Annotated in this window: 54 protein-coding genes and 1 pseudogene (2 of these 55 cut by a window edge); 19 read left to right on the forward strand and 36 right to left on the reverse strand. The window is 72.1% G+C overall.

Features of this window, described 5'->3' with window-relative positions:
- Positions 1-529, reverse strand: partial view of a tetratricopeptide repeat protein gene (locus AC068A_RS13815; RefSeq protein WP_478584567.1) — the 5' portion only. 473 nt of this gene lie to the left of the window's left edge; only the first 529 of its 1,002 coding nucleotides appear in the window; it begins with the start codon at positions 527-529; its stop codon lies beyond the left edge, outside the window.
- Between the two features lie 320 nt (positions 530-849).
- On the opposite strand from AC068A_RS13815, the gene AC068A_RS13820 reads away from it, so the two are divergent.
- Positions 850-1,500, forward strand: coding sequence for a TetR/AcrR family transcriptional regulator (locus AC068A_RS13820; protein WP_478584569.1), 651 nt, complete (start codon positions 850-852; stop codon positions 1,498-1,500).
- A gap of 193 nt (positions 1,501-1,693) precedes the next feature.
- On the opposite strand, the gene AC068A_RS13825 is transcribed toward AC068A_RS13820, so the two are convergent.
- The 4 genes from AC068A_RS13825 to AC068A_RS13840 all read right to left on the reverse strand — a co-directional run bounded on the left by AC068A_RS13825 (position 1,694) and on the right by AC068A_RS13840 (position 5,779).
- Positions 1,694-3,394 carry an acyl-CoA mutase large subunit family protein gene (locus tag AC068A_RS13825; RefSeq protein ID WP_478584571.1) on the reverse strand — a complete coding sequence of 567 codons (1,701 nt, stop codon included), beginning with the start codon at positions 3,392-3,394 and terminating at the stop codon, positions 1,694-1,696.
- A 120-nt stretch (positions 3,395-3,514) separates the two neighbouring features.
- Positions 3,515-3,844: a DUF3817 domain-containing protein gene (locus AC068A_RS13830; RefSeq protein WP_360635695.1), complete on the reverse strand. Its 330-nt coding sequence runs from the start codon at positions 3,842-3,844 to the stop codon at positions 3,515-3,517.
- 129 nt (positions 3,845-3,973) lie between these two features.
- Positions 3,974-4,483, reverse strand: a complete 510-nt coding sequence (locus AC068A_RS13835) for a MarR family winged helix-turn-helix transcriptional regulator (protein ID WP_478584574.1) — start codon at positions 4,481-4,483, stop codon at positions 3,974-3,976.
- 21 nt (positions 4,484-4,504) lie between these two features.
- Positions 4,505-5,779, reverse strand: coding sequence for an MFS transporter (locus AC068A_RS13840; RefSeq protein ID WP_478584576.1), 1,275 nt, complete (start codon positions 5,777-5,779; stop codon positions 4,505-4,507).
- A gap of 89 nt (positions 5,780-5,868) precedes the next feature.
- On the opposite strand from AC068A_RS13840, the gene AC068A_RS13845 reads away from it, so the two are divergent.
- Positions 5,869-6,870 (forward strand): ArsR/SmtB family transcription factor, encoded by a 1,002-nt coding sequence (locus tag AC068A_RS13845; RefSeq protein WP_478584577.1) that lies wholly within the window; start codon positions 5,869-5,871, stop codon positions 6,868-6,870.
- 204 nt (positions 6,871-7,074) lie between these two features.
- Here the strand turns inward: AC068A_RS13845 and AC068A_RS13850 are convergent.
- Both AC068A_RS13850 and AC068A_RS13855 read right to left on the reverse strand, forming a co-directional pair.
- Positions 7,075-7,266, reverse strand: a pseudogene (locus AC068A_RS13850) (XRE family transcriptional regulator); the annotation flags it as partial.
- Between the two features lie 47 nt (positions 7,267-7,313).
- The gene (locus AC068A_RS13855; RefSeq protein ID WP_478584725.1) at positions 7,314-7,679 is read right to left on the reverse strand and encodes a DUF3817 domain-containing protein; all 366 of its coding nucleotides are present in this window, start codon (positions 7,677-7,679) and stop codon (positions 7,314-7,316) included.
- A 194-nt stretch (positions 7,680-7,873) separates the two neighbouring features.
- Here AC068A_RS13855 and AC068A_RS13860 point away from each other — a divergent pair, with 194 nt between their 5' ends.
- The 4 genes from AC068A_RS13860 (at position 7,874) to AC068A_RS13875 (ending at position 10,514) form a co-directional block, all read left to right on the forward strand.
- Positions 7,874-8,512, forward strand: coding sequence for an AIM24 family protein (locus AC068A_RS13860; protein ID WP_179173250.1), 639 nt, complete (start codon positions 7,874-7,876; stop codon positions 8,510-8,512).
- The gene (locus tag AC068A_RS13865) at positions 8,512-9,162 is read left to right on the forward strand and encodes an AIM24 family protein (RefSeq protein ID WP_478584580.1); all 651 of its coding nucleotides are present in this window, start codon (positions 8,512-8,514) and stop codon (positions 9,160-9,162) included. The genes AC068A_RS13860 and AC068A_RS13865 overlap by 1 nt, the downstream gene beginning before the upstream one ends.
- Positions 9,159-9,974: an AIM24 family protein gene (locus AC068A_RS13870; protein ID WP_478584582.1), complete on the forward strand. Its 816-nt coding sequence runs from the start codon at positions 9,159-9,161 to the stop codon at positions 9,972-9,974. The genes AC068A_RS13865 and AC068A_RS13870 overlap by 4 nt, the downstream gene beginning before the upstream one ends.
- A 63-nt stretch (positions 9,975-10,037) precedes the next feature.
- Positions 10,038-10,514 carry a MarR family winged helix-turn-helix transcriptional regulator gene (locus AC068A_RS13875; protein ID WP_478584727.1) on the forward strand — a complete coding sequence of 159 codons (477 nt, stop codon included), beginning with the start codon at positions 10,038-10,040 and terminating at the stop codon, positions 10,512-10,514.
- Between the two features lie 152 nt (positions 10,515-10,666).
- Here AC068A_RS13875 and AC068A_RS13880 read toward each other — a convergent pair whose 3' ends face one another.
- From AC068A_RS13880 to AC068A_RS13890, 3 genes are all read right to left on the reverse strand, one after another.
- Positions 10,667-10,741, reverse strand: a complete 75-nt coding sequence (locus tag AC068A_RS13880; protein WP_099895366.1) for a 50S ribosomal protein bL37 — start codon at positions 10,739-10,741, stop codon at positions 10,667-10,669.
- Between the two features lie 117 nt (positions 10,742-10,858).
- Positions 10,859-11,818 (reverse strand): methylmalonyl Co-A mutase-associated GTPase MeaB, encoded by a 960-nt coding sequence (meaB, locus tag AC068A_RS13885; protein ID WP_478584584.1) that lies wholly within the window; start codon positions 11,816-11,818, stop codon positions 10,859-10,861.
- Between the two features lie 85 nt (positions 11,819-11,903).
- Complete coding sequence (locus AC068A_RS13890; RefSeq protein WP_478584586.1) at positions 11,904-13,106, reverse strand: acetyl-CoA C-acetyltransferase; 1,203 nt, start codon at positions 13,104-13,106, stop codon at positions 11,904-11,906.
- A gap of 137 nt (positions 13,107-13,243) precedes the next feature.
- Here AC068A_RS13890 and mce point away from each other — a divergent pair, with 137 nt between their 5' ends.
- The 7 genes from mce (at position 13,244) to AC068A_RS13925 (ending at position 24,069) form a co-directional block, all read left to right on the forward strand.
- Positions 13,244-13,693: a methylmalonyl-CoA epimerase gene (mce, locus tag AC068A_RS13895; RefSeq protein WP_478584587.1), complete on the forward strand. Its 450-nt coding sequence runs from the start codon at positions 13,244-13,246 to the stop codon at positions 13,691-13,693.
- A 517-nt stretch (positions 13,694-14,210) separates the two neighbouring features.
- Positions 14,211-18,740 carry a polarized growth protein Scy gene (gene scy / locus AC068A_RS13900; RefSeq protein WP_478584588.1) on the forward strand — a complete coding sequence of 1,510 codons (4,530 nt, stop codon included), beginning with the start codon at positions 14,211-14,213 and terminating at the stop codon, positions 18,738-18,740.
- Positions 18,741-18,936: 196 nt separating this feature from the next.
- The gene (locus AC068A_RS13905) at positions 18,937-19,875 is read left to right on the forward strand and encodes a cellulose-binding protein (RefSeq protein ID WP_478584590.1); all 939 of its coding nucleotides are present in this window, start codon (positions 18,937-18,939) and stop codon (positions 19,873-19,875) included.
- A gap of 172 nt (positions 19,876-20,047) precedes the next feature.
- On the forward strand, positions 20,048-21,073 hold the full coding sequence (locus AC068A_RS13910) for an ABC transporter ATP-binding protein (protein ID WP_478584591.1): 1,026 nt from the start codon (positions 20,048-20,050) through the stop codon (positions 21,071-21,073).
- A 1-nt stretch (position 21,074) separates the two neighbouring features.
- Complete coding sequence (locus AC068A_RS13915; protein ID WP_478584593.1) at positions 21,075-21,851, forward strand: ABC transporter permease; 777 nt, start codon at positions 21,075-21,077, stop codon at positions 21,849-21,851.
- 203 nt (positions 21,852-22,054) lie between these two features.
- A complete protein-coding gene (locus AC068A_RS13920; protein ID WP_478584595.1) occupies positions 22,055-23,182 on the forward strand; it encodes an ABC transporter ATP-binding protein in 1,128 nt (375 codons plus the stop codon).
- Entirely contained in the window at positions 23,179-24,069 is an 891-nt protein-coding gene (locus AC068A_RS13925; protein WP_478584597.1) for an ABC-2 transporter permease, read from the forward strand. The genes AC068A_RS13920 and AC068A_RS13925 overlap by 4 nt, the downstream gene beginning before the upstream one ends.
- Positions 24,070-24,117: 48 nt before the next feature.
- Here the strand turns inward: AC068A_RS13925 and AC068A_RS13930 are convergent, their stop codons facing one another.
- Positions 24,118-24,465 (reverse strand): ATP/GTP-binding protein, encoded by a 348-nt coding sequence (locus AC068A_RS13930; RefSeq protein ID WP_478584598.1) that lies wholly within the window; start codon positions 24,463-24,465, stop codon positions 24,118-24,120.
- A 240-nt stretch (positions 24,466-24,705) separates the two neighbouring features.
- Between AC068A_RS13930 and AC068A_RS13935 the strand changes: the two genes are divergently transcribed.
- On the forward strand, positions 24,706-25,725 hold the full coding sequence (locus AC068A_RS13935; protein ID WP_478584600.1) for an LLM class flavin-dependent oxidoreductase: 1,020 nt from the start codon (positions 24,706-24,708) through the stop codon (positions 25,723-25,725).
- A gap of 194 nt (positions 25,726-25,919) precedes the next feature.
- Here the strand turns inward: AC068A_RS13935 and AC068A_RS13940 are convergent, their stop codons facing one another.
- Complete coding sequence (locus tag AC068A_RS13940) at positions 25,920-26,312, reverse strand: SCO5389 family protein (protein WP_360635747.1); 393 nt, start codon at positions 26,310-26,312, stop codon at positions 25,920-25,922.
- Positions 26,313-26,532: 220 nt separating this feature from the next.
- On the opposite strand from AC068A_RS13940, the gene nucS reads away from it, so the two are divergent.
- Complete coding sequence (gene nucS / locus AC068A_RS13945; protein WP_361088867.1) at positions 26,533-27,204, forward strand: endonuclease NucS; 672 nt, start codon at positions 26,533-26,535, stop codon at positions 27,202-27,204.
- A gap of 55 nt (positions 27,205-27,259) precedes the next feature.
- Here nucS and AC068A_RS13950 read toward each other — a convergent pair whose 3' ends face one another.
- The 3 genes from AC068A_RS13950 to AC068A_RS13960 form a co-directional block, all read right to left on the reverse strand.
- The gene (locus tag AC068A_RS13950) at positions 27,260-29,824 is read right to left on the reverse strand and encodes an ATP-binding protein (RefSeq protein ID WP_478584603.1); all 2,565 of its coding nucleotides are present in this window, start codon (positions 29,822-29,824) and stop codon (positions 27,260-27,262) included.
- 185 nt (positions 29,825-30,009) lie between these two features.
- Positions 30,010-30,333: an STAS domain-containing protein gene (locus AC068A_RS13955; protein WP_385684774.1), complete on the reverse strand. Its 324-nt coding sequence runs from the start codon at positions 30,331-30,333 to the stop codon at positions 30,010-30,012.
- A gap of 195 nt (positions 30,334-30,528) precedes the next feature.
- A complete protein-coding gene (locus tag AC068A_RS13960; RefSeq protein ID WP_478584605.1) occupies positions 30,529-31,377 on the reverse strand; it encodes a 3-hydroxyacyl-CoA dehydrogenase family protein in 849 nt (282 codons plus the stop codon).
- Positions 31,378-31,574: 197 nt separating this feature from the next.
- Here AC068A_RS13960 and AC068A_RS13965 point away from each other — a divergent pair, with 197 nt between their 5' ends.
- Positions 31,575-32,150, forward strand: coding sequence for a cob(I)yrinic acid a,c-diamide adenosyltransferase (locus tag AC068A_RS13965; RefSeq protein WP_478584607.1), 576 nt, complete (start codon positions 31,575-31,577; stop codon positions 32,148-32,150).
- 14 nt (positions 32,151-32,164) lie between these two features.
- Here the strand turns inward: AC068A_RS13965 and AC068A_RS13970 are convergent, their stop codons facing one another.
- Positions 32,165-32,740: a hypothetical protein gene (locus AC068A_RS13970; RefSeq protein WP_478584609.1), complete on the reverse strand. Its 576-nt coding sequence runs from the start codon at positions 32,738-32,740 to the stop codon at positions 32,165-32,167.
- Positions 32,741-32,940: 200 nt separating this feature from the next.
- Here AC068A_RS13970 and AC068A_RS13975 point away from each other — a divergent pair, with 200 nt between their 5' ends.
- The 3 genes from AC068A_RS13975 to AC068A_RS13985 all read left to right on the forward strand — a co-directional run bounded on the left by AC068A_RS13975 (position 32,941) and on the right by AC068A_RS13985 (position 36,836).
- Positions 32,941-34,158 carry a sensor histidine kinase gene (locus tag AC068A_RS13975; protein ID WP_478584611.1) on the forward strand — a complete coding sequence of 406 codons (1,218 nt, stop codon included), beginning with the start codon at positions 32,941-32,943 and terminating at the stop codon, positions 34,156-34,158.
- Positions 34,155-34,808 carry a response regulator gene (locus tag AC068A_RS13980; RefSeq protein WP_478584613.1) on the forward strand — a complete coding sequence of 218 codons (654 nt, stop codon included), beginning with the start codon at positions 34,155-34,157 and terminating at the stop codon, positions 34,806-34,808. Before AC068A_RS13975 ends, AC068A_RS13980 begins: the two co-directional genes overlap by 4 nt.
- A gap of 132 nt (positions 34,809-34,940) precedes the next feature.
- Complete coding sequence (locus AC068A_RS13985) at positions 34,941-36,836, forward strand: glycosyl hydrolase family 18 protein (protein WP_478584614.1); 1,896 nt, start codon at positions 34,941-34,943, stop codon at positions 36,834-36,836.
- A gap of 126 nt (positions 36,837-36,962) precedes the next feature.
- Here AC068A_RS13985 and AC068A_RS13990 read toward each other — a convergent pair whose 3' ends face one another.
- From AC068A_RS13990 to thrB, 20 genes are all read right to left on the reverse strand, one after another.
- Positions 36,963-37,409 (reverse strand): DUF2550 domain-containing protein, encoded by a 447-nt coding sequence (locus tag AC068A_RS13990; RefSeq protein ID WP_361088883.1) that lies wholly within the window; start codon positions 37,407-37,409, stop codon positions 36,963-36,965.
- A gap of 130 nt (positions 37,410-37,539) precedes the next feature.
- Positions 37,540-37,914 (reverse strand): F0F1 ATP synthase subunit epsilon, encoded by a 375-nt coding sequence (locus tag AC068A_RS13995; protein WP_478584617.1) that lies wholly within the window; start codon positions 37,912-37,914, stop codon positions 37,540-37,542.
- Between the two features lie 162 nt (positions 37,915-38,076).
- A complete protein-coding gene (atpD, locus tag AC068A_RS14000) occupies positions 38,077-39,528 on the reverse strand; it encodes a F0F1 ATP synthase subunit beta (protein ID WP_478584618.1) in 1,452 nt (483 codons plus the stop codon).
- Positions 39,529-40,446, reverse strand: coding sequence for a F0F1 ATP synthase subunit gamma (locus AC068A_RS14005; RefSeq protein ID WP_478584620.1), 918 nt, complete (start codon positions 40,444-40,446; stop codon positions 39,529-39,531).
- Between the two features lie 20 nt (positions 40,447-40,466).
- Complete coding sequence (gene atpA, locus AC068A_RS14010) at positions 40,467-42,053, reverse strand: F0F1 ATP synthase subunit alpha (protein ID WP_478584622.1); 1,587 nt, start codon at positions 42,051-42,053, stop codon at positions 40,467-40,469.
- Between the two features lie 138 nt (positions 42,054-42,191).
- A complete protein-coding gene (locus AC068A_RS14015) occupies positions 42,192-43,007 on the reverse strand; it encodes a F0F1 ATP synthase subunit delta (RefSeq protein ID WP_478584624.1) in 816 nt (271 codons plus the stop codon).
- Positions 43,004-43,546 carry a F0F1 ATP synthase subunit B gene (locus AC068A_RS14020; RefSeq protein ID WP_385422151.1) on the reverse strand — a complete coding sequence of 181 codons (543 nt, stop codon included), beginning with the start codon at positions 43,544-43,546 and terminating at the stop codon, positions 43,004-43,006. Before AC068A_RS14020 ends, AC068A_RS14015 begins: the two co-directional genes overlap by 4 nt.
- 37 nt (positions 43,547-43,583) lie before the next feature.
- Complete coding sequence (locus tag AC068A_RS14025; RefSeq protein WP_385422153.1) at positions 43,584-43,835, reverse strand: ATP synthase subunit c family protein; 252 nt, start codon at positions 43,833-43,835, stop codon at positions 43,584-43,586.
- Between the two features lie 75 nt (positions 43,836-43,910).
- The gene (atpB, locus tag AC068A_RS14030) at positions 43,911-44,747 is read right to left on the reverse strand and encodes a F0F1 ATP synthase subunit A (RefSeq protein WP_478584729.1); all 837 of its coding nucleotides are present in this window, start codon (positions 44,745-44,747) and stop codon (positions 43,911-43,913) included.
- Positions 44,748-44,957: 210 nt separating this feature from the next.
- A complete protein-coding gene (locus tag AC068A_RS14035; RefSeq protein ID WP_478584626.1) occupies positions 44,958-45,395 on the reverse strand; it encodes a hypothetical protein in 438 nt (145 codons plus the stop codon).
- A gap of 275 nt (positions 45,396-45,670) precedes the next feature.
- Complete coding sequence (locus tag AC068A_RS14040) at positions 45,671-46,993, reverse strand: MraY family glycosyltransferase (protein ID WP_478584628.1); 1,323 nt, start codon at positions 46,991-46,993, stop codon at positions 45,671-45,673.
- A 116-nt stretch (positions 46,994-47,109) separates the two neighbouring features.
- The gene (locus AC068A_RS14045; RefSeq protein WP_478584630.1) at positions 47,110-48,339 is read right to left on the reverse strand and encodes a serine hydroxymethyltransferase; all 1,230 of its coding nucleotides are present in this window, start codon (positions 48,337-48,339) and stop codon (positions 47,110-47,112) included.
- A 136-nt stretch (positions 48,340-48,475) separates the two neighbouring features.
- Positions 48,476-49,132 (reverse strand): arsenate reductase/protein-tyrosine-phosphatase family protein, encoded by a 657-nt coding sequence (locus AC068A_RS14050; protein WP_478584631.1) that lies wholly within the window; start codon positions 49,130-49,132, stop codon positions 48,476-48,478.
- Positions 49,129-49,776, reverse strand: a complete 648-nt coding sequence (locus AC068A_RS14055; protein ID WP_478584633.1) for an L-threonylcarbamoyladenylate synthase — start codon at positions 49,774-49,776, stop codon at positions 49,129-49,131. The genes AC068A_RS14050 and AC068A_RS14055 overlap by 4 nt, the downstream gene beginning before the upstream one ends.
- 46 nt (positions 49,777-49,822) lie before the next feature.
- Entirely contained in the window at positions 49,823-50,668 is an 846-nt protein-coding gene (prmC, locus tag AC068A_RS14060; protein ID WP_478584635.1) for a peptide chain release factor N(5)-glutamine methyltransferase, read from the reverse strand.
- Positions 50,669-50,711: 43 nt separating this feature from the next.
- A complete protein-coding gene (gene prfA / locus AC068A_RS14065) occupies positions 50,712-51,797 on the reverse strand; it encodes a peptide chain release factor 1 (protein ID WP_478584637.1) in 1,086 nt (361 codons plus the stop codon).
- A 110-nt stretch (positions 51,798-51,907) separates the two neighbouring features.
- Entirely contained in the window at positions 51,908-52,126 is a 219-nt protein-coding gene (rpmE, locus tag AC068A_RS14070) for a 50S ribosomal protein L31 (RefSeq protein ID WP_030153765.1), read from the reverse strand.
- A 242-nt stretch (positions 52,127-52,368) separates the two neighbouring features.
- Positions 52,369-53,469 (reverse strand): LCP family protein, encoded by a 1,101-nt coding sequence (locus AC068A_RS14075; RefSeq protein ID WP_478584640.1) that lies wholly within the window; start codon positions 53,467-53,469, stop codon positions 52,369-52,371.
- A 389-nt stretch (positions 53,470-53,858) separates the two neighbouring features.
- Positions 53,859-55,895, reverse strand: a complete 2,037-nt coding sequence (gene rho / locus AC068A_RS14080) for a transcription termination factor Rho (protein ID WP_478584641.1) — start codon at positions 55,893-55,895, stop codon at positions 53,859-53,861.
- A gap of 432 nt (positions 55,896-56,327) precedes the next feature.
- Positions 56,328-56,498 carry the final stretch of a homoserine kinase gene (gene thrB / locus AC068A_RS14085; RefSeq protein ID WP_478584643.1) on the reverse strand. 756 nt of this gene lie beyond the right edge of the window, so only the last 171 of its 927 coding nucleotides appear in the window; the start codon falls outside the window, past its right edge; it ends in the stop codon at positions 56,328-56,330.

A 56,498-nucleotide genomic window follows, 5' to 3' on the forward strand; every position in this document is an offset into this window, starting at 1 on the left:
GGTCGACCTCGATCCCGATGATCCCGAAGCGCTCCTCGGCGACCTGCACCAGCTGGGCGAGGGTCGCGCGGATCTCCTGCTCGGGCGCCACGCCCTGGAACAGCGGCAGCACCTGGCCCGCGACCACCGCGAACACGGCGGGGATGCCCTGGATGCCGAACTGCTGCATCAGCATCTGGTTGGCGTCGACGTCGATCTTGGCCATGACGAGGCGGCCGTTCGCCTCGACGACCAGCCGCTCCAGCACGGGGCTGAGCTGCTTGCACGGCTGGCACCACTCGGCCCAGAAGTCCAGGATGACCGGGACCTCGGAGGAGAGCTGGAGGACGTCGCGCTCGAATCCGGCCTCGTCGACGTCGATCACGAGCGCCGACGGGGGCACCGCGCCGCCGGCCGCGGGCGCGCCGCCCTGGGCGGCCTGCCGGGCCGTCTCGGCCCGCGCCTGCTCGGCCTTCGCCTTGGCCTCGGCGGCCGCCTTCACCGCGGCGAGGTCGACGACGCCGCTCATGGACATGTTTCTGGGCTGCATGCGTACATCCTCCCCCCTGTGTGCGCGCCGACGAAAAAGATCGGCCGAATTGCGCTGTCGGCCGCAGCCGGTCCGGCCCGCGGTCGAACGGTCCGGTGTTGCTGTCGCCCCCTGGAACTGCCGTGTGGCAGTGCTGTGGTGGCGCCGGGTCCCCACCTGGCGCCGGTAGCCCTTCGCGTGGTTGCCGCTCTTACGCTACGAGCCGTAGCGTAACTCCCCACGAGCCTCCGCGAACCCCGCAGGCACACTCGCGCCCCGTGATCTGAAGCACACGCCCAAGGGCCCGGCGGTTCCGCTACTGGCGGGTATGGTTCTGCGCCATGCACAACCCCCCCAGCTCCCCCGGTGGCCGCATCGGCCGCCCCAGAAGCGCCGCCGCGGACGCCGCGATCCTCGCCGCGACACGGGACGCGCTCGTCGAGCTGGGCTGGTCGAAGCTGACGATGGGCGACGTCTCGACCCGGGCCGGGGTCGCGAAGACCACCCTGTACCGCCGCTGGGCGGGCAAGAACGAGCTGGTCGTGGACGCGGTCGCGGAGCTCTTCGACTCCCTCGAACTCCCCGACCGGGGCTCCCTCGAAGCCGACGTCGAGGATGTGGTCCTCCAGTTCGCGAAGCTGCTGCGGCGCCCGGAGGCCCGTACGGCCCTGATGGCGGTCGTCGCCGAGTCCACGCGGGACGAGGCCCTGCGCGACCGGATCCGGTCCGCGATCGTGGACCGGCAGAAACGTCTCGTCGTACTGGGCCGCGAACGCGCCCAGGCCCGCGGGGAACTCCCGTACGAGGAGGACACCGCCCTCGCCGGGCGCACCACGGACCTGATCTTCGACGTGATCGCAGGCACCGTGGTCCACCGCGCGCTGGTCAGCTCGGAGCCGGTGGACGAGGTGTGGGCGGGCGCCTTCACGGCCCTGCTGATGCACGGCCTGCGGGGCGGCGCCGGAGCCGCCCGGTCCGGCCGATCCGCCTGATCCGTCCGATCCGCCCTATCTGACCTATTCGCCCGACCCGCCCGACCCGCGCGCCGGCTTGATCCGCGCGGTCCCCCGGTACGGAGGAGGCCGGCCGCGGCTGCCTCAGGGCAGCGGCACCGCGGCCGGCCTTCGTCCTGCCTCCGGCGGCCCCCGGGGGAAGTCGGGCAGCGCCGGGGTGTGCGGGGGCTATTTAGAAGCCCGCGGGCTCCGTGTAGGTGCCCCATTCGTCGCGCAGCGCGTTGCAGATTTCGCCGAGCGTGGCCTCCGCGCGTACCGCGTCCAGCATGGACGGGATCATGTTCGATCCGTCGCGGGCGGCGTCCAGCATGGCCTTCAGCGAGGCCCGCACCTTCGCGTCGTCGCGGCGCTCCTTGCGGGCGGCGAGCACGCGCACCTGCTCCCGCTCGACCTCGTGGCTGACGCGGAGGATCTCCAGGTCGCCGGTGACCGAGCCGTGGTGGACGTTGACGCCGACCACGCGCTTGTCGCCCTTCTCCAGCGCGCGCTGGTAGACGAAGGCCGACTCGGCGATCTCGCCGGTGAACCAGCCGTCCTCGATGCCGCGCAGGATGCCGGAGGTGATCGGCCCGATCGGGTGCTTGCCGTCCGGGTGGGCGCGCAGGCCGCGCTCCTTGATCTGGTCGAAGATCCTCTCGGCGTCGGCCTCGATGCGGTCGGTGAGCTGCTCGACGTACCAGGAGCCGCCCAGCGGGTCGGCCACGTTGGCCACGCCGGTCTCCTCCATCAGCACCTGCTGCGTGCGCAGGGCGATCTCCGCCGCCTGCTCGCTGGGCAGGGCGAGGGTCTCGTCGAGGGCGTTGGTGTGCAGCGAGTTCGTGCCGCCCAGGACGGCCGCGAGGGCCTCCACGGCGGTGCGCACCACGTTGTTGTACGGCTGCTGCGCCGTCAGGGAGACGCCGGCGGTCTGCGTGTGGAAGCGCAGCCACATCGACTTCTCGTTCTTCGCGCCGTAGACCTCCTTCATCCAGCGCGCCCAGATCCGGCGGGCGGCGCGGAACTTGGCGATCTCCTCGAAGAAGTCGACGTGGGCGTCGAAGAAGAAGGACAGGCCCGGCGCGAAGGTGTCGACGTCCATGCCGCGGGAGAGGCCCAGCTCCACGTAGCCGAAGCCGTCCGCCAGCGTGTACGCGAGCTCCTGCGCGGCCGTCGCCCCGGCCTCGCGGATGTGGTAGCCGGAGACGGACAGCGGCTTGTAGGCGGGGATGCCCTTGGCGCAGTACTCCATGAGGTCGCCGATGAGGCGCAGGTGCGGCTCGGGCTCGAAGAGCCACTCCTTCTGGGCGATGTACTCCTTGAAGATGTCCGTCTGGAGGGTGCCGTTGAGGACGGCGGGGTCGACGCCCTGCCGCTCGGCCGCCACCAGGTACATGCAGAAGGCGGGCACGGCCGGGCCCGAGATCGTCATCGAGGTCGTCACGTCGCCGAGCGGGATGTCCTTGAAGAGGACCTCCATGTCGGCGGCGGAGTCGATGGCGACACCGCAGTGGCCGACCTCGCCGAGCGAGCGGGGGTCGTCGGAGTCGCGGCCCATGAGGGTCGGCATGTCGAAGGCCACGGAGAGCCCGCCGCCGCCGGCGGCCAGGATCATCTTGTAGCGCTCGTTGGTCTGCTCGGCGTTGCCGAAGCCGGCGAACTGGCGGATGGTCCAGGTGCGGCCGCGGTAGCCGGTGGCGTGCAGGCCGCGGGTGTACGGGTACTCGCCCGGCCAGCCGATGCGCTCGAACCCCTCGTAGGCGTCGCCGGGCCGGGGCCCGTAGACCGGATCGACGGCATCGCCGGAGAGCGTGGTGAAGTCGGCCTCGCGCTTGCGGGCCTTGTCGTAACGGGCCTGCCAGCGGCGGCGGCCCTCCTCGATGGCGTCAGCGTCCATGCTTCGAATTTACTAGGACGTCCTAGTAAATGTCGATGGGAAACCCCGGGGAGCTTTCTCCCCGGGGTCCGGTGGCTGCGGCCGAGCCGCTGCGGCTGCGGCTGCGGCTGCGGCCGGGTGCTACGCGTCGGCGGTGGCCAGGCCGTCGGTGATCAGCGGCTCGATGTCGGCGCGGACCTTGCGCTCGACGAAGAACGCGGCGCCCGGGATGGTCCCCGACAGCATCACCCACAGCATCCGGCCGAAGGACCAGCGGGCCTTCGAGCTCAGGTCGAAGGCGAAGACCAGGTAGACCATGAAGAGCACACCGTGGGCCTGGGACACGGCGAAGGTCAGGCCGGCGCCGGTGTCGAAGCCGTACTTGGCCACCATGCAGCCGCAGAGGATCAACAGCATGACGGCGGTCACGTAGGCCATGACGCGGTAGCGGGTCAGCACGCTTCGTTTCATGGCTATGAGCGTAACGGGGGCGGACGGCCCCGCTGACGCCGGGAGCCGGGACCGGAGCCGCGACCGGGAGCCGGCCCCGGCCCGGCGGGCGGTGGGCCGGGCCGCGGCGGCGGGCCCGCGGCGGCTGCCCTACCGCTCCTCGAAGTCCCCCGCGGACACCCGCAGCGGCCGCAGCATCGCGAAAATCTCGTTGCACTCCTCGGCGTCGTAGGTGTGCAGGCCGAAGTCGATGGCCATCAGGTCCTTCGTGGCCGCCTCGACGACCTCGCGGCCCTTGTCGGTGATGCTCGCCAGGGTGCCGCGGCCGTCGTTGGGGTTGGGGCGCTTGGCCACCAGCCCGGACTTCACCAGCCGGTCCACCGTGTTCGTCACCGACGTCGGGTGGACCATCAGCCGCTCGCCGATCTTCGACATCGGCAGCTCGCCGGCCTTGGAGAAGGTGAGCAGCACCAGCGCCTCGTACCGGGCGAAGGTCAGCCCGTACGGCTTGACCACCGCGTCGACCTCGCCGAGCAGGATCTGGTGCGCCCGCATGATCGAGGTGATGGCGGCCATCGAGGGCACCGGTCCCCACCGCCGCTGCCAGAGTTCGTCGGCGCGGGCGATGGGGTCGAAGGGGAGGCTGAGCGGCTTGGACACGTATCCGACCCTACCGGGCGGTCATTTGGCGGTGTGCCCCGTCTCACTCTTCGGTCCCCTCCCCCGCGCGGCCGAGCGCAGCTCGGCCAGCAGGAGCAGGACGACGGCCGTCCCGAGGACCGCGGCGCCGACGACGACCAGGTGGACGGGGACGAACTCGGCGGCGAGGCCGGCCAGCACCATGCCCACCCCCTGGAGGGTCATCAGACCGGTGCTCAGCAGGGTCATCGCCCGGCCGCGCAGCTCCTCGGGGACGGCGTCGACGTACCACTGGTCGAGGCCGAGGGTGTGGGCGTGGGTCAGCCCGACGGCCAGCAGCGCGGCGAGGACCACCGGCACGCCGGGCCGGACCGCGTACACGAGCAGGGGCAGCAGGCCGACGGCGGCGAGCGGGGCCACCAGCCGGGAGCGGGCGGCCGGGCCGAGCACCGAGCCGGCCCACAGTTCACCCGCGATGGTGCCCACGGGCAGGGCGCACATCATCACCCCGAGCGCGGCGGTGCCGGCGCCGATGGCGTCGGCGTACGGGGCGAGCAGCGCCTCGGGGGCGATCGTGAAGACGGGCGGCAGCCAGAACAGCAGGGTCAGGGCCCGCAGGCGGCGGTCGCCCAGCACGGCCCGCATCCCGGCGAGCGGCGAGGTGCGGGCGGCGACGGCAGCGACGGCGGCAGCAGCGACGGCGGCGGCGGCCCGGGCGGGCCGGGCCCGGGTGCCGAAGCGCAGCAGCAGGGCGGAGCAGAGGAACCCGGCCGCGGTCAGCGCGATGGCGGTGCGCGGCGCGAGGACGGTGAGCAGCAGCCCGCCGAGGCCGAAGCCGACGAGCTGGGCGCTCTGCGCCACCATCCGCATCAGCGAGCGCCCGAGGACGAAGGCGTCTCCGGTGCCCAGGATGTCGCCGAGGGATGCGCTGCGGGTGCCCTGGAAGAGCGGGGCGACGAAGGCCATGGCGGCGCGCAGCGCGAGGAGCGCGCCGACGGGTGTGCCGGGCAGCACCATGGCGGCGGCGCACCCGGCGCACAGCAGGTCGCAGGCGGTGAGGACGCGGCGGGCGGGGTGGCGGTCGGCGAGGGGGGCCAGCAGCGTGCCGCCCAGGGCGTACGGCAGGAAGCCGAGGGCGAAGGCGAGCGCGCTCATCAGCGGCGAACCGGTGGCGCGGAAGACGAGGACGGTGAGGGAAATCTCGGCGACGACGATGCCGAGCACGGACAGCAGGTGGGCGGCGAAGACGTACCGGAACTCCCGGACCCGGAAGACGGGGCGGTAGCCGCGGACCGGCTGCTGGGCGGTGGTGGCCATGCCGAAACCCTGCGGGGCTACGGTGGGCCGCGGCAGTGATTCGCCCCAGCCCGAATCGTTCACGGGCGCGGCGACGCGATCGGGGGACCATGGCTTTCCACTTCCGCTTCGGGCCGGACGACCTGCTGCGCTGCCGGTTCTCGATCTCGCCGCGCTGGGAGACCGAGGAGGCGGTGCGCACCCTGATGCGCCCGCACCGGCAGGCCTACCACCTCCCCTGGCTGCGGCAGATCCGGGCGGCCGCCGACGGGCTGGACCTGCGGCCGCTGTGGCTGCTGATGCCGCGGGCCGGCCACAATCCGGACTTCCTCAGCCCGCCGCCGATCGGGCCGTCGGTGACGTTCGAGGAGGAGCTGGCGCGGGTCCGGGCGGCCGCCTCCGCGGATCCGGACGCCGTACGGGAGGACCTGCGGCGGGCCCTGGTGTGCACGCCGGGCGCGGCGGAGAGCGAGGCCGGCCGGCGGATGCTCGCGGATCCGGAGCGGGCGGTGCGGGAACTGTCCGACCTGCTGGAACAGGCCTGGACGGCGCTGATCGCGCCGCACTGGCCGCGGCTGCGGGCGCTGCTGGAGGCCGACATCCTGTTCCATTCGCGGCGGCTCGCGGCCGGCGGCCTGGAGGCGCTCTTCGACGGGCTCCACCCGGACCTGGCCTGGTCCGGCAACACCCTGACCATCCGGAAGCCGGGCCACCACGACCGCAGCCTGGACGGGCAGGGGCTGCTGCTGATGCCGAGCGCGTTCGTCTGGCCGGAGGTGGTCGGCGGCTACGATCCGCCCTGGCAGCCGACGCTGGTGTACCCGGCCCGGGGCATCGGCGCCCTGTGGACGGCTCCGTCGGGCCCCGCCCCGCAGGCCCTGGCCCGGCTGCTCGGCCGGGGCCGCGCGGAGGTGCTGTGCGCGCTGCACGAGCCGGCCTCCACCACCGCGCTGGCCGGGCGCCTCGGGCTGGCGCCCGCCACGGTCTCCGCGCACCTGAAGGCACTCCACGGGGCGGGCCTGCTCCTGTCGTCCCGCCACGGCCACCACGTCCTGTACGAACGCACCCCCCTGGGCATCGCCCTGGCGACCGGCGCACCTCCGCCGGCATGACCACACCGCATCGGCCCGGCGGCGGGCCCCTGGTGGCGGGACTCCGCCCCGGGCCTGGCCCGCCGTACCGCAGACCGACCCCCCGGCCCCGGACACGGCGCCAGGAACCGGGCCCGGCGGACCTGTTGCCGGGTCGGGACGCAGCCCAGGCGTGCCCTGGGCGTACGGGTTTCAGTCCCGCTGAGCGGCGGCTGGACACGCCGCCTACGGAACGGCCACCCCTCGCTCCCACAGTTCCTCGGCGTGATCCCTGAACCGGTCGAACATCCCACCGTCACCCTGGCGGCGGAGGTGGAGCATCGGGGAGTCGTGCCCGATGAGCCGGGCCAGATGGGGCGTGACAAGCGCGTCGTGGCCGAACCGGAAGACGCTGAGCCCGACATGCCCGGCGTCGTCCCTCCGCGAGAGCGCCACCCCCGGCGGGGTCATCGAGAACGCGACGGTCAGGCGTCGGCCGCCGCGCCCGCCCCGGCCGCCTCGCGGTGCGCACGGGCCGCGGCCACACTGTCGGCCTCCTCGCGCTTGAGCAGCTTGTCGCCGTAGAGGCCGCCGAACGGCACCAGCGCGAGCAGGAAGAACAGCGCGGCCTTCTTGAAGGGCCACTTGGCCGTGCTCCAGACGTCCAGCAGGAGCACCGTGTAGACGAGGAACAGGATCCCGTGCAGGGCGCCCAGCGGCATCATCAGGTAGTCGATGTCCGAGATCCGGCTCAGCAGCGAGCCGAAGATCAGCAGCGCCGGGAAGGACAGCGCCTCCGGTACGGAGACGAGGCGCAGCCGGTGCAGGGCGGAGGCGGTCTTGATGTCCATCATCAACCTTCATCGACGTTCGGAGGGGAGGCCTGGGGCCCGTCCAGTGTCTCAGCCGCTTTGCCCGATCTTGACCCGGGGTCCGTCTTCCGCCACCCGGCCGGGGGGTCCGGGGTCCGCCGCCCGCGCCCCGACGCCGGTGTCGGGCCGAGGGGCCCCTGTTCGCCTCCGCCCGCTGCCGTTAACGTCATCCCGTGGCTCAGTTCCGACTCCAAGGCAGCAAGGTGCTCGCCGTCGACCTGACCGGGGATGCCGTGAAAGCGAAGAACGGCTCCATGGTTGCGTACGACGGCCAGATGGCCTTCAAGAAGATGACCGGCGGTGGCGAAGGCCTCCGCGGCATGGTGACCCGTCGCCTGACGGGTGAACAGATGACCGTGATGGAGGTGCAGGGACACGGCACCTGCTTCTTCGCCGACCGCGCGAGCGAGATCAACCTGGTCAGCCTGCGCGGCGAAAAGCTGTACGTCGAGTCCAGCAACCTCCTGTGCACGGACGCGGCCCTGCGCACCGGCACCACGTTCACCGGCCTGCGCGGCGGCGCGACGGGCAACGGCCTGTTCACCACCACCGTCGAGGGCACCGGCCAGGCGGCGATCATGTCGGACGGCCCGGCGGTGGTCCTGCGGGTCAGCGCCCAGTACCCGCTGTCCGTGGACCCGGGGGCGTACATCGCGCACACCGGCGACCTGCGCCAGTCCTTCCAGTCGGGGGTCACCTTCCGCACCCTGATCGGGGAGGGCTCGGGCGAGGCGTTCCAGATCCGATTCGAGGGCGAGGGCCTGGTGTACGTGCAGCCCAGCGAGCGCAACACCATCGGGGGCGACGTCTGATGCCGTTCCGCGAGATCAACTCGAAGATGGTCGAGGCCCAGGTGGTGCCCGGGCAGAAGATGTACAGCCAGCGGGGCGCGATGCTCGCGTACCGCGGCGACGTGTCCTTCACGCCGAGCCTGACCGGCGGCCAGGGCGGGGTCATGGGCATGATCGGGCGCCGGGTGGCGAACGAGCAGACCCCGCTGATGGAGGTCGAGGGCAGCGGCACCGTGATGTTCGGCCACGGCGGCCGCCACGTCCAGGTGATCAACCTGACCGGCGAGACCCTGTACGTCGAGGCGGACCGGCTGCTCGCCTTCGACGGCACGCTCCAGCAGGGCACCATGTTCATGGGCTCGCAGGGGGGTGTCATGGGCATGGTGCGCGGCCAGGTGACGGGCCAGGGCCTGTTCACCACCACCCTCAAGGGCTACGGATCGGCGGCCGTGATGGCCCACGGCGGGGTGATCGAGCTCCCCATCACCCCGAACCGGCCGGTCCACGTCGACCCGCAGGCGTACGTGGCCCACCACGGGGACGTGAGGAACAAGCTCTCCACCGCGCTCGGCTGGCGTGACATGGTGGGGCGCGGCTCGGGCGAGGCGTTCCAGCTGGAGCTGTCGGGCCAGGGCGCCGTGTACGTACAGGCCTCGGAGGAGAAGCTGTGAATTTTGGTCCCGTGACCGGCGGACCGGGCGGCGCTGGCGGTCCAACGGTCTTCGACCCGTACACCCTGCCCTCCGACGACAACGTCAACGCGTACACCTTCTGCGTGGAGCTCAAGGGGAACCAGTGGTTCCTGCAGAAGGGCAAGATGATCGCGTACTACGGGCGCATCGAGTTCGACGGGATCGGCAACGGCCGGTTCGACCGGCTGCTGCGCACGAGCTTCCACTCCCCGCTGCACGCCGGCGACTGGGTGGTGGCCCAGGGCCAGGGCAAGATGCTGCTGGCCGACCGCGCCTTCGACGTGAACTCGTTCGACCTCGATGACGGCAACCTGACCATCCGGTCGGGGAACCTGCTGGCCTACGAGCCCTCGCTCTCCCTCAAGCAGTCCATCGTCCCCGGCTTCCTGACCCTGATCGGAACCGGGAAGTTCGTGGCGGCGTCCAACGGACCGGTGGTGTTCATGGAACCCCCGCTGCGCGTGGACCCGCAGGCGCTCGTCGGCTGGGCGGACTGCCCGTCTCCCTGCCACCATTACGACCACGGGTACATGTCGGGCGTCCTGGGCGGCCTGCGCTCGCTGACCGGCATCGGCGGCACCTCGGGCGAGGAGCACCAGTTCGAGTTCGTCGGGGCCGGGACGGTGCTGCTCCAGTCGTCGGAGGTGCTGATGGCGGAGCAGGCGGTCGGGACGGTCGGCGCGGAACCGGGCATTCCCGGCGGCGGCCACGGTTCGGCCGGGCAGCTGGAGGCGCTGGGCATCCGGATGCCGGGGCAGCTGGGGGACCTCCAGCGGCGCTTCGGGCTGTGATGTTCACCTTTCCCGATTTTGTACGTCATTCAACTTCTTAGGTAGAGTTCATTCATGGAGACCATGGAGACCGAGACGGCCACCCGCTGGCTTACCGATGCCGAGCAGTGCACCTGGCGGACCCATCTGGACGTCAGCAGACTGCTGATGCACCAGCTGGAAAAGGATCTCCAGCCCTTCGGACTCACCAACAACGACTACGAGATCCTGGTCAACCTCTCGGAGTCCGCGGACCACCGGATGCGGATGAGCGATCTCGCGACGTCGACACTGCAGTCCAAGAGCCGGCTGTCCCACCAGATCACCCGGATGGAGAACGCCGGCCTGGTCGTCCGCGTGAACTGCGAGTCCGACCGCCGGGGCCTGTACGCCGTCCTGACGGACGAGGGCATGGAGCTCATGCGGAAGGTCGCCCCGCACCACGTGGCATCCGTCCGCCGGCACTTCATCGACCTGCTGCCGCCGGAGGCCCTGGCGGCCCTGCGCAGCTCGCTGGAGCCGGTCGCGGAGCACCTGCGCACCCAGCGCGGCAAGGGCTGACCCCACGGGATCCCGCGCGCCGGTGCAATGGTCATCGCGCGTAGACCGCGCACCGGCCACCGGCAGTACCGGTGGCAACAACCGCACCGCACACCACAGGAGCCGCACCCCCGTCGGGGGTGCGGCTCCTGTGGTTCCGGCCGGGGCCGCGGTCAGGCGTTGGGGCGCTTCCCGTGGTTGGCCTTCTTCTTCTTGCGTGCTCGCTTCTTGTTGCCGCGCTTCGCCATGGCGCCACTCCCTCAATGGGCTGATCTCGGGGCATTCCGGGCGTCGCCAGTCTATGTTCGCCCCGCTCGCCCCGCAGCGGCCGCGCCGCCGTACGGGTGAGCCGCCGCGAGCGGGCCTCAGCCCTCCGTGAGGGTGGCCAGCAGGGCGTCCGCCGCCGCGTACGGGTCGAGCTCGCCCTGCGCCACCCGCGCCGCCAGGCCTCCCAGGTGGGCGTCCCCGTGCACGTCGGCCATCCGGGTCCGCAGCGAGGTCACGGCGATGGTCTCCACCTCCCGCGCGGCCCGCGCGGTGCGCCGCTCGGCCAGCACCCCGTGCTCGTCCATCCAGGCCCGGTGCTTCTCCAGCGCCTCGACCAGCTCGTCGACGCCCTCGCCGCGCGCCGCGACCGTCTTGACGATCGGCGGCCGCCAGTCGCCGGGGCCCCTCGCCTCGCCCAGGCCCAGCATGTGGTTCAGCTCGCGGGCGGTCGCGTCGGCCCCGTCCCGGTCGGCCTTGTTGACCACGTACACGTCGCCGATCTCCAGGATGCCCGCCTTCGCGGCCTGGATCCCGTCGCCCATCCCGGGGGCCAGCAGGACCACGGAGGTGTCGGCCTGGGAGGCGATCTCCACCTCCGACTGCCCGACGCCGACCGTCTCGACCAGGATCACGTCGCAGCCCGCCGCGTCCAGCACCCGGATGGCCTGCGGGGCCGCCCAGGCCAGGCCGCCCAGGTGGCCGCGGGTGGCCATCGAGCGGATGTACACCCCCGGGTCGGAGGCGTGCTCCGACATGCGCACCCGGTCGCCCAGCAGCGCGCCTCCGGAGAACGGCGAGGACGGGTCGACGGCGAGCACGCCGACCCGCTTGCCCGTCTTGCGGTACGCCGACACCAGCGCCGAGGTGGAGGTGGACTTGCCGACGCCGGGCGAGCCCGTCAGGCCCACCACGTACGCCCCGCCGGTCAGCGGGGCCAGCGCCGCCATCACCTCGCGCAGCTGCGGGGACGCCCCCTCGACCAGCGAGATCAGCCGGGCCACCGCTCTGGGCCTGCCGTCACGCGCCTGGGCCACCAGCTGGGGGACGTCCACCGTCATGCGTGCTGCGCTCCTCGTTCTCGCCGCGGATGCGGGTGCCGATGCGCCCGTACCCGGCACGGCCGCCGGGTACGGGCAGGGTGTACTAGGCCTTGGGGACCCGGACGATCAGGGCGTCGCCCTGGCCGCCGCCGCCGCAGAGCGCGGCCGCGCCGACGCCGCCGCCGCGGCGCCCCAGCTCCAGCGCCAGGTGCAGCACCACACGGGCGCCGGACATGCCGATCGGGTGGCCCAGGGCGATGGCGCCGCCGTTGACGTTCACCTTTTCCGGGGTCACGCCGAGGTCCTTCATTGACTGCACGGCAACCGCCGCGAAGGCCTCGTTGATCTCGATGAGGTCCAGGTCGGAGACCTCCAGGCCCTCCTTCTTCAGGGCGTGCAGGATCGCGTTCGACGGCTGCGACTGCAGGGAGTTGTCCGGGCCGGCCACGTTGCCGTGGGCGCCGATCTCGGCGATCCACTCCAGGCCCAGCTCCTCGGCCTTGGCCTTGCTCATCACGACCACGGCGGCGGCGCCGTCGCTGATCTGCGAGGAGGTGCCGGCGGTGATGGTGCCCTCCTTGGCGAAGGCCGGGCGCAGCTTCGCCAGGGACTCCACGGTGGTCTCGGGGCGGATGCCCTCGTCCTGGGTGAACAGCACCGGGTCGCCCTTGCGCTGCGGGATCTCGACCGGGGTGATCTCGGCCTCGAAGACGCCGTTCTTCTGGGCGGCCGCGGCGCGCTGGTGGGAGCCGGCGGCGAACTCGTCCTGCGGGCCGCGCTCGATGCCGAGGCGGGCGTTGTGCTTCTCGGTGGACTCGCCCATGGCGATGTTCTCGAAGGCGTCGGTGAGGCCGTCGTGGGCCATCGCGTCGAGCATGCCGATCGCGCCGTACTTGAAGCCCTCTCGAGACTTCGGCAGCAGGTGCGGGGCGTTGGTCATGGACTCCTGGCCGCCCGCGACCACGATGTCGAACTCCCCGGCGCGGATGAGCTGGTCGGCCAGCGCGATCGCGTCGAGGCCGGAGAGGCAGACCTTGTTGATCGTCAGGGCGGGCACGTTCATCGGGATGCCGGCCTTGACCGCGGCCTGGCGGGCCGGGATCTGGCCAGCGCCGGCCTGCAGCACCTGGCCCATGATCACGTACTGGACCTGGTCGCCGGCGATGCCGGCCCGCTCCAGGGCGGCCTTGATGGCGATCCCGCCGAGGTCGGCACCCGAGAAGGACTTCAGCGAGCCGAGCAGCCGCCCCATGGGCGTGCGGGCCCCGGCGACGATCACGGACGCGGTGTTGTTCGTTCCGGACATGGAGCACAGCCCCTTGAGGATGAGGAGTGAACGAGGGTTTACCTGAATGTACTGAGCGGTACCCGCGCCGTCACCGGGCAGTCGGTGTGATCGCTGGCACGTTGCGTGACCGCCGCCGTCGGCGGTCCACTGGTCCCATGCTGACAAGAATCGACCACATCGGGATCGCCTGCTTCGACCTGGACAAGACCGTCGAGTTCTACCGTGCCACGTACGGCTTCGAGGTGTTCCACAGCGAGGTCAACGAGGAGCAGGGCGTCCGCGAGGCCATGCTCAAGATCAACGAGACCTCCGACGGCGGCGCCTCCTACCTCCAGCTGCTGGAGCCCACCCGCGAGGACTCCGCGGTCGGCAAGTGGCTGGCCAAGAACGGCGAGGGCGTGCACCACATCGCCTTCGGCACCGAGGACGTCCGCGGCGACTCCGAGGCCATCCGCGGCAAGGGCGTCCGGGTCCTGTACGACGAGCCCCGCCGGGGCTCGATGGGCTCCTCCATCACCTTCCTGCACCCCAAGGACTGCCACGGGGTCCTCACCGAGCTGGTCACCTCCAACCCGCACGAGTCGCACGACGGGCACGGGGACTGAGCGCCCCCGCATCCGGTTCCGCATGACGGCACACCACCGGCCGTGGTGTGCCGTCCGCGCACGCGCCGCACGTCTTTTCGATCACATGCCGAACGGTTTGCACCCCGGCCGGCAGGACGTCAGCGGGCGCCGACGGCTCCGGGAGCGCCGGCGACACCGCGGCCTGCCCGGCCGGCTGCGCGCCGGGAAAGCCCGACCCGCCCCGGACAGACGCATTCGGACACGTCAAACCCACCCTCAAGGGGCGTCCTTCCCGACCCGGTCCGTCCTTCCCGGGACCCGAGGAGGGATCTCACAGCCGACCGCGCCCGGGATCAGTGGAAGCACGCACTGATGTCCCCATTCCCCGGCCGGTAGAGTGGCCGTGGCTCGGCCGGGGTTCGGTGCTTCAGACAGGGTCGGGGCCTGTGACCCCTGCCCGGGTATCTGACACCATTCCCCCGGGGGCGCCGTTCAGCGGGCGGACGGTGCTCATTTGGGAGTGAGCTTGCGACCAGGGGACGGATGGGACCGCGCTGTGCGGGGCTACGAAAGCCAGGAGAGCCTTCAGACTGAGGCCGATCATCTCTCGCTCTTCGAAGCGGAGATGGAGCGGCTCAAGAAGGAGCGCGGAAAAGCCGTCCAGCACGCCGAGGACCTCGGCTACCAGGTCGAGGTCCTGCGCGCGAAGCTGCACGAGGTACGGCGCGCCCTCGCGTCCCGCCCCGCGTACGACGGCGCGGACATGGGATACCAGGCGGAGCAGCTGCTGCGCAACGCCCAGATCCAGGCGGACCAGATGCGTTCGGACGCCGAGCGCGAACTGCGCGAGGCCCGGGCCCAGACCCAGCGCATCCTCCAGGAGCACGCCGAGCACCAGGCCCGGCTCCAGGCCGAGCTGCACGCCGAGGCCGTCAACCGCCGCCAGCGGCTGGACCAGGAGCTCAACGAGCGCCGCCAGACCGTCGAGGCCCACGTCAACGAGAACGTCGCCTGGGCCGAACAGCTGCGCGCCCGTACGGAGTCCCAGGCCCGCCGGCTCATGGACGAGTCCCGTGCCGAGGCCGAGCAGTCCCTGAACGCCGCCCGGGCCGAGGCCGCCCGCGTCGCCGAGGAGACCCGGCGCCGCCTGGCCGCCGACGCCGAGGCCGCCCGTACCGAGGCCGAGGCGACGCTGCTGCGCGCCCGCAAGGAGGCCGAGCGGCTGCTGACCGCCGCCTCGTCGCAGGCCCAGGAGGCCACCGAGCACGCGGAGCGGCTGCGTTCGGCGAGCACCGCCGAGGCGGAGCAGACCCGGCAGCAGACCCTGGACCTCGGCCGCGTCGCCGAACAGCGGGTCCAGGAGGCCGACGGAGCCCTGCGCGAGGCGCGCGCCGAGGCGGAGCGCCTCCTTGCCGAGGCGAAGGAGGGCGCGGCCCGGCAGCTCGCGTCGGCGGAGTCCGTCAACGAGCAGCGCACCCGCACCGCCAAGGAGCAGGTGGCCCGGCTGGTGGGCGAGGCCACCAAGGAGGCCGAGACCCTCAAGGCCGAGGCCGAGCAGGTGCTCGCCGACGCCCGCGCCGACGTGGAGCGGCAGCGCGCCGAGGCCGCGGAGCAGGCCCGCGCCGCCGCGGCCGAGGACACGGCCGCCCAGCTGGCGAAGGCCGCCCGCACGGCCGAGGAGATGCTGACCAAGGCGTCCGAGAACGCGCAGGCCACCACTCGGGCCGCGTCCGAGGAGGCCGAGCGGATCCGCCGCGAGGCCGAGGCGGAGGCCGAGCGGCTGCGTGCCCAGGCCGCGGCCACGGCCGCGGAGCTCAAGGGCGCCGCGAAGGACGACACCGAGGAGTACCGGGCCCGCACCGTCCAACTCCAGGAGGAGGCGCGGCGGCTGCGCGGCGAGGCCGAGCAGCTGCGCGCCGAGGCCGTGGCCGAGGGCGAGCGGATCCGCGGCGAGGCCCGCCGCGAGGCGGTCCAGCAGATCGAGGAGGCGGCCAAGACCGCCGAGGAGCTGCTCGGCAAGGCCAAGGCGGACGCGGACGAGCTGCGCGGCGGGGCGGCCGCCGAGAGCGAGCGGGTGCGCGCGGAGGCCGTCGAGCGGGCCACCACCCTGCGCCGGCAGGCCGAGGAGACCCTGGAGCGGACCCGCGCCGAGGCCGAGCGGCTGCGCGCCGAGGCCGAGGAGCAGGCAGAGGCGGTGCGCGCCGAGGCGGACGCCGCGGCCCGCACCCGGCGCGAGGAGACCGAGCAGGCGCTGGCCGGGAAGCGGGCCGAGGCCGAGGAGGAGCTCGCCCGCCTGCACACGGAGGCCGAGAGCCGGCTCGCCACGGCGGAGCAGACGCTGCGCGACGCCCGCGGCGCGTCCGAGGCCATCCGCCGCGAGGCCGCGGAGGAGACCGACCGGCTGCGCAGCGAGGCGGCGGAGCGCATCCGCAGCCTGCGGGAGCAGTCGGAGGCGGAGGCCGACCAGCTGCGCATCGACGCGGCGGACGACGCCGGCCGGGTGCGGGCCGAGGCCGAGCAGGTGGCCGTACGGCTGCGCACCGAGGCCGAGACCGAGGCCGAGCGGGTGCGTACGGAGGCCAAGGAGACCGCGGACCGGCTGCGCGCCGAGGCGAAGGCCGCCGCCGAGCGGGTCGCCGAGGAGGCGGCCGAGGCGCTGGCCGCCGCGCAGGAGGAGGCCGCCCGGCGCCGCCGGGAGGCCGAGGAGACGCTGGCGTCGGCGCGGACCGACGCGGACAGCGAGCGGGCGCAGGCCCGCGAGCAGAGCGAGGAGTTGCTGGCCTCGGCCCGCAAGCGCTCGGAGGAGGCGCAGGCCGAGGCGGCGCGTCTGACCGAGGAGGCGGAGCAGCGCGCGGCCGAGCTGGTGTCGGCGGCGGAGGCCACCGCCCAGCAGGTACGGGACTCCGTGGCCGGGCTGCGCGAGGAGGCCGAGGAGGAGATCGCCGGGCTGCGCAGCGCCGCCGAGCACGCGGCCGGGCGTACCCGGACGGAGGCCGAGGAGGAGGCCGCCCGCGTCCGCGCCGACGCCTACGAGGAGCGCGAGCGGGCGACGCAGGACGCCGACCGGATCCGCACCGAGGCGCGTACCGAGACCGATGCGGCGAAGGCGCTGGCCGAGCGGACGGTCGCGGACGCGATCGCCGAGGCGGAGCAGCTGCGCGGCGACACCGCCGAGTACGCGCAGCGGGTGCGTACGGAGGCCACGGACGCGCTGGCCGCGGCGGAGCGCGACGCCGCCCGCACCCGGGCCGACGCCCGCGACGACGCCAACCGGATCCGCGGCGAGGCCGGGGAGTCGCTGAAGGAGTCGCGCGCCGAGGGTGCGCGGATCGTCGAGGACGCGACGGCGGAGGCCGAACGGATCACCGAGGAGACCCGCGCGGCCAACGAGGCCACGGTGACCGAGGCGACCGCGGAGGCGGAGCGCATCACGACCGAGGCCGAGGAGGCGGCGGAAGCCACCCGCATCGAGTCCGCGGGCGTCCTGGACGAGGCCCGGGCGGAGGCCAACCGGCTGCGTACGGAGGCCGCCGAGCAGGCGGACCGGCTCGTCACCGAGGCGGCGTCCGAGGCGGAGCGCCTGACAGAGGAGACGCTCGCGGCGGCCGGGACGACGCTCGCCGAGGCGGAGGCGAAGGCCGACAAGCTCACCCGGCAGGCGGCCGACACGATGGCCGCGGCCGAGCGGGACGCGGCCCGGGTCCTGGTCGACGCGCGCAACGAGGGCGACCGCCTAGTCGACGAGGTGCGCGCGGCCAACGAGCTGACGGTCGGCGAGGCGGCCGAGGAGGCCGAGCGGCTGCGCACCGAGGCGGCGCAGGTGCTGGAGGACGCCCGCGCGGAGGGCGGCCGGATCATCGGCGACGCGACCGCGGAGGCGGACCGAGTCACGGCCGCGGCGGCCGAGACCCTGGAGAGCGCCGAGCGGGAGTCCGAGCAGACCCTGGACGAGGCGCGTGCGGAGGCCAACCGGCTGCGTACGGAGGCCGCCGAGCAGGCGGACCGGCTCATCACGGAGGCGGCGTCCGAGGCGGACAAGCTCACGGCGCAGACCCGCCGGGACAACGAGCGCACGGTCGGCGAGGCCGCTGCGGAGGCCGAGCGGCTGCGCGCGGAGGCCTCGGAGGCGCTGTCCTCGGCGCAGGAGCACGCGGCGCGCACCCGCTCGGAGGCCGACCGGGCCAAGAAGGACGCGGTCGCGGAGGCGGAGCGCACGCTGACCTCGGCGCGCAAGGAGTCCGAGCGGCTGCTGGACGAGGCGCGCGAGGAGGCCGGCAAGCGGCGTACCGAGGCCGCGGAGCAGGTGGACCGGCTCATCGGCGAGGCGGTGGCCGAGGCGGACAGGCTCGCCGCGGACGCGCAGGCGCAGGCCGTGGCCGCGACGACGGCCGCGGAGGAGCAGGCCGACCAGATGGTCGACGCCGCCCGCAAGGAGGCGAAGCGGATCGCCGCGGAGGCGACGGTCGAGGGCAACTCCCTGGTGGAGAAGGCCCGTACGGACGCGGACGAGCTGCTGGTCGGCGCGCGTTCGGACGCCGCCGCCATAAGGGAGCGGGCGGAGGAGCTGCGCTCCCGCGTCGAGAGCGAGATCGAGGAGCTGCACGAGCGGGCCCGCCGGGAGACGGCCGAGCAGATGAAGTCGGCCGGCGAGCGCGTGGACAAGCTGGTGCGCGCGGCGACCGAGCAGAGCGAGGAGGCCGAGGCGAAGGCCAAGGCTCTGGTGTCGGACGCGAGCAGTGAGGCGAGCAAGGTCCGTATCGCGGCGGTCCGCAAGGCGGAGACGCTGCTGAAGGAGGCGGAGCAGAAGAAGGCCGAGCTGTCGAGGCTGGCGGAGGCCGCGCTGGCCGAGGCGAAGGCGGAGGCGGAGCGGATCGTCGAGGAGGGCCGGCGCGAGCTGGAGGTTCTGGTGCGCAGGCGGGAGGACATCCAGGCGGAGATTTCCCGTGTCCAGGACGTTCTTGAGGCGTTGGAATCATTCGAGGCGCCTTCGGGTGGAAAGCCTTCGATCGGCAGCCAGGGCTCGGGGGGCGTGAAGGCCGGTGCCGGTGCGGGTTCCACTCGTTCGGGTGGCAAGTCGTCGGAGTAGCCCACGGGCGGACGGATTGTGTGCACCTGATGAAGGTTCAGGCGAACGAGTGACAAGCATTCTGCCGCCTTGCCACTCAAAAGGGGTGTCATTGTCCAGATCAAACTGGGATTGACTCGATGACACGCCGCTCGGGCGCCTAGGATTCCCCTTAACACCTCACGTAGCACCTCATCGTCTCATCGACAGGAACCCCATGAGCGACACATCCTCCCCCTTCGGCTTCGAGCTCGTGCGGCGTGGTTACGACCGCGGTCAGGTGGACGACCGCATCGCCAAGCTGGTCTCCGACCGCGACAGCGCCCTGGGACGCATCAATGCCCTGGAAAAGCGGATCGAGGAACTGCACCTCGAGACGCAGAACGCCCAGGCCCAGGTGAGCGAGGCGGAGCCCTCGTACGCGGGCCTCGGCGCCCGGGTCGAGAAGATCCTGCGGCTGGCGGAGGAAGAGGCCAAGGACCTGCGCGAGGAGGCCCGTCGCGCGGCCGAGCAGCACCGTGAGCTGGCCGAGTCGGCGGCCCAGCAGGTGCGCAACGACGCCGAGTCGTTCGCGGCCGACCGCAAGGCGAAGGCGGAGGACGAGGGCGTCCGCATCGTCGAGAAGGCCAAGGGGGACGCCGCAACCCTGCGTGCCGAGGCCCAGAAGGACGCGGCCTCCAAGCGCGAGGAGGCCGACGCCCTGTTCGAGGAGACCCGCGCGAAGGCCGCCCAGGCGGCCGCGGACTTCGAGACGAACCTGGCCAAGCGCCGCGAGCAGTCCGAGCGCGACCTGGCCTCGCGCCAGGCCAAGGCGGAGAAGCGCCTCGCGGAGATCGAGCACCGTGCGGAGCAGCTGCGCCTGGAGGCCGAGAAGCTGCGTACGGACGCCGAGCGCCGGGCCCGCCAGACGGTGGAGACCGCGCAGCGCCAGGCCGAGGACATCGTGGCCGACGCCAACGCCAAGGCGGACCGCATCCGCAGCGAGTCGGAGCGCGAGCTGGCGGCGCTCACCAACCGCCGCGACTCGATCAACGCCCAGCTGACCAACGTCCGCGAGATGCTGGCGACGCTGACCGGTGCGGCCGTCGCCGCCGCCGGCTCCCCGATGGACGACGAGCCGGTCTCCCGCGGCGTCCCGGCGCAGCAGAGCCGCTGACGACGCCTCCGCCGGTACGGCCGGGCGCCGCGGTGCACGTACTACTGCACGGCGCCTGGGGACGGGCGATTGACACGCCGTCTACTCGCCAGTAGCGAAACGTCATACAAGAGGGCCCCCTGTCACCCTTTCGAGGTGGCGTGGGGCCCTCTGGCGTTCTAGCGTGAGCCGCATGATCGAGCTTGAGGCACTTACCAAACGATTCGGCGCGAAGACCGCCGTCGACCACCTCAGCTTCCAGGTCAGACCGGGGGTGGTGACCGGCTTCCTCGGCCCCAACGGGGCCGGCAAGTCGACGACCATGCGCATGATGCTCGACCTCGACAACCCGACGAGCGGGACGGTCAGGATCAATGGGAAGCACTACCGGGACCTGTCGGAGCCGCTGAAGCACATCGGTGCGCTGCTGGACGCGAAGGCGATGCACGGCGGCCGCAGCGCGTACAACAACCTGCTCTGCCTCGCCCAGTCGAATCGGATCCCGACGAGCCGCGTCGGCGAGGTTCTCGACCTCGTCGGGCTGACGCCCGTGGCGAAGAAGAAGTCGAAAGGGTTTTCGCTCGGAATGGGCCAGCGGCTGGGAATCGCCGCCGCCCTGCTCGGCGACCCGGAAATCCTGATGTTCGACGAGCCCGTCAACGGTCTGGACCCGGAGGGAATTCTCTGGATCCGCAATCTGATGAAGGGGCTCGCCGCCGAGGGCAGGACGATCTTCGTCTCCTCGCACCTGATGAGCGAAATGTCGCTGACCGCGGACCATTTGATCGTCATCGGCCAGGGCAGACTCTTGGCCGATATGTCGATGGCCGATTTCATTCACCGCAATTCCCGCAGCTTCGTCCGGCTGCGCTCGCCGCAGCAGGAGCAGCTCAAGGACGTCCTGCACCGGGCCGGAATCGCCGCGGCCGGCGTCCCGGACACCGGCGCACTGGAGGTCGACGGGGTGGCGTCGGAGCAGCTCGGCGAACTGGCCGCCCAGCACGGGATCGTGCTGCACGAACTCAGCCCGCAGCGGGCTTCACTGGAGGAAGCGTTCATGCGCATGACGGCGGACTCGGTCGAGTACCACGCCCATGCCCCGGGCGTCCCGGGGGCGGCACTGCCGGGCCCCGGCGCCGCCGCCGACAACCGGGTCCCGGCGGCCGACGCCCCCGCGTGGGGCGCCGGCTACGAGGCCGACCGCAAGGGCGGGCGGTGACATGTCCTTCCCCGCAGTCCTCCAGTCCGAGTGGACCAAGATCCGTACCGTCGCCTCGACCATCTGGACCCTGGCGTCCGCGCTGGTGGTCACCGTCGGCATGAGCGCCCTGCTGTGCGCGTTCCTCAACTCCACCTTCGAGGACATGCCGAAGGAGCAGCAGCTCACCTTCGACCCGACCATGGCCAGCTTCGCGGGCATGACCCTCGGCCAGGCCGCCGTGATCGTCTTCGGCGTGCTGGTCGTCGGCACCGAGTACAGCACCGGCATGATCCGCACCTCGCTCGCCGCCGTGCCGCGCCGCGCCCGCTTCCTGGCCGGCAAGCTCACCGCGGCCACCGCCCTCGCCCTCGTCGTGGGCCTGCTCACCAGCTTCGCGTCCTTCTTCCTCGGCCAGGCCCTCCTGGGCGAGCACAGCATCGCCATCGGGGAGCCGAACGTGCTGCGCGCGGTGGTCGGCGCCGGGCTCTACATGGCGGTACTGGCCCTGTTCTCCATGGGCATGACGATGATCCTGCGCAGCTCGATGCTGGCCCTCGGCGTCCTGCTGCCGTTCTTCTTCCTCGTCTCGCCGATCCTGTCCTCGGTCGACGCCACCCGGAAGGTCGCCGAGTACTTCCCGAACTCGGCCGGCAGCACGATCATGCAGACGGTCTCGGTGGCCATGGACGGCAACCAGCCGCCGTACGGCCCGTGGGGCGGCTTCGCGATCATGGTCGCGTGGGCGCTCGCCGCCGTGATCGGGGGCTTCCTCGTCCTGAAGAGCCGCGACGCCTGACGTCGCCGCGGTGTGGGGTCCGTCTCAGGGCGGACCCCGCTCCATGATCCGCCCCAGGACGGACATCCCCCGTACTACGGGTCTTCCCGGGGTCGGTGTCAGGGACAGCTCAGGGATCGGCCAGGGATGGAACCGGAGGCTCCTCGATATCCTCTTAACCCTTAACTCGGACGAAGGCCGTCCACCGGGCAAGGGGCAGAGGAATGATCGAGGCAGTCGGGCTGACCAAGCGCTTCGGCGCCAAGACCGCTGTCGATCAGCTGTCCTTCCAGGTCAGGCCGGGTCATGTGACCGGCTTCCTGGGCCCCAACGGCTCCGGCAAGTCCACCACCATGCGCATGATCCTCGGCCTGGACCGGCCCACGTCCGGCCATGTCACGATCAACGGCCACCCCTTCCGCGAGCTGCCCAACGCCCAGCGGAGCGTCGGGGCGCTCCTCGACGCCAAAGCCGTGCACGGCGGCCGCCGGGCCCGCACCCACCTGCTGTCCATCGCCCAGCTGTCCGGCATCCCCGAGCGGCGGGTGGACGAGGTGCTGGCCGTGGTCGGCCTCCAGGACGTGGCCCGGCAGCGTACGAAGGGCTTCTCGCTCGGCATGGGCCAGCGGCTCGGCATCGCGACCGCCCTGCTCGGCGACCCCCAGGTGCTCCTGTTCGACGAGCCGGTCAACGGGCTCGACCCCGAGGGCATCCTCTGGGTCCGCAACCTGATGCGCCGGCTGGCCGCCGAGGGCCGCACCGTCTTCGTCTCCTCGCACCTGATGAGCGAGATGGCCCTGACCGCCGACCACCTCATCGTGATCGGCCGCGGCCGGCTCCTCGCCGACATGGGCACCCAGGAGTTCATCGCGCACAACTCGGCCGGATTCGCGCGGGTCCGCGCGGCCGGACCGGCGGCGGATGGCCGGAACACGCTGGCAGCGGCCCTGACCAGGGCGGGCGGCCGGGTGCTCCAGGAGCCCGACGGGGCGCTGCGGGTGACCGGCCTGGAGCTGCCGCACATCTCGGACCTCGCGCACGAGGCCGGCGTACGGCTGTGGGAGCTGTCCCCGCACCGGGCCTCGCTGGAGGAGGCGTACATGCGGCTGACGCAGTCCGCCGTCGAGTACACCTCCACCGAGGACCCGCGGGCGGAGCTGTGGGAGCCGGACCCGCTGGCCCTGCCCGTCTGGGAGGACGAGCCCCCGGCGCCGGAGGTCCCGCAGGACGGTTTCTTCGCTCCCCCGCCGCCCGGCGCGGGCGGCAGGCCCTTCCTGATGCCCGCCAGCCCCGGCGAACTCGCCGGCGCCGCCAAGAACGCCCCCACGGACACCCGCGAGGACACCCGATGACCGGCCCCACGTCGACCGCGGACCAGCCGAAGGATCCGTCGCCGGAACAGCTCAGGGACCGGCCGAAGGACCGGCCGGTGGCCCGGCAGGAGAGCTACGTCTCGCCGCTGCCCACGCCCCGGCCGCACCTGGGCCACGCCATCGCCTCGGAGTGGACGAAGCTGGTCTCGGTGCGCTCCACGCTGTTCACGCTCGGCTCCCTCGTCGTACTCGTCGTCGGCATCGGGCTGCTCGCCGTCGTCGAGATCGGCGGCACCGACGAGTCGTCCATGCCGCCGACCGCGCCCGCCCTCTTCGGACTGCTGATCGGCCAGGTCGCGGTGATGGCGCTCGGCGTCCTGACCATCACCTCCGAGTACGGGACCGGGCTGATCCGGACCACCTTCACCGCGGCGCCCGGCCGGGCCCGCGTGCTCACCGCGAAGTACCTCGTCTTCGCCGGGGTCGCGTTCGCCGCCGTCGCCGGCTCGGTCGTGGTGGTCGGCTTCGCCTCCCTGATCCTGCGCAACGACCTCCGCGGACGGCACGGCGCCGGGGAGTGGCTCCAGGCCATGGCCGGCTGCGGGTACGTCACCCTCCTCGGGGTCCTCGGCCTCGCGATCGGCGCCATGCTGCGGCACTCCGCCGGGGCCATCGCCGTGATGCTGGGGCTGGTCACCGTCCCGCCGGTGGCCGGGGGGATGCTCACCACCTGGCCGAGCCTGGCCCCGATCGGCCGCGCGATCCTCGAGTACAACGCCCCGGTCGCGCTGATGCAGTTGTTCGGCCTGCCCGGCGGGGTCGACGACCAGCTCCCGAGCAACTGGTCCCACGTCCTGCTGATCCTGCTGGTGACGGGCGCCGCGGTGGCCGGCTCGTACGTGCTCGTCGGCCGCCGCGACGTGTAGCCGCGGGCGGCCGCGGCGCGGGGGCGTGCCCCACTTCCCCGAGGCCGCTTAGTACCTGGGGGCGTTCCTGGACCGCTGCACCCGTGTGGTGCGGCGGTCCTTCGCGTTCCAGCACGCCTTGTGCCAGTGCCTGCGGTCGTCCACACCGCCGTACTCCGGCCAGGCCACCAGGTGCGGGGTGCCGGAGGGGATCTCCTGGTCGCAGCCCGGGCAGCGGTAGCGCTTGCCCGCCGCGCTCGCGCCCGCGACGTGCCGGACCTTCCACTCCTCGCCGAGGTACTCCTCGGTGCGCTCCAGCCCGAACCGGTCGACTGCCGCCGGACCGGGGCCGGAGCCCTCCGCCGCACGGCCGGCTGACTTCCCGCCGCCCTTGGGGCGGTTGTGGCGCGGTGACACGTATACCTCACGAATGGGCGGACGGCAGTGACTTTCTCTCAGACTACGCGCAGCGGGGGCGCCTCCACGCAGGGTGGCGGAGAGAGGCCGGCGACGGACCGCCCGCCGGGGCAACTGGCCTGACTATCCCAATAACTTTCCTGTCAGGCCGTGCCTATGGCACGTGTCAGACGTTGTTGCCATCAGAAGCACCGGTCGCACCTGGGGGAGGCCGCGTCAGCCAACGAGGAGGCTAAGGCGATGCGCGTAGGAGCGTTTGTAGTGGCGGCCCAGTTTCCGGGCCAGGGTCAGGGGGAGACGCTGCACCGGGCGGTGCGCACGGCGGAGGTGGCGGAGGAGGCCGGGCTCGACTCCGTGTGGCTCGCCGAGCACCACTTCGTGCCGTACGGGGTGTGCCCCTCGGCGGTGACCCTGGCGGCCCTGCTCCTGGGCCGGACCCGGCGGCTGCAGGTGGGCACGGCCGTGAGCGTGCTGCCGAACACGCACCCGGTGGCCCTCGGCGAGCAGGCGGCGCTGCTGCACCTCACCTCGGGCGGCCGGTTCACCCTCGGGGTGGGCCGGGGCGGCCCCTGGGTCGACCTGGAGGTCTTCGGCGCCGGCCTGCGCGCGTACGAGAACGGCTTCGCCGAAGACCTGGACCTGCTCCGGCGCTGGCTGACCGAGCCGCGGGTGTCCGCCCTCGGCGAGCGGCACGTCTTCCGCGAGGTGGCCGTCGTACCGCGGCCGGCGGAGGCGCTGGACGGGGACGGATCGGGGCCGGAAGTGATCGTCGCCTGCACCTCCCCCGCGTCGGTGCGGCTGGCCGCGGAGCGGGGGCTGCCGATGCTGCTGGGCATGCACTGCGGGGACGAGGACAAGGCGGCCATGGTCGCGCTCTACCGCCGCACGGCCGCTGCGGCCGGCCGCGACCCGCACGCTGCGCACGTGTCGGCGGGCGTGTGCCAGCTCGCGGACCGCACCTCGGACGCGCGCGAGACCCTGGCGAAGGCGATGCCGGGCTGGCTCAGGCAGGGCCTGGAAGCGCACGTGACGGTGGACGGCCGCATGCGCGCGATGAGGGATCCCGTCGCCTACACCGAGCTGCTCTGCGACCTGCACCCGGTGGGCACCCCGCGGCGGGCGGCGGACCGGCTGGCCGCGACGGCGGAGCGGACCGGCATCTCCCGGTTCGCCCTGCTGATGGAGGGCTCCGGCGACCTCGCCGCGACCGAGGAGAACGTCCGGCGCCTGGGTGCGGAGGTGCTGCCCCGCGTCGGCTGAGGCCGTCCGGCAGCCCGGCCCCGCACCCGGCGCGGGTCCTGGCGCCGGCCTGCGCTCCTTGCCTGGGCTGCCGCTCCGGTGTCCGTGGCACCTCCCCCGGTACGGAGCGGCAGCGAAAGTACGGTCGTGCAGGTCGGGCCGGTGGCGGTGCCGGGTCGGTGACGCAGGTCGGGCCGGTCGTACCGTCCGCGGGGCTAGCAGTCCCGCAGCTCCGGCGACTGGTTGAGCAGCTGGGCGCGGACCGACGTGAACCTGGCGAGCCGGTCGTCCGCGGACGCGTCCAGCGGGAACACCGCCACGCGGTGGCAGTTCTGGAAGGCCAGGCGCACCCCGAAGTGCCGCTGCAGCGCACCCCGTATCGCGTCGCTCGCGAGCGCGCGCAGCAGCTGCCCCCGCGCGTGCTCGTCCGGCGGCGGCGTCTGGTTGTCGGCGAAGTCCCCGCCGTCCACCTTCAGCTGTGCCACGAGCGAGCTGATCATCTCCCATGCGAAGGGCAGGGAGGTCCGGACGCAGTCGACGAAGGCGGCTTCGTCGACCTCGCCTCGCTCGGCCTGTTCGAGTAGGGCCGGTGAGACGTCGAGCGACATGGGTTCTCCTCTCGCGACCCCGGCCCTCTGGGTAGCCGGAGTCTTACGGGCAGGGAAGGAGACCGGCGACGCAGTGTGCACGCTCGACGACCTCCCGCTTCCACGGTAGGCGCACGCTGGGTGCCGCACCAGGAGAATGCGCATACAACGCGCCATCGGCGAACGGGGCTCTCGGGGGCGAATCGCGTGGAGGCGGGTCGGTCGAGTAGCGTTGCCGACCATGCGTCTCGTCATTGCCCGCTGCTCCGTCGACTACGCGGGCCGGCTCACCGCCCATCTGCCCTCCGCACCCCGTCTGATCCTCGTGAAGGCTGACGGCAGTGTCTCCATCCACGCGGACGACCGGGCGTACAAACCGCTCAACTGGATGTCGCCCCCGTGCACCCTCAAGGAGGGGACCGGGGACGAGGCCGGTGTCTGGACCGTCGTCAACAAGGCGGGCGAGAAGCTCATCATCACCATGGAGGAAGTCCTCCACGACTCCTCCCACGAGCTGGGCGTGGACCCCGGCCTCATCAAGGACGGCGTCGAGGCGCACCTCCAGGAGCTGCTGGCCGACCGCATCGAGACGCTGGGCGAGGGCTACTCCCTGATCCGCCGCGAGTACATGACGGCGATCGGCCCGGTCGACATCCTGTGCCGGGACGCCGACGGCGCGACGGTGGCGGTCGAGATCAAGCGCCGCGGCGAGATCGACGGCGTCGAGCAGCTGACCCGCTACCTGGAGCTGCTCAACCGCGATCCGCACCTGGCCCCGGTCCGGGGCGTGTTCGCGGCCCAGGAGATCAAGCCGCAGGCGCGCGTGCTGGCCACGGACCGCGGCATGGAGTGCGTCGTGCTGGACTACGACGCCCTGCGCGGCATCGAGGACGACAAGCTCCGGCTGTTCTAGGCGGCGGCCGGGCCGCCCCGGCCGGTACTGGGCGGCCTCGGGGAAGTGAGGCCGCTCAGGGCGTGGCCGGGCCGGTCCCGGCGGTCGCGGTGACCGTCGGGCTCGGGGCCGGCGACTGGGACGGGGACGGGGTGGCCGTCGGGCTCGGGGCCTGGGACGTGGCGGTCGGCTTCGCCGACGAGGGCGGCTGCTGCGAGGGCACCGCCGAGGAGGGCCGGCGCGTGGGAGCGGCGGAACCCGATGCGGACGGGGCCGCGCTCGGGCCGGGCCGGGCGGGCCCGGACCCCGCCGCGGCCGGCGCCGAGGCGGCCGGCTCCGGCGCAGGATCGTTCCCTCCGGTGCTTGCCGTGCCCGGCTCGGCGGGTGCGGGGGTCGACTGGGTCACCGGACCGCTGCCGGGCTCCTCCGACTCGGACGAGCTCATCGCCAGGCCCACGACCGTACCGAGCACCACCGCGGCCAGGACTCCGACCGCCGCGAGCAGCACCGGCTTGCGGCGCGGCCGGCCCGGGCCCGCTGCGGGGCGGCGGGCCGGTATGGGCGGCGGCGGGACCGGGCGCGTCGGCGCGGCCCGCTTCGGGTCGAGGGGGAAGGCCTCCTCGAACACCTCCGACAGGCTGGTCGGCGCCACGGTCCGGCGGATCACCGGCACCGCGGTGGTCGCCGCCCCGGTCGCGGGCAGGGCGGCGGTGGCGGCTTCCGACGCGGGCAGCGCCGCGGTCACCGCCTCCGACGCGGGCAGCGCCGCGGTCACCGCCTCCGAGGCGGGCAGCGCCGCGCCGGAGCGGGCGGCGGCCGGGGGCGCCGGCCGGCCCGCGGGCGGGGACACGGGCCGGGCCGCGGCCGGACCCGAAGGCCTGGACGGGGACGCGGATACGGATGCGGATGCGGACGCGGACCGCGCCGGCGCCGCGGCCGGGGCGGCCGGTGCGGCCGGGGCGGGTGCGTCGGCCGGGGCCTCCAGCCGCAGCGGCGGCGACACGGCCACGCCTGCCGCCTCGCGGTCGGTGACCAGGGCCAGCGCCCGCCGGCCCGCCACCGTGCCCCGCTTGTCCGCCAGGGCGCCCTTCAGCCCGATCGACGCCTCCAGTTCGGCCCGCGCCCGGTCCAGCCGCCCCTCGCACAGGGCGAGCACGCCCAGCTCGTGGTGGAAGTACGCCTGCTCGGCGACCTCCCCCGCCTTCCGTGCGGCCTCGGCCCCGGCGCGCAGCACCCGCTCCCAGGCCTCCCAGTGCCGCGAGGCCGCGAACGCGGGCGCGGCGCTGCGGGCCAGCAGGACGGCGGCCACCACATCAGCGCCGCCCAGCGCCGCCAGCACCGCGTCCGCCTCGGCCGCGACCCGTGCGGGGGTCACCGAGGAGTGCCCGGTCCACCAGGCGTAGTGGCGGGCCGCCGTACGGGCCACCTCCGCGGCGGTGTCCCCGTACCCGGCCTCCTCCAGCTGCCGGGCGACCCCGGCGGCCAGCCGGTACCGCGGCCCGACCGGGGTGATCAGCCCGCTGCCGAGCAGTTCGGCGACGGCCGCGTCGGCGTGGGTGTCCCCCACCAGGGCCGGCAGGTGGGCGTGGTGGGGAAGCTCCCCGCCGAGCGCGCACGCGATCCGCAGCGCGGCCCGGGCCGACTCGCTGACCCGGGAGGCGAGCAGTTCGGCCGGGGCCGCGCCCTCGGCCAGCGTCGGCAGCGGTACGGCGCCGGTGTCGCGCGGCCGCTCCTCGAAGACACCGGGCTCCTCGTCGTCGTCCTCGGTGCGGCCCCGGTTGAGCTCGTCGCGGCGGCGCAGCAGGGCGGCGGCCTGGACGAAGCGCAGCGGCAGCCCCTCGGAGGCGAAGCGCAGGTCCTCCGCCCAGGCGGTCTCCTCGTCGGTCAGCGGCCGGCCGACGCCCGCTTCGAGCAGCTGGAGGCAGTCGGAGCGGCTCAGGCCGCCGAGGAAGACCTCCTCCAGGTGCGCGTCGTCGGAGGGGGCGGTGTCGGGGGTGGCGGCGAGCAGGTAGGCGCATTCGGGGGTGGCCCGCAGCAGCTCCTCCAGGGCGCCGCCGACCATCTCCAGGTCGTCGAGGAGCACGATGGCTCCGATGTCCCGTACGCGGGCCAGGAGTTCGTCCCGCTCGGGCCGGTCGGCCGAGGCGTCGTACACGGCCGCGTGGAGCGCGTGCAGGAGCTCGCCCGGCTGCTGGTGCCCGTACCCGGAGAGCCGGACGACGCCGTCGGGGGCCAGTCCGGTGCAGTCGGCGGCGACCGCGTCGAGCAGGGAGGTGCGTCCGGAGCCGGCGGGTCCGGTCAGCCGTACGGAGCGGCCGCGGCCCAGCAGCCGTACGAGGTGTTCCCGTTCCTCTTCGCGCGCGAGGAGGGGCGCGGTGGCGGCGGCGGGGCCGGGCAGCGCGGGCGGGCGCCCGGCGGCGTCCTGCTCGCGGCGGGCGGCCGCGTCGCGGCGGGCGGGGCGGCCGACGGCCGTGCCGGGCCGACGCGGCTGGATCTCGCTGCCGTCGACGGGGTTGACGGTGAGGGTGTACTCGCCCGCGGTGAGGGTGGTGATACGGGCCACGGGGGTGGGTGCCGGCAGCGGTCCGGAGCCCGCTGCGGCGCGCTCCGCCGGTTCGGCCTGCCCCTGCCTGCGGTCCATGACCAAGTCCCCCATCGCGTCCTGCGCCCTTGCCGTCCTGCCGCCCGGCCTTCGCACATTCCGCTGTCGCCTCGGGTCCGGCCTCCGCCCGACCCTAGACGGTGGCCGGCGGTGCGCGGAACCGCAGGGGTGGGTTATCCGCCGGACCGTTACGTTTCCGCAGGACAAAGCGGTCGGCGGGGGTGTCAGACTCTCGGGAGGGATTCCGCTTCCAGGCCGCCCTCGATGGCGAGGATCCGGTGGAGGCGGGTGGCGACGAGGAGCCGCTGCATCTGCGGCGGCACGCCGCGCAGGACGAGGCGGCGCCCCGCCCGCCCGGCCCGCCGGTGGGCGCCCATGATCACGCCGAGGCCGGTCGCGTCCCAGGAGTCGAGCCCGGTGAGGTCGAGGACGAGGTCGCCGTGGCCGTCGTCGAGGGCGGTGTGCAGGGCCGCACGGGCGTCCGCCGCGCTGCGCACGTCGAGGCGGCCCCCGACAGCGAGTTCGGCGTGGTCGCCCCTGATGTGCATATGCGCTCCCGGCAGTCCTTGCGTATGTATGGTCCGGCAGGTCCGTGGTCGGCAACTCTCACTGGAACTGACTGCCGCATGGGCGGTGAGGTTGCCGACCGTGAGCGAACCGATACCTAAATCACTCGCGAGGCGGAGTGTTCGAACTGGTGCTCAGTGGCACCCTGTCCCGGAGGCGTCCCCGCCCCCGGCGGCTCAGTGCTTGTAGAAGCCCTGCCCGGTCTTGCGGCCGAAGTCCCCGGCGTCCACCATGCGGCGCATCAGCTCCGGCGGCGCGAACTTCTCGTCCTGGGACTCGGTGTAGATGTTGCTGGTGGCGTGCAGCAGGATGTCGACGCCGGTCAGGTCGGCCGTGGCCAGCGGGCCCATCGCGTGCCCGAAGCCGAGCTTGCAGGCGATGTCGATGTCCTCGGCGGACGCCACGCCCGATTCGTACAGCTTCGCGGCCTCGACGACCAGGGCCGAGATCAGACGGGTCGTCACGAAGCCGGCGACGTCGCGGTTGACGACGATGCAGGTCTTGCCGACGGACTCGGCGAACGCCCGGGTGGCCGCGAGGGTCTCGTCGCTGGTCTTGTAGCCGCGGACGAGCTCGCACAGCTGCATCATCGGGACGGGCGAGAAGAAGTGCGCGCCGACGACCCGCTCCGGACGCTCCGTCACCGCCGCGATCTTGGTGATCGGGATGGCGGAGGTGTTGGAGGCGAGGATCGCGTCCTCGCGGACGAGCTTGTCCAGCGCACGGAAGATGTCGTGCTTGACGTCCAGCTTCTCGAAGACGGCCTCGACGACGATGTCGACGTCGGCGACCGCGTCGAGGTCGGTGGTCGTGCTGATGCGGGCGAGCGCGGCCTCGGCGTCCTCGGCCGTCATCTTCCCCTTGGAGACGAACTTGTCGTACGAGGCCTTGATGCCGTCGGTGCCGCGGGTCAGCGCGGCATCGGTGACGTCACGCAGCACCACGTCCCACCCCGCCTGAGCGGAGACCTGAGCGATTCCGGAACCCATCAGCCCGGCACCGATGACGGCGAGCTTCCCAGCCACTGCACACCCCTCGTTCTTCAAACGGCCAGTCTCGTAGCCTCTCGGCCGGAGACTAGCGGGCAGGAGGGGCGGTGTGACCGGGAAGTAACACGCGTCACGCCTCGGATGACGGACATCACACCGGTACGGCCCACCGCTCCGCGCCCGCCGCCGAGTTCGCTTCCCGCCCGCCGGCCCGGCTCATTACGCTGGGCCGCATGGTGAACCTCACGCGCATCTACACCCGCACCGGTGACAAGGGCACGACCGCCCTCGGTGACATGAGCCGGACCGCCAAGACCGACCTGCGGATCTCCGCGTACGCCGACGCGAACGAGGCCAATGCGGCCATCGGCACGGCGATCGCCCTCGGCGGCCTCCCGGAGGATGTCGTGAAGGTCCTCGTGCGGGTGCAGAACGACCTGTTCGACGTCGGCGCGGACCTGTGCACCCCGGTCGTGGAGAACCCGGAGTACCCGCCGCTGCGCATCGAGCAGGCGTACGTGGACAAGCTGGAGGCGGACTGCGACCGCTTCAACGCGGAGCTGGAGAAGCTGCGCAGCTTCATCCTGCCCGGCGGCACCCCCGGCGCGGCGCTGCTGCACCAGGCGTGCACCGTGGTCCGCCGCGCCGAGCGCTCCACCTGGGCGGCGCTGGAGGTGCACGGCGAGATCATGAACCCGCTGACCGCCACCTACCTCAACCGCCTCTCCGACCTGCTGTTCATCCTGGCCCGTACGGCCAACAAGGAGGTCGGGGACGTGCTGTGGGTGCCGGGCGGCGAGCGCGGCTGAGTCGCCGAGGCGGCTCAGCGCTCGCTCCCCAGCAGGCCGGAGTCCGGGGCCTCGGCCGGGGCCGGGGCCTTGCGGGGCCAGACCGTGTACGCGGCCGCCACGATCGCGTGGATGCCGAGGGCCCGCAGCACGGCGAACTGGCAGGCCCGGAGCGCGGAGGTGTCCGCAGCGCCGCCCGCGTACCAGATGGCGCCCTGGAGCAGGGCGAGGGCGACGGCGGCGCCGGCCAGGGTCCGCAGCCACAGCTTCCACTCGTGCACGGCCCGCTCCTTGCCGTACCCGGCGCCGGGCGGCTTCGGCCCGCCGCCGAAGCGGTACGCCGCGTGCCGGTCGAGCCACTTCACGGTGTAGTGGCCGTAGCCGACGGTGTACCCGATGTAGACGGCGGCCAGGCCGTGCCGCCAACCGGGCTCACCGCCGTTCTTCAGGTCCACGGTGGTGGCCACGAGCAGCACCAGCTCCAGCAGCGGCTCGCACAGCAGCACCGCGGCCCCCAGCCGGGGCATCCGCGCGAGGTAGCGCAGCGCGAGTCCGCCGGCCAGCAGCACCCAGAAGCCGACCTCGCAGGCAATGATCAGGGGGACGAGCACGGATCTCTTCCTTCCGGCCGCTGGTCCGGCGGCTTCGGCGCCGGCTCCTTGAACGGCTGGTTCCAGCCTCCCGTCCGTTCCGCGCGGATACGTCGTCAGCGGTGACGACCCGTGACTGCATCCTTCGGTGTAGTGCGAGCGGCCCCGTTGTCCGCCCTGGTGGCGACGCCCGGCCCGGCGCCACCGTGTTGGATGGGACCGTGAACGACTCCGCGACCGCGGCGACCGCCGCACGCCGCCGGATCCCGCCTCCCCACCGCGACGACGTGATCATCGCGGTGGTCGGCGTGCTCGGCGGCCTGCTGCTGTGGTCGCTCGGCGTCCACAACACGGGCAGCCGGCACTTCCTCCCCGACTGGGCGGCCCTCGTCCCCCTGCTGGTCATCGGGCCGATGGCGCTGCTGCGGCGCAGCGCCCCCGCCGTCGCCCTGCCCGTCGGCGTCGCGGCGATCGTCGCCGACCAGTTCACGGTCGGCAATCTCGCCACCATCGTCATCTTCACGGACCTGATCTACGCGGCCGTCGTCTACGGGAAACCGTCCACGGCCCGGCGGCTCCCGATCAGCACCGGCCTGATCACCGTCATCGCCACCCTCGTCTCCCTGGCCTTCCTGCGCGCCCCCCAGGCCCTGCTGATCGGCGTGCTCACCGGCATCGTCAGCTTCGGCCCGGCTCTCACCGGCGCCACTCTGCGCAACCACCGGGAGGCCGCGATCGCCGCCCGGCTGCGGGCCGAGCAGACCGCGCTGCTGGCCGAAATGGACCGGACCCAGGCCGTGGTCGCCGAGCGTGGCCGGATGGCGCGGGAACTGCACGACATGGTGGCCAACCACCTGTCGGCGATCGCCATCCACTCCACCGCGGCGCTCTCGATCGACTCCCCGGCCACCAGCCGCGAGGCCCTCGGGGTGATCCGGGAGAACAGTGTGCAGGGGCTGGCCGAGATGCGGAGGCTGATCGGCCTGCTGCGGGACGCGGGAGCCGGGCAGGAGGCGGTCGCCACCCCCTCCCTGGACGGGCTCGACGCCCTCCTGGAGCAGGCCCGTGTCAACGGCGAGGCGAGCGGACTGGAGTTCGCCCTGGACGACGCCCGGCAGCCGGACGGCGGGCCGCTGCCGGCCCCCGTGGAGCTGGCCGCGTACCGGATCGTCCAGGAGTCGCTGACCAACGCCCTCAAGCACGCCGCGCCGGGCACGGTCCGAGTGCGCGTGGCCCGCGCCGACGGGCTGCTGACCGTGGAGGTGGAGTCCCCGTACGGCGAGCAGCCCGGCCCCCGCGCCCCCGGCTCGGGGGCGGGGCTGGTCGGCATGCGGGAGCGGACCGAACTGCTGGGCGGGGAGTTCACGGCGGGCCGGCGGGGCCCGGTCTGGCAGGTGCGGGCGCTGCTGCCCGCCGAGGAGAAGGCGGTGACGGTGTGACCATCCGGGTCGTCGTGGCCGAGGACCAGAGCGCGGTACGGGCGGGGCTGGTGCTGATCCTGCGCAGCGCGGGCGACATCGAGGTCGTGGGCGAGGCGGCGGACGGCGAGGCGGCGGTGCGCCTGGCCCGGGAGCTGCGGCCGGACCTCGTCCTCATGGACGTGCAGATGCCGCGGCTCGACGGGGTGTCGGCGACGCGCCAGGTGGTGGCCGAGGGCCTCGCGGACGTCCTGGTGCTGACCACGTTCGACCTCGACGAGTACGTGTTCGGGGCGCTGCGCGCGGGCGCGGCGGGCTTCCTGCTGAAGAACGTGGACGCGGCCGAGCTGATCGCGGGGGTGCGGACGGTCGCGCGCGGCGAGGGGCTGATCGCCCCGGCGGTGACCAGGCGGCTGATCGCCGAGTTCGCGGCGCCGCGCGCGGTGCGGGCCCCCGTGGCTCCGCAGACGGCGGAGGCGGTCGAGTCGCTGACGCGGCGGGAACGGGAGGTGCTCGGCTGCCTGGGCGAGGGGCTGTCGAACGCGGAGATCGCGGCGCGGCTGGAGATGGCGGAGGCGACGGTGAAGACGCACGTGAGCAGGCTGCTGGGGAAGCTGGGGCTGCGCAGCCGGGTGCAGGCGGCCGTGCTGGCACAGGAGTTGGGCCTGTAGGGGCGCCGGTCACGCCCCAACCGCCTTGAGGTCTGGACCTCTTGACGCTTGGTCCAGACCTTTCTACGCTCGCGGCAACTGTGGTGAGCGTGCCCCGGCGGCGTGCTCACGGGCGGCGCAGGTCCCACCCCCATGTCGCGGTCGGCCCCACGGCCACGACGGACCTACGGAGGAGCACCCTTGAGCGCAGCACCCCCACCCCGCACCCGTCTGTTCAGAAGGCTCGCCGCGGCCGCGGCCGCTCTCGCCCTGCCCCTCGCCGGGCTGGTGGCGCTGGCCGGCCCGGCCCAGGCCGCCGGGTCCGCGACGGCGACGTACACGAAGGTCTCCGACTGGGGATCCGGCTTCGAGGGCAGGTGGACCGTCAAGAACACCGGGACCACCACCATCACCGGCTGGACCGTCGAGTGGGACTACCCCGCCGGCACCCGCGTGACCTCGGCCTGGGATGCCGCCGTCACCAGCTCCGGCGACCACTGGACCGGCAGGAACGTCGGCTGGAACGGCACCCTCGCCCCCGGCGCCAGCATCAGCTTCGGCTTCAACGGCACCGGCTCCGGCGCCCCCGCCGGCTGCAAGGTCAACGGCGGCTCCTGCGACGGCGGGCCCTCCGAGCCCGGGGACAACCCGCCCTCGGCCCCCGGCACCCCCGCCGCCGGCACGGTCACCGAGACCTCGGCTGCCCTGTCCTGGGCCGCGGCCACCGACGACAAGGGCGTCAAGGGCTACGACCTCTACCGCGGCGCCACGAAGATCGCGACGGTCACCGGGACCTCGTACACCGACACCGGCCTGACCAAGGGCACCACGTACACGTACTCCGTGACCGCCCGCGACACCGCCGACCAGACGGGGCCCTCCTCCGGCACCCTGACCGTCACCACCTCCGGCGGCACCGAACCGCCCGGCCCGGGCGACAAGGTCAAGCTCGGCTACTTCACCAACTGGGGCGTCTACGGGCGCAACTACCACGTGAAGAACCTGGTCACCTCCGGCACCGCCGCGAAGATCACGCACATCAACTACGCCTTCGGCAACGTCCAGGGCGGCAAGTGCACCATCGGCGACGCCTACGCGGACCACGACAAGGCCTACACCGCCGACCAGAGCGTCGACGGCAAGGCCGACACCTGGGACCAGCCGCTGCGCGGCAACTTCAACCAGCTGCGCAAGCTCAAGGCCCAGTACCCCCACATCAAGGTCCTGTGGTCCTTCGGCGGCTGGACCTGGTCCGGCGGCTTCGGCCAGGCCGCGGCGAACCCGGCCGCCTTCGCCCAGTCCTGCCACGACCTGGTCGAGGACCCGCGCTGGGCCGACGTCTTCGACGGCATCGACCTGGACTGGGAGTACCCGAACGCCTGCGGCCTGAGCTGCGACACCTCGGGAGCCGCCGCCTTCACGAACATGATGCAGGCCATGAAGGCCAGGTTCGGCCCGAACAACCTGGTCACCGCGGCCATCACCGCCGACGCCTCCGACGGCGGCAAGATCGACAAGGCCGACTACGCGGGCGCCGCGCGGTACGCCGACTTCTACAACGTGATGACGTACGACTTCTTCGGCGCCTGGGCCGCCCAGGGCCCGACCGCCCCGCACTCCCCGCTCGCCTCGTACGCCGGCATCCCGCAGGCCGGCTTCAACTCCGCCGACGCCATCGCCAAGCTCAAGGCCAAGGGCGTCCCGGGCAGCAAGCTCAACCTCGGCATCGGCTTCTACGGCCGCGGCTGGACCGGCGTCACCCAGGCGGCCCCCGGCGGCACCGCCACGGGCCCGGCCCAGGGCACGTACGAGCAGGGCATCGAGGACTACAAGGTGCTGAAGAACAGCTGCCCGGCCACCGGCACGGTCGCCGGCACGGCCTACGCCGTGTGCGGCGGCAACTGGTGGAGCTACGACACCCCGGCCACCATCGCCGGGAAGATGACCTGGGCCAGGCAGCAGGGGCTCAGGGGCGCCTTCTACTGGGAGTTCAGCGGCGACACCGCGAGCGGCGAGCTCGCCGCCGCCGTCCACTCCGGCCTTCAGTGACCCCCACGCACTGAGCCGGTGAACGACGAAGCCGGGGAGACGGGATCCGCCCCCCGTCTCCCCGGCTTCCTCATGTTCGGGTTCGAGTCCGTACGCCCGCAGGCCTCGGACCTCGGGCCTCAGGCCTCAGGCCACATTCACCCTCTGCCCCGGAGGCGCCGCCTCCAGCCAGGCCAGGAACCCGGTCAGCGCGTCCTCGCTCATCGCCAGCTCCAGCCGGGTCCCCCGGTGGGTACAGCCGAGCACGACGGCGTCGGACAGCAGCGCCAGCTCCTCCTCGCCCTCCGGAGCCCGCCGCGAGACCACCTCGATGGAGTCCCGCTCCAGCAGCCGGCGCGGCCGCGGCGAGTACGAGAAGACACGGAACCAGTCGATGCGGTCACCGCTGTACCGGGCGACCCCGTACACCCAGCCCTTGCCGGAGAGGTCGGGCTTGTCGGCGACACCCCACCGCAGCGAGCAGTCGAAGGTGCCGCCGGAGCGCTGGATCAGTCTGCGGCGCAGCCCGAACACGAACAGACCGATCACCACCAGGGCTACGACCAGGCCGCTCACAAGCAGAGCGAGGAGCATCTTCACCGACCTCCTCGCTCATCGACACACCGCACGTGAAAAAGGGACGTACATCGCCTCAGCCGCGGTCCGTCCCGGAAAATTCCGGAACGGACCGCGGCTGAGGTTTCAAACCTGTTCGGTACGGGGCTCAGCGCCCCGCGACCGCGCGCAGCCGGACATCCGCGCGACGCTCGGCGGCCGCATCGGCCTCCGCCTTCGCGCGCTCCAGTGCCCGCTCCGCCCGCTGGACGTCGATCTCGTCCGCGAGCTCGGCGATCTCGGCCAGCATGGACAGCTTGTTGTCCGCGAACGAGATGAATCCGCCGTGCACCGCGGCGACGACAGTGCCGCCCTCGCTGGTACGGATGGTCACCGGGCCCGATTCCAGCACACCGAGAAGCGGCTGGTGACCGGGCATGACGCCGATGTCGCCGGACGTGGTGCGGGCGACGACCAGGTGGGCCTCACCGGACCAGACACTCCGGTCCGCCGCGACCAGCTCGACGTGCAGCTCAGCAGCCAAGGTGGCTCCTCGGGTCACCACCCGGCGGGTCAGCCGGGTGTTGGGTCAAATTCTAATGGGCGTGGGGAGAGGGACGGGACGCACCCGCCCCTCTCCTGGGGGCACCTCCCGGCGTGAGGGAGGAACCGTTGAACCGAAGGCGCTCGCAGGGAGCGCCCCGGGTCAGGAGACGCCCAGCTCCTTGGCGTTCTTCTTCAGGTCCTCAAGGCCACCGCACATGAAGAAGGCCTGCTCCGGGAAGTGGTCGAACTCACCGTCGCAGATCGCGTTGAACGCGGCGATCGACTCGTCGAGCGGAACGTCCGAACCGTCCACACCGGTGAACTGCTTCGCCGCGTGGGTGTTCTGGGACAGGAAGCGCTCGACACGGCGGGCACGGTGGACAACCAGCTTGTCCTCCTCGCCCAGCTCGTCGATACCGAGGATCGCGATGATGTCCTGGAGGTCCTTGTACTTCTGCAGGATCCCCTTGACGCGGGTCGCGGCCTCGTAGTGGTCCTTCGCGATGTACCGCGGGTCGAGGATGCGGGACGAGGAGTCCAGCGGGTCCACGGCCGGGTAGATGCCCTTCTCGGAGATCGGACGGGACAGAACCGTCGTCGCGTCGAGGTGGGCGAAGGTGGTCGCCGGCGCCGGGTCGGTGAGGTCGTCGGCGGGGACGTAGATCGCCTGCATCGAGGTGATCGAGTGACCACGGGTCGAGGTGATGCGCTCCTGGAGGAGACCCATCTCGTCGGCCAGGTTCGGCTGGTAGCCCACCGCGGAGGGCATACGGCCGAGCAGGGTCGACACCTCGGAACCGGCCTGGGTGAAGCGGAAGATGTTGTCGATGAAGAACAGCACGTCCTGCTTCTGCACATCGCGGAAGTACTCCGCCATGGTCAGACCGGCCAGGGCGACGCGCAGACGGGTGCCCGGGGGCTCGTCCATCTGGCCGAAGACCAGCGCGGTCTTGTCGAGGACGCCGGACTCCTCCATCTCCTGGATGAGGTCGTTGCCCTCACGGGTGCGCTCACCCACGCCGGCGAAGACGGAAACACCCTCGTGCAGCTTCGCCACACGCATGATCATTTCCTGGATCAGAACGGTCTTGCCGACACCGGCGCCACCGAACAGACCGATCTTTCCACCCTTGACGTACGGGGTGAGGAGGTCGACGACCTTGAGGCCGGTCTCGAACATCTCGGTCTTCGACTCGAGGTCCTCGAACTTCGGGGCCGTGCGGTGGATCGCCCAGCGCTCGGACTCCGTGCCGTTGGCCTCGGGCTCGTTCAGCACCTCGCCGAGGGTGTTGAAGACCTTGCCCTTGGTGAAGTCGCCGACCGGGACGGTGATGCCCGTGCCCGTGTCGGTCACCACGGCCTGGCGGACCAGGCCGTCGGTGGGCTGCATGGAGATGGCGCGGACCACGCCGTCACCGAGGTGCTGCGCGACCTCGAGGGTCAGCGTCTTGAGCTGGCCCTCCTCGGCCGGGTCGGCAACCTGGACGGTCAGCGCGTTGTAGATCTCCGGCATGGCGTCGACGGGGAACTCCACGTCGACGACCGGGCCGATGACCCGCGCGATGCGGCCGGTGGCAGCGGCCGCCACTGCGTTATCGATAGACGTCGTCACTTACTTGTCACTCCCCGCGTTCGCGTCGGCCAGGGCTGCGGAGCCACCGACGATCTCGCTGATTTCCTGGGTGATTTCGGCCTGGCGGGCCGCGTTGGCAAGCCGGGTGAGGTTGGTGATCAGCTCACCGGCGTTGTCGGTCGCCGACTTCATCGCGCGGCGGCGGGCGGCGTGCTCGGAAGCAGCGGCCTGCAGCAGGGCGTTGTAGATACGGCTCTCGACGTAGCGCGGCAGCAGGGCGTCCAGGACGTCCTCCGCCGACGGCTCGAAGTCGAACAGCGGCAGGATCTCGCCCTTGCCGACCGTCTCCTCCTGCACCTTCTCAAGGCTGAGCGGCAGCATCCGGTCGTCCACCGCGTTCTGCGTCATCATCGACACGAACTCCGTGTAGACGATGTGCAGCTCGTCCACGCCGCCCTCGGCCGTCTCCTCGGAGATGGCCTCGATGAGCGGTGCGGCCACGGCCTTCGCGTTCGCGTAGCTCGGGCTGTCGGTGAAGCCGGTCCAGCTCTCCGTGACCTTGCGCTCGCGGAAGCTGTAGTAGGCGACACCCTTGCGGCCGACGATGTAGGTGTCGACCTCCTTGCCCTCGCCGCGCAGCCGCTCGGTCAGCCGGTCCGCCGCCTTGATGGCGTTGGACGAGTAGCCGCCGGCCAGACCGCGGTCGCTCGTGAGCAGCAGCACGGCCGCCCGCACCGGGGTCTCCGCCCCCGTGGTGAGCGGGTGCTTGGTGTTGGACCCCGTCGCCACCGCGGTCACCGCACGGGTGAGCTCGGTCGCGTACGGCGTGGAGGCCGCCACCTGGCGCTGCGCCTTGACGATGCGCGAGGCGGCGATCATCTCCATCGCCTTGGTGATCTTCTTGGTCGCGGTAACGGATCGGATGCGACGCTTGTAGACCCGGAGCTGGGCTCCCATGAGTCAGGTCCCTTCCGTCGTTACTTGGCCACCGGCGCGTCTTCGCCCAGAAGCTTGCCGTCCGAGGTCTCGAACTGCTTCTTGAAGTCGGCGATCGCGTCGGCGACGGACTGCAGGGTGTCGTCCGACATCTTGCCGCCCTCGCGGATCGAGGTGAGGAGCTCCTTGCGGTTGTGGCGCAGGTGCTCGAGCAGCTCGGACTCGAAGCGGCGGATGTCCTGGACCGGGACGTCGTCCATCTTGCCGGTGGTGCCGGCCCAGATGGAGATGACCTGCTCCTGCACCGGCATCGGCTGGTACTGGCCCTGCTTGAGCAGCTCGACCATGCGCTTGCCGCGCTCCAGCGCGGACTTGGACGCGGAGTCCAGGTCGGAACCGAAGGCGGCGAACGCCTCCAGCTCGCGGTACTGGGCGAGGTCCACGCGCAGGCGGCCGGAAATCTGCTTCATGGCCTTGTGCTGGGCGGAGCCACCGACACGGGAGACCGAGATACCGACGTTCAGGGCCGGACGCTGGCCGGCGTTGAACAGGTCGGACTCCAGGAAGCACTGGCCGTCGGTGATGGAGATGACGTTGGTCGGGATGAACGCCGAGACGTCGTTGGCCTTGGTCTCGACGATCGGCAGACCGGTCATCGAACCGGCACCCATCTCGTCGGAGAGCTTGGCGCAGCGCTCCAGCAGGCGGGAGTGCAGGTAGAAGACGTCACCCGGGTAGGCCTCACGGCCCGGCGGGCGGCGCAGCAGCAGGGACACGGCGCGGTAGGCGTCGGCCTGCTTCGACAGGTCGTCGAAGACGATCAGGACGTGCTTGCCCTGGTACATCCAGTGCTGGCCGATGGCGGAACCGGTGTACGGCGCCAGGTACTTGAAGCCGGCCGGGTCCGACGCCGGGGCGGCGACGATGGTCGTGTACTCCAGGGCACCGGCCTCTTCCAGCGCGGCGCGCACGGAAGCGATGGTGGAGCCCTTCTGGCCGATGGCGACGTAGATGCAGCGGACCTGCTTGTTGACGTCGCCCGAGCGCCAGTTGTCGCGCTGGTTGATGATCGTGTCGACGGCCAGGGCGGTCTTGCCGGTCTGGCGGTCACCGATGATCAGCTGACGCTGGCCGCGGCCGACCGGCGTCATGGCGTCGACGGCCTTGTAGCCCGTCTCCATGGGCTCGTGCACGGACTTGCGCGCCATGACGCCCGGGGCCTGCAGCTCGAGGGCGCGGCGGCCCTCGGTCGCGATCTCGCCGAGGCCGTCGATCGGGTTGCCGAGCGGGTCGACAACGCGGCCGAGGTAGCCCTCGCCGACGCCGACGGAGAGCACCTCACCGGTGCGCTGCACCGGCTGGCCCTCCTCGATACCGCTGAACTCACCGAGGACGATGGCACCGATCTCGCGCTCCTCGAGGTTGAGGGCGAGGCCGAGGGTGCCGTCCTCGAACTTCAGCAGCTCGTTCGCCATGGTGGAGGGCAGACCCTCCACCTTCGCGATGCCGTCACCGGCAACGCTGACCGTGCCGACCTCCTCGCGCGAGGCCGCGTCCGGCTGGTACGACTGGACAAAGGTCTCCAGTGCGTCCCGGATCTCCTCCGGCCGGATCGTGAGCTCCGCCATCTGGGTTCCCTGCTCTCCTTGTTGGGCCCGAAGTCTCTTAGGGGTCTGGGGGCGACCCCCAGGAATCTTCTGCAATTTCTGCACGGCCCAACCGGGCCGCTAGGAATGCTGTGTTCTGTTGGTGGCTGCTGCGGCTGGTCAGCCGGCCATGCGGCGTGCGGCCTCGGTCAGCCGGCTCGCGGTGGAGCCGTCGATGACCTCGTCGCCCACCTGCACCACGATCCCGCCGAGGACCTCGGGGTCCACGTCGAGGTTCAGGTGCATCTGGCGGCCGTACAGCTTGGCCAGCACCGCGCCGAGACGCTGCTTCTGCACGTCGCTGAGCGGAACCGCGGTGGTCACGGTGGCGACCATGCGGTCGCGGCGCTCGGCGGCGAGCTTGGAAAGGGACTCGAGTCCCGATTCCAGGCTACGTCCACGCGGGTGGGTGACCAGTCGCGTCACCAGGCGCTCGGTGGCGGCGTTCGCCTTGCCGCCGAGCAGGCTGCGGAGCAGCTCGCCCTTGGCGGAGGCGGTCGCCTTGCGGTCGGTCAGGGCGGCGCGCAGCTCGGTGCTCGAGGCGAGGATCCGGCCGAAGCGGAAAATCTCGTCCTCGACGTCGTCGAGCGCGCCGGCCTTCTGCGCGGCCGTGAGGTCGGCGGTGTCCGCCAGCTCCTCCAGCGAATCCACCAGGTCGCGGGACTGCGACCAGCGGGAGCGCACCATGCCGGACACCAGGTCGAGGGTCTCCCCGCCAACCTGGCCGCCCAGCAGCCGTGCGACCAGCTCGGCCTTGGCCTCACCCGGCTGCGCCGGGTCCGTGAGGACCCGACGCAGCGAGACCTCGCGGTCGAGCAGCGCGGTGACGGCGGCCAGCTCACCGGCGAGCTTCGCCGCGTCGACGGACGTGCTGTCCGTCAGCGCGTCGAGACGCTCGCGGGAGGCGTGCAGCGCCTCGCGGCTCGCTCCGTTCATCGGGCCGCCTCGGCCTTCGCCTCGAGCTCGTCGAGGAATCGGTCGATGGTGCGGCTCTGCCGCGCGTGGTCCTCGAGGGACTCGCCGACGAGCTTGCCGGCCAGGTCGGTGGCGAGCTTGCCCACGTCCTGGCGCAGCGCCTGCGAGGCGGCCTTGCGGTCGGCCTCGATCTGGGCGTGGCCGGCAGCGATGATCTCCTCGCGCTGCCGCTGGCCCTCTGCGCGCAGCTCTTCCTTGAGCGCAGTGCCCTGCTCCAGCGCTTCCTGGCGCAGGCGAGCGGCCTCGTGCCGGGCCTCGGCGAGCTGGGCCTTGTACTGCTCCAGCACGCTCTGGGCTTCGGTCTGGGCTGCCTCGGCCTTCTCCATACCGCCTTCGATGGCCTCGCGGCGCTCGTCCAGAACCTTGTTGATGTTCGGGAGGAGCTTCTTGGCGAGGAAGCCGAAGACGATGACGAAGGCGATCAGACCGATGACCAGCTCGGGGATCGGCGGGATGAGGGGGTTCTCCACCTCAGCCGCAATCTGAACCAGAGGGTTCACATCAGTGCCTTCCGTCTAAGGGTGTTCGTTACCGCGATCAGGAGGTCGGGTAAACGAACGGCATGACCAGACCGATCAGGGCGAGCGCCTCACAGAAGGCGAAGCCGAGGATCTGGTTGGCGCGGATCAGACCGGCAGCCTCGGGCTGGCGGGCAAGGGCCTGGGTGCCGTTGCCGAAGATGATGCCGACGCCGACGCCGGGGCCGATGGCGGCGAGGCCGTAGCCGATCGAGCCGAGGTTGCCCTTGATTTCGACGCCCTGAGCGAGGGTCTGCGCGAGAACGGACATGCCGGTTCTTCCTTCTCTTTCATGGACCGGTGGGGGTTGGCCACCGGACGACTGATGGTTTGGGGGTGGGGCCGGTCAGTGGTGCTCGGCGACGGCGCCCTGGAGGAAGCTGCAGGCCAGGAGCACGAAGACGTAGGCCTGGACAGCCTGGATGAAGAGCTCGAAGGCGGTCATCACGATGACCATCACGAACGAGACGCCCGCGTAGGCGATGCCGATGCCGTTCAGCAGGTACCAGCTGGCGATCGTGAAGAGCAGCAGCAGGGTGTGACCGGCGAACATGTTCGCGAAGAGACGGACCGCGTGGGTGAAGGGGCGGACCAGGACGTTCGAGAAGAACTCGATCAGCATGACCAGCGGCAGGATCCCGCCGAGCGACTTGTCGTAGCCCGTCAGGTTCTTCAGGCCGCCGATGAAGCCGTGGCGCTTGAAGGTGACCGACATCCACATGACGTAGATGACGAGCGCGAGCCCGGCCGGATAGGCGATGACGGAGGTCACCGGGAACTGGGCGAGCGGAACGATCGACCAGAGGTTGAGGATCCAGACGAAGAAGAACGTCGCGACCATGAAGGGGACGTACTTCTCGCCCTCCTTCTTGCCCAGGGTCTCGTAGACGATGCCGCGGCGGACGAAGTCGTAACCGGCCTCGGCGACCATCTGCAGCTTTCCGGGCACCACCTTCGGCTTGGAGAAAGCCGCCCAGAAGAAGCCGACGATGATGACGCTCCCGAGCAGGGCAAGCAGCATCGTCTTGTTGAAGTAGACGCTGCTGTCCGCGCTGCCGAAGATCGGCTCGAACAGGAACGAGTGCAGGCCAGGAGCCGGGAAGCCACAGCCGTCGAAGATGTGGCAATCGGTCTCGAAGGCGAGCACCTGCGTCGGGTCAGCACTCACCGCGGGCTCCTTCAGCGTGGCGCATAGGTACGGCAACCTCGTTGTGTCGGCGCGGCGCAGGGCCGCGGGTCGGCACGGGACTGGTCTTACGGATGTGGGGGCGGCTGGCAGGCATTGAGCCTCGCGATTGAGCAGGCGTCAGCTCAGATGCCCGCGCCCGCGATGCCGCACACGGCACCGGACGATAGCAGCATCTCGAACGAGCACTTATCCCGCCCCTACCCTTCACGACGAGGACCCCGTGTTTTCGGGCTTGTCACCCTTGTCGGCGTTCGGCTCGACGTAAAGGATCTTGGCCTTCATATGGGCGCGGGTCTGCGCGGCGATCCAGACGAGCGTTGCGACGACCAGCGAAATGGCGAAGGCCTTGGGGTTGAACAGCGTCGTATCCCGGAACGCGGCCACGAAGACGAACAGCAGCAGGATCTGGGTCGTGTAGAGCACCAGACCCATCATCTGGAACAGATGGGGCCACGATCGCGCCGTGCGCTGCAGAACGATGAAGCCGACGCCCATGAAAGCGATCACCACCAGCGTGGCGACGAGCGCACCGATGGCCCCCTTGCCACCCGCGACGACACCGCTGACGATCGCGGCGACGACGCCGGCCACGGCGGTGGGTACAGCGGTTTGCAGGAGGGATCGGACGTCATCAGACCGCATGGCGGGGTAGCTCCGCGTGGTGGTGGGGGTACGGGACTCGTACGGGACGAGCGTAGGCCCGGTCCGAGAGAGAACCTCGAGCCAAAGGGCCGTCGCACTACGGTCCTTCGGCTGCCTCGCCGGGTTTAGTGAACGGTATCACAAACTATTTGATGAGAGCTTTACCTGGGGGGTGTGCCGACTGTCACACATGAGTGGGAACGCGCCCGTGTGTGCGCGACAATCCCGCGGGTTGTGTGCTAATGGCGCCGCATGTCCGACATGCTCCGCCGCCGTCAGCGCGTCGTTTCGGCCTTACGTCGGTCGGGGAAACGCGAACGGGGGCCCACCGCGGTCGCTCCGTTGACGCCCGAGACGCCCACCGCGATCCGCCGGGCGGGCTCCGGCTCCCGGCCCGAGGCGTCCTGCGCGGCGGCCTCGGCGGCCCGCTCGGCGTGCCGGTAGCGCGGCGGCACCAGGAACTCCGCCCAGCGCGGGGCGCGCGGCCTGAAACGCGGCAGGAGCAGCAGGACCAGGCCCACGGCGCTCAGGGCCACGATGGCGAACACGATCCACATCGAGGCGGAGTGCACCGAATAGGCCACCGCCCCGAACGCGATCAGCCCGGACCAGAAGTACATGATCAGGACGGCGCGGCTGTGCGAATGGCCGAGTTCCAGCAGCCGGTGGTGCAGGTGCCCGCGGTCCGCCGCGAACGGCGACTGGCCCTTCCAGGTGCGCCGCACGATGGCCAGGATCAGGTCGGTCATCGGGATCGCGATGATCGTCAGCGGCAGCAGCAGCGGGATGAAGACCGGGAGCATCGCGTGCGTGGCGTTGCGCTCACCGCCGGCGAACAGGGCCATCGTGTCCGGGTCCACCTGCCCGGTGATCGAGATGGCGCCGGCGGCGAGGACCAGGCCGATGAGCATCGAGCCGGAGTCGCCCATGAAGATCCGGGCGGGGTGCATGTTGTGGGGCAGGAACCCCAGGCACATGCCCATCAGGATCGCGGCGAAGAGGGTCGCGGGCGCCGCGGCCTCGATCCCGTAGCCGAACCAGATCCGGTACGCGTACAGGAAGAACGCCGCGGCGGCGATGCACACCATGCCGGCGGCCAGGCCGTCGAGGCCGTCCACGAAGTTCACCGCGTTGATGGTGATGACCACCAGCGCCACCGTGAGCAGGTTGCCCTGCCACTGGGTCAGCGCGACCGTCCCGATCCACGGCACGGGGATCCACAGCACGGTCAGGCCCTGCATGACCATCACACCGGCGGCGATCATCTGCGCGCCGAGCTTGATCAGCGCGTCGATCTCGAACTTGTCGTCCAGGACGCCGATCAGCCAGATCAGCGCGGCCCCCGAGAGCAGGGCCCGCGGCTCGTTCGACAGCTCGAAGACGCCGTTGAGGTTGGGCAGCTGGTCGGCGACCAGCAGGCCCGCGCACAGCCCGCCGAACATGGCGATGCCGCCGAGCCGCGGAGTGGGCTCGCGGTGCACGTCGCGGGCGCGGATCTCCGGCATCGCGCCGGCCGCGATCGCGAACCTCCGCACGGGCCCGGTGAGCAGGTAGGTCACCGCCACCGTGACGCACAGCGTCAGCAGATATTCACGCACGGGCTGCCCCAGATGTATCGCCGGCCATCTCAGCCCCACACATTAGCTGCGATGTCCCCGGTGGCGAGGACGCGAGGAACCCCGGCGGCGGTTGCGGTACACCCTGTTTGTCCCGATTACCGACCATAAGGGGGAAAGGACTGTGCCAGATCGGCCACTTCCCTGCGGGTTTTCGCCGCTTCCCCTTGCAGCGCCGCGGTGAACAGCGCGGCGATCCGCGCCATCTCCGGCTCCCGCATGCCCTGGGTGGTCACGGCCGCCGTGCCCAGGCGGATCCCGCGCTGGTCCCCGTACGGCAGGGCGCAGGTGTCCAGCACGATCCCGATCGCGGCGAGCCGGCCGCGGGCGGTCGGGCCGTCGAGGCCGAGGGGCGCCGGGTCGGCGGTGATCAGGTGCGTGTCCGTGCCGCCCGTCGTCACGGCGAACCCGTGCGCGGTCAGCGCCTCCGCCAGCACCCGCGCGTTGGCCACCACCCGGTGGGCGTACGTGGTGAACGCGGGCCGGGCCGCCTCGCCGAAGGCGACGGCCTTGGCGGCGATGGTGTGCATCTGGGCGCCGCCCTGGGTGAACGGGAACACCGCCCGGTCGATCCGCTCGGCGAACTCCGCGCCGCACAGGATCATCCCGCCGCGCGGGCCGCGCAGCACCTTGTGGGTGGTCGCGCACACGATGTCGGCGTACGGGACGGGGCTGGGCGCGGCCCCGCCGGCGACGAGCCCGATCGGGTGCGCGGCGTCCGCGATGAGGTAGGCCCCCACCTCGTCGGCGATCTCCCGGAAGACCGAGTACTCGGGATGCCTGGGGTAGGAGATCGAACCGCACACGATGGCCTTCGGCCGGCGCGTCCGCGCCAGCTGCTGCACCTGGTGGTAGTCGATCAGGCCCGTCTCGGCGTCGACCCCGTAGCCGACGAAGTCGAACCAGCGGCCGGAGAAGTTGGCCGGTGAGCCGTGCGTGAGGTGCCCGCCGTACGCGAGCCCCATCGCCAGCACGGTGTCCCCCGGCCGCAGCAGCGCGGCGTACGCGGCCAGGACGGCGGACGATCCCGAGTGCGGCTGCACGTTGGCGTGCTCGACCCCGAACAGCGCCCGCGCCCGCTCCACGGCGGTCCGCTCGGCGAGGTCGGCGTACTCGCAGCCGCCGTGGTAGCGGTTGCCCGGGTATCCCTCGGCGTACTTGTTGGCGAGTGCCGAGCCGAGGGCCGCGAGGACGGCGGGCGAGGCGAAGTTCTCGGCGGCGATCAGCTGGAGCGAGGTGGCCTGCCGCTGCGCCTCCCCGGCGAGCACGTCGGCCATCTGCGGGTCCTGCTGCCGGAGCAGGTCCGGGGGCGGGGTGGTGACGCTCATGGCGCGACTCCAGTGGGGATACCGGGTACCGCCACTGTAGGCCCGCCGGGGCCCTCGCGCCCGTGCGGGACGGCCCCGGGGCCCCCGGAGCCGGGGGCGGGCCGCCGGGACCCCGGTCAGGGCCTGCCGACCATGGTCAGCGCGCCGCCGCGACACCCGTCAGGGCCGTGACGACGGGGTCCAGGGCCTGGCTGATCTCGTCGCCGACGGAGCGGAAGTAGGTGATCGGCGCCCCGTACGGGTCGTGCACCTCGTCGGCGTCGGGCGACGGGGCCAGCAGCCACCCGCGGAGCGCCGCCGCGGCCCGTACCAGCGCCCGCGCGCGTTCGACGACGCCGTCGTCCAGGGGCGGCAGCGTCGCCGGGTCTATCGCCCGCACCAGCCGGGTGAACTCCTTCAGCGTGAACGTGCGCAGCCCGGCCGAGTGCCCCATGGAGATGACCTGCGCCCGGTGGTCCCGGGTGGCGGTCAGGACCAGGTCGGCGCGGATGACGTGCTCGTCGAGCAGCTCGCGCCCGGTGAACCCGGAGGCGTCCGCGCCGAAGTCCGCGAGGACGGCCGCCGCGTTCGCCTCCATCGGGGCGCCCTCGTGGCCCCACGTGCCGGCGCTCTCCACGATCAGGCTGCTGGCCGGGGCGTCGCCCAGGCGGTGCGCCAGCGCATGCCGGGTCAGCCGTTCGGTGATGGGCGAGCGGCACACGTTGCCGGTGCTGACGTGGAGGATGCGGAAGGTGCCCGCGCCGTCCGCGGGCGGGAGCTGCCCGTCGGCTATGCCACGCCCCCGAGGGCTCACGGGGCCACCTCGAGGTCGGGTACGACCTCCCGCAGCTGCTCGGCGGTCAGCGCACCCTCGCGCAGCAGGACGGGGACCTTTCCGGTGACGTCGACGATCGACGACGGCTGGATGCCGGGGGTGGGCCCGCCGTCCAGGTACACCGACACGGAGTCGCCGAGCATCGCGCGCGCCGCGTCGCAGTCCTCGGGCGCCGGGTGGCCGCTCAGGTTGGCGGAGGACACGGCCATCGGGCCGACCTCGGTCAGCAGCTCGATCGCGACGGGGTGCAGCGGCATGCGCACGGCGACCGTGCCCCGGGTCTCGCCCAGGTCCCAGGCCAGCGAGGGCTGGTGCTTGGCGACGAGGGTCAGCGCGCCCGGCCAGAAGGCGTCGACGAGCTCCCAGGCCTGCTCGGAGAAGTCCGTGACCAGGCCGTGCAGGGTGTTCGGGGAGCCGATGAGCACCGGGGTCGGCATGGTGCGGGGCCGCCCCTTGGCGGCGAGCAGGTCGCCGACGGCCTCGGGGCTGAAGGCGTCCGCGCCGATCCCGTACAGGGTGTCGGTGGGCAGCACGACCAGCTCGCCGCGGCGCACGGCGGATGCGGCCTCACGCAGGCCCGTCGCGCGGTCCGTGGCGTCGTTGCAGTCGTATCGCCGGGCCATCAGCGGGCCTCCTCGTTCAGCAGGTGGGTGGCGGGAAGGGGGGCGCTCACGGCAGTGCCTTGCGGGCGGTCGCGAAGCGCGGGCGGTTGTTGAGGTCGGGGTGGTCGGCGGCGTCGGCCCAGCCCAGCTCCTCGGCGAAGATCCACGGAACCTGGCCGCCCTGGGTGTCGGCGTGCTCGACGACGACGATGCCGCCGGGCCGCAGCAGCCGGTGGGCGGTCCGCTCGATGCCGCGAATGGTGTCGAGGCCGTCCTCGCCGGAGAAGAGCGCCATCTCCGGGTCGTGGTCGCGGGCCTCGGGGGCGACGTACTCCCACTCGGTGAGCGGGATGTACGGCGGGTTCGAGATCACCAGGTCGACCTGGCCGTCCAGCTCGGGCAGGGCCTCCAGGGCGTCGCCGTAGTGGACGGTGACCCGCGAGCCCTCGGCGTTCTTGCGGGCCCAGCGCAGGGCGTCCTCGGACAGCTCCACGGCGTGCACGCGCGAGCGCGGCACCTCCTGGGCCATGGCGAGCGCGATGGCTCCGGACCCGGTGCACAGGTCCACGATCAGCGGTTCGACGACGTCCATCGCCCGGACGGCCTGTATGGCCCAGTCCACGACCGACTCGGTCTCGGGCCGGGGCACGAACACCCCGGGCCCGACCTGGAGCTCCAGGTACCGGAAGAAGGCGCGGCCGGTGATGTGCTGGAGCGGCTCGCGCGCCTCGCGGCGGGCGACGGCCTCCCAGTAGCGGGCGTCGAAGTCCGCGTCCTTGACGCGGTGCAGTTCCCCCCGTTTGACGCCGTGGACGAAGGCCGCGAGCTCCTCGGCGTCGAAGCGCGGTGAGGGCACGCCTGCGGCGGCCAGCCGCTGGGTGGCCTGGGCCACCTCGGCAAGCAGCAAGTTCACGCTGGTCCTCCGGGCTTGCTGTCGTACGGGGGAGGGGGTTGGGTCAGTTCGGGTTCGCGGCCGCGAGCTTGGCGGCCGAGTCCGTGTCGGCGCACGACTGGATGACCGGGTCGAGGTCGCCGTCGAGCACCTGGTCCAAGTTGTACGCCTTGAAGCCGGTCCGGTGGTCCGAGATCCGGTTTTCCGGGAAGTTGTACGTACGGATCTTCTCGGACCGGTCGACGGTGCGGACCTGGCTGCGGCGGGCGTCGGCGGCCTCCTGCTCGGCTGCCTCCTGGGCGGCGGCCAGCAGGCGGGAGCGCAGGATGCGCATGGCCTGCTCCTTGTTCTGGAGCTGGCTCTTCTCGTTCTGGCAGGACGCGACCACACCGGTGGGCAGGTGGGTGATGCGGACGGCGGAGTCCGTGGTGTTGACGGACTGGCCGCCGGGGCCGGACGAGCGGTACACGTCGATGCGCAGGTCGTTCGGGTTGATCTCGACCTCGACCTCCTCGGCCTCCGGGGTGACGAGCACGCCGGCGGCGGAGGTGTGGATGCGGCCCTGGGACTCGGTGGCCGGCACGCGCTGGACGCGGTGCACGCCGCCCTCGTACTTCAGGCGGGCCCACACGCCCTGGCCGGGCTCGGTGGCACCGTTGCCGCCCTTGGTGCGGACGGAGACCTGGACGTCCTTGTAGCCGCCGAGCTCGGACTCGGTGGAGTCGATGATCTCGGTCTTCCAGCCCACGCGTTCGGCGTAGCGCAGGTACATGCGCAGCAGGTCGCCGGCGAACAGGGCGGACTCGTCGCCGCCCGCGCCCGCCTTGATCTCCAGCAGCACGTCCTTGTCGTCGCTGGGGTCGCGCGGGACGAGCAGCAGGCGGAGCTTCTCGGTGAGCTCCTCGCGGTGCGCGGTGAGCTCCTTGACCTCGGCTGCGAAGTCGGGGTCGTCGGCGGCGAACTCCTTCGCCGTCTCGATGTCGTCGGCCGACTGCTTCCACGCCCGGTAGGTGGCGATGATCGGGGTCAGCTCCGCGTAGCGCTTGTTCAGCTTGCGCGCGTTGGCCTGATCGGAGAAGACCGAAGGGTCGGCGAGCTTCTTCTCGAGGTCGGCGTGCTCGCCGACCAGTTCCTCGACCGCCTCGAACATCGGGGGCTCCTGGGGTGAAAGTACGGAAAAGGGCTGCGGGACGACAAAGGCGCCGGCCCGGCCGCGCCCGCGTGAGCGGGGTGCGGCCGGGGTCCGGCGCCGTGGGCTCGCTACTTCGAGCCGGCAGCCTTGCCGAAGCGGGCCTCGAAGCGGGCGACACGGCCACCGGTGTCGAGGATCTTCTGCTTGCCCGTGTAGAACGGGTGGCACTCGGAGCAGACCTCGGCACGGATGGTGCCCTCGGTCAGGGTGCTACGGGTGGTGAACGACGCGCCGCAGGTGCAGCTGACCTGGGTCTCGACGTACTCGGGGTGAACATCGCGCTTCAAGGTGTCTCCTAGATTCGGGAGGGCGCCGGGTCGCAGGGGCCGAATTGCCGCGTGCGTGAACCGGGGCCGACAGACCAGTCTGCCAGGACCGGGCTGCCTGTCAAAATTCCGGGAACGCACTCCTCAACCAGGAGGGCCCGGCATCTATTCCGCTCCCCCGCGATCCCGTCCGGGCGGGTGTTTCGCGGGGGCGTCGGGGCAGCTCAGGGGCGGGCCGGGCGCTGGCGGACGCCGGACGCCAGCTAGCGGACGATGTCGCCGGCCGAGCTCTTGTCGCCGGCGGAGTTCGCCGTGGCCTCGGCGGGGACCGGCTGCTCGGCCAGCAGGGCGTCCCAGACCATCTTGGACTCCTTGGCGAGCGGCGCGACGCGGTTGGGGTCGTAGCGGTCCGCGGTCACCGGCAGGGTGATCATCTGCATGTTCTGGGCTTCGATGCCCTGGAGGCTCTGGGCGAAGCCCATGAGGGACTTCACGTCGCCGAGCGGCTTGTCGGTGGTGAGCGCCTTGGTGCCGGTGTCGGCGAGGTCGAGCAGCCGCTTGGGGTTGTCGAAGATGCCGATGCCCTTGACCTGCTTGATCAGGGCCTTGATGAACGCCTGCTGGAGCTGTATTCGGCCGAGGTCGCTGCCGTCGCCGACGCTCTTGCGGGTCCGGACCAGGCCCAGGGCCTGTTCTCCGTTCAGGCGGTTGGGGCCGGCCGGCAGGTCGAGGTGGCTTCCGTCGTCCTTGATCGGCTTGGTGGTGGTCACCTCGACGCCGCCGAGGTTGTCGATGATCTTCTTGAAGCCCGTGAAGTCGACCTCGATGTAGTGGTCCATGCGGATCCCCGACATCTTCTCGACGGTCTTGACCGCGCAGGCCGCCCCGCCGATGGTGAACGACTCGTTGAACTGCGAGCGTGAGCTGCCGCGGTCGGTCTTTCCGTTGCTCGTGGTGCAGGAGGGGCGGTTGACCATGGTGTCGCGCGGGATCGACACGACGGTGGCCTTCTTGTGGCCCTCGTACAGGTGGACGATCATCGCGGTGTCGGAGCGGGCCGAGCCGCCGTCGTCGCGGCCGTACTCGCCGTTGGCGCCGGCGCGCGAGTCGGAGCCGAGGACGAGGATGTCCATCGAGCCGTTGTCCACGTTCTGGGGGCGGTCGGCGCCGAGCGCCTGGTCGATGTCGACCGTCTTCAGATTTCCGTTGATCTTGAAGTAGAACCAGCCGAGCCCCGCCCCGCCGAGGAGAACCACACCGGCCGCACTCCAGGCGGCTATGGCCAGAGCCTTCCGCTTCGCCGGTTTCTGTCGGTGCCGGTCCGCGGCGGCGCGCCGCCCCCCGCCCCTGCTCTCCTCGCTCATGCTCTCCTCAGTCCTGGGCGCGGGCCCGGCCGTCCGTCCGGCCTCGGGCTACCCCCGCCTGCCCCCTGACACAGACGGGTGAACGCCTCCGGGGGTTCCACGGCCCGGCCGCACCGGGCCCGCGGCGCCGCGGATGTGGCGAAGGTCGCACCGGCGGCCGGGACGGGCGGGGCAGCAGCGCCGGAAGGGGCGTACGGGGCCGCAGGGGCCGCGCTGGAGGCCGTACGGAGGCCTTCCGCAACCGGGGGGCAGTGCCGGTAGCCGGGGCACTGCCCGTAAACGGCCGGCGGTGCCCGTACGGGCCCGCGTCCCCGTACGGACGGAAACGCGGGACCGCCCCCGCCGCGGCTGCGGTGGGGGCGGTCCCGTGGGTGCCGTGACGGCGGCGGTCAGTCGTCGTTCTTGCCCGCCGGGGTCGTCTTGGCGATCTGCATCAGGAACTCGGCGTTCGACTTCGTCTGCTTCATCTTGTCGAGCAGCAGCTCGATGGCCTGCTGCGAGTCGAGCGCGTGCAGCACCCGGCGCAGCTTCCAGACGATGGAGAGCTCCTCGCTGTTGAGGAGGATCTCCTCCTTGCGGGTGCCCGACGGGTCGACGTCGACGGACGGGAAGATGCGCTTGTCGGCGAGCTTCCGGTCGAGCTTGAGCTCCATGTTGCCGGTGCCCTTGAACTCCTCGAAGATCACCTCGTCCATGCGCGAGCCGGTGTCGACCAGCGCGGTGGCCAGGATGGTCAGCGAGCCGCCGTCCTCGATGTTGCGCGCGGCACCGAAGAAGCGCTTCGGCGGGTACAGCGCGGTCGAGTCGACACCACCGGACAGGATGCGGCCGGAGGCGGGCGCCGCGAGGTTGTACGCGCGGCCCAGACGGGTGATGGAGTCCAGCAGGACGACCACGTCGTGGCCCAGCTCGACGAGGCGCTTGGCGCGCTCGATGGCCAGCTCGGCGACGGTGGTGTGGTCCTCGGCCGGGCGGTCGAAGGTCGAGGAGATGACCTCGCCCTTGACCGACCGCTGCATGTCGGTGACCTCTTCCGGACGCTCGTCGACGAGGACGACCATCAGGTGGCACTCGGGGTTGTTCGTGGTGATCGCGTTGGCGATCGCCTGCATGATCATGGTCTTGCCGGTCTTCGGCGGGGCCACGATCAGACCGCGCTGGCCCTTGCCGATCGGCGAGACCAGGTCGATGATGCGCGTCGTCAGCACGCCCGGGTCGGTCTCCAGGCGGAGCCGGTCCTGCGGGTAGAGCGGGGTCAGCTTCTGGAACTCGGGGCGGCCGCGGCCGGACTCGGGCGCCATGCCGTTGACGGAGTCCAGGCGCACGAGCGCGTTGAACTTCTCGCGGCGCTCGCCGTCCTTGGGCTGGCGCACGGCACCGGTGATGTGGTCGCCCTTGCGCAGACCCGCCTTGCGGACCTGGGCGAGGGAGACGTACACGTCGTTGGGGCCGGGCAGGTAGCCCGAGGTCCGGATGAACGCGTAGTTGTCGAGGATGTCGAGGATGCCCGCGACGGGGATCAGGACGTCGTCGTCGGCGACCTGCGGCTCGCCCGGGGCGAACTCGTCACGGCCGCGGCGGCCACGGCGGTCGCGGTAGCGGCCGCGACGGCCGCGACGGCCGCCCTCGTCCTCGAAGTCGTCCTGGGGCCCGGCGTCCTGGCGGCCCTGCTGACCGCCCTGCTGGCCCTGGCCGCGGCCGCCCTGCTGGCGGTCGCCACGGCCGCCGCCCTGGCCCTGGCCCGGCGCGCCCTGGCCCTGGTCGTCGGCCTTGGCACCGCGTTCACGGCGGTCGCGCTGGCGCTCCCCGCGCTCCCCGCGCTCGCGGCGGTCACGGCGGCTGCGGCCCTCGCCCTCCTGGCCGCCCTGGGCGGGCGCGGAGACGGCGGTGGCGGCCTCGGCCTTGGTCTCGGCGGGCGCGGCGGCCGTGGCGGTCTCGGGCTTGGCCTCGACGGTCACGGTGGCGGCGGCCGCGTTCTCCGGGCTGCCGGAGGGGGCGGTGGCGCGGCGGCGGCGGCGCTCGCCGGCCGGGGCCTCGTCTCCGCCGGCCGGCTGGCCCGGGATCTCGATCTGCGCCGCGGCGGCGGCCTTCTCGGCGGGCGCCTCGGCGGCGGCCTCGCCCGTACGGGCCTTGCTGGTGGCGCGGCGCTTCGGCTTGGCCTCGGCTGCGTCGGCGGCGGGGGCCGCGGCCTTGGCGGCACTGCCGCCGCCCGCCTGCGCCTCCTTGATGACCTCGATCAGCTGGCTCTTGCGCATGCGCGCGGTGCCCCTGATACCGAGGCCCGACGCGACCTGCTGCAGCTCGGCCAGGACCATGCCCTCGAGGCCGGTGCCGGAGCGGCGACGCTTGGGCGCGGAGGCCGCGGCGGGAGCGCTGGCGTCGACAGAGGTGTCGGCAGCGCCCATCAGATCGGTGGTGTCGCTCACGAAGGGTCCTTCCCTGGAGCGGACGTCGGCCTGTCTGGCTCGGCGACCGGTTGTGCTGTCCGGCAGCAGTCCTAGGTGTGTGGACTGAGCCGGGGCGGTATTCCGCCGGTAGAGGTACGGCGGAGAGAAACGTGCATGGGTGGTTCCGGCGAGAGGCCCCCGAGCTGGAAGCGTGGGAAATTCACGCCGATTCCGATTCCGGAGCGTGCTCGAAACTGCCGGACGTGATCAAAGCAGTCGGGGAGGCTCCCGGAAGAAAGGTGGTCCCGGATGGGGACACTGAGCGCCGAGCCAGGGCGGCTTCGGCTGCACACTTGAGAGTAACACTACCGGATCCAACAGATATTCCCCCTCTCAATCACCGGCAATCGCGCCGTCCGCGCGGGCGGCCTGCCCCGGCCGCCCGCCCCGTCGGCTGCCCAGCCCGTAGGGCTAGCCGCCCTGGGTGCCCAGCGGAAGTACGCTCGCGCCCGCGGCGTCGAGGGCCAGCCGGTTGGCCGCCCATCCCTCGCCCGCGAGCTGCGCGACCTTGTCGGCCGCGCCGCCTTCGACCAGCGCGAGGACCGTGGGGCCCGCGCCGGAGATGACCGCGGGGATGCCGTC

The sequence above is a fragment of the Streptomyces sp. NPDC043854 genome (genome assembly GCF_056436005.1).

Coding starts and splice junctions, on each gene's coding strand:
- AC068A_RS13915 (WP_478584593.1), top strand. CDS start 21,075: ATGTCCTTCCCCGCAGTCCTCCAGTCCGAGTGGACCAAGATCCGTACC.
- AC068A_RS13875 (WP_478584727.1), top strand. CDS start 10,038: ATGGAGACCGAGACGGCCACCCGCTGGCTTACCGATGCCGAGCAGTGC.
- mce (WP_478584587.1), top strand. CDS start 13,244: ATGCTGACAAGAATCGACCACATCGGGATCGCCTGCTTCGACCTGGAC.
- AC068A_RS14005 (WP_478584620.1), bottom strand. CDS start 40,446: ATGGGAGCCCAGCTCCGGGTCTACAAGCGTCGCATCCGATCCGTTACC.
- AC068A_RS13845 (WP_478584577.1), top strand. CDS start 5,869: ATGGCTTTCCACTTCCGCTTCGGGCCGGACGACCTGCTGCGCTGCCGG.
- AC068A_RS13965 (WP_478584607.1), top strand. CDS start 31,575: ATGGTGAACCTCACGCGCATCTACACCCGCACCGGTGACAAGGGCACG.
- AC068A_RS13950 (WP_478584603.1), bottom strand. CDS start 29,824: ATGGACCGCAGGCAGGGGCAGGCCGAACCGGCGGAGCGCGCCGCAGCG.
- AC068A_RS13905 (WP_478584590.1), top strand. CDS start 18,937: ATGAGCGACACATCCTCCCCCTTCGGCTTCGAGCTCGTGCGGCGTGGT.
- AC068A_RS13985 (WP_478584614.1), top strand. CDS start 34,941: ATGTCGCGGTCGGCCCCACGGCCACGACGGACCTACGGAGGAGCACCC.
- AC068A_RS14025 (WP_385422153.1), bottom strand. CDS start 43,835: ATGTCCGTTCTCGCGCAGACCCTCGCTCAGGGCGTCGAAATCAAGGGC.
- AC068A_RS13820 (WP_478584569.1), top strand. CDS start 850: ATGCACAACCCCCCCAGCTCCCCCGGTGGCCGCATCGGCCGCCCCAGA.
- AC068A_RS13890 (WP_478584586.1), bottom strand. CDS start 13,106: ATGTCCGGAACGAACAACACCGCGTCCGTGATCGTCGCCGGGGCCCGC.
- nucS (WP_361088867.1), top strand. CDS start 26,533: ATGCGTCTCGTCATTGCCCGCTGCTCCGTCGACTACGCGGGCCGGCTC.
- prfA (WP_478584637.1), bottom strand. CDS start 51,797: ATGTTCGAGGCGGTCGAGGAACTGGTCGGCGAGCACGCCGACCTCGAG.
- AC068A_RS13830 (WP_360635695.1), bottom strand. CDS start 3,844: ATGAAACGAAGCGTGCTGACCCGCTACCGCGTCATGGCCTACGTGACC.
- AC068A_RS13955 (WP_385684774.1), bottom strand. CDS start 30,333: ATGCACATCAGGGGCGACCACGCCGAACTCGCTGTCGGGGGCCGCCTC.
- AC068A_RS13855 (WP_478584725.1), bottom strand. CDS start 7,679: ATGGACATCAAGACCGCCTCCGCCCTGCACCGGCTGCGCCTCGTCTCC.
- AC068A_RS13840 (WP_478584576.1), bottom strand. CDS start 5,779: ATGGCCACCACCGCCCAGCAGCCGGTCCGCGGCTACCGCCCCGTCTTC.
- AC068A_RS14015 (WP_478584624.1), bottom strand. CDS start 43,007: ATGAACGGAGCGAGCCGCGAGGCGCTGCACGCCTCCCGCGAGCGTCTC.
- AC068A_RS13910 (WP_478584591.1), top strand. CDS start 20,048: ATGATCGAGCTTGAGGCACTTACCAAACGATTCGGCGCGAAGACCGCC.
- AC068A_RS13990 (WP_361088883.1), bottom strand. CDS start 37,409: ATGCTCCTCGCTCTGCTTGTGAGCGGCCTGGTCGTAGCCCTGGTGGTG.
- AC068A_RS14035 (WP_478584626.1), bottom strand. CDS start 45,395: ATGCGGTCTGATGACGTCCGATCCCTCCTGCAAACCGCTGTACCCACC.
- AC068A_RS14045 (WP_478584630.1), bottom strand. CDS start 48,339: ATGAGCGTCACCACCCCGCCCCCGGACCTGCTCCGGCAGCAGGACCCG.
- atpA (WP_478584622.1), bottom strand. CDS start 42,053: ATGGCGGAGCTCACGATCCGGCCGGAGGAGATCCGGGACGCACTGGAG.
- AC068A_RS13865 (WP_478584580.1), top strand. CDS start 8,512: ATGCCGTTCCGCGAGATCAACTCGAAGATGGTCGAGGCCCAGGTGGTG.
- AC068A_RS13925 (WP_478584597.1), top strand. CDS start 23,179: ATGACCGGCCCCACGTCGACCGCGGACCAGCCGAAGGATCCGTCGCCG.
- AC068A_RS14055 (WP_478584633.1), bottom strand. CDS start 49,776: ATGGCCCGGCGATACGACTGCAACGACGCCACGGACCGCGCGACGGGC.
- AC068A_RS14075 (WP_478584640.1), bottom strand. CDS start 53,469: ATGAGCGAGGAGAGCAGGGGCGGGGGGCGGCGCGCCGCCGCGGACCGG.
- AC068A_RS13935 (WP_478584600.1), top strand. CDS start 24,706: ATGCGCGTAGGAGCGTTTGTAGTGGCGGCCCAGTTTCCGGGCCAGGGT.
- AC068A_RS13920 (WP_478584595.1), top strand. CDS start 22,055: ATGATCGAGGCAGTCGGGCTGACCAAGCGCTTCGGCGCCAAGACCGCT.
- AC068A_RS13825 (WP_478584571.1), bottom strand. CDS start 3,394: ATGGACGCTGACGCCATCGAGGAGGGCCGCCGCCGCTGGCAGGCCCGT.
- meaB (WP_478584584.1), bottom strand. CDS start 11,818: ATGACGGTGGACGTCCCCCAGCTGGTGGCCCAGGCGCGTGACGGCAGG.
- AC068A_RS13940 (WP_360635747.1), bottom strand. CDS start 26,312: ATGTCGCTCGACGTCTCACCGGCCCTACTCGAACAGGCCGAGCGAGGC.